Raw genomic sequence first — 57,671 nt, forward strand, 5'->3', positions numbered from 1 at the left:
GCGCTTCGGGCCGCCGGACGTGATCCTCGACGACAACCCGGTCATGGTCCTGCCCCGCCGCTTCAGCGGGGCGGCGTCGAGCCGATGACCGCCGAACGTACAAGACAGACAGGATGACCATGGATCCCGAGTTCGTTCTCGACCCGGCCACCCTTGACCTGCACGCGAGCGACGAGCGGCTGCGCCGGGCCGGGCCGCTCGTCCCCGTACTGGTCGAGGGGGTGCGGGCCTGGGCCGCCGTCAGCCACTCGACGCTGGAGGCGGTGCTGTCGCACCCGGCGATGACGCGCGACATCCGCTACTGGGACCCCGAGGCCCGCGCCGCGGCGCCGGAGGGCACGTCGCTGATGCGGCTGGTCACCGACGCGTCCATGCTCAACGCCGACGGCGAGGAGCACCGGCGGCTGCGCGGCCCGCTGGTCAAGCTGTTCAGCGCGCGCCAGGTGCAGCGGATGGAGCCGTGGATCACCTCCATCGTCGGCGACCTGCTGGAGGACCTGGCGGCCCGGCCGCCGGGCGAGCCGGTCGACCTGCGGGCCGAGTACGCCTACCCGCTGCCGTTGCGCGTCATCGTCGAGATGCTGGGCGTCCCCGACGGCCTCCGGGAGCGCCTGCGCGAGCTGACCGACCAGGTGGTGCAGCTCGACCGGTGCCCGCCGGACGGCCCGCAGGGACGCAGGGCGCTGTTCGACCTGGTCGCCGAGATCATCGAGCTGCGGCGCGGCACGCCCGGCGAGGACCTGACCACCGAGCTGATCGCGCTGCACGGGCAGGGACGGCTGGACGACGCCGAATTGCAGGACACCGTGCAGGTGCTGCTGATCGCCGGCCACGTGACGACCATCAACCTCATCGCGCACGCCGTCCGCGCCCTGCTGGGCCGGCCCGAGCAGCTTGAGCTGCTGCGCTCGGGGGCCGTGCCGTGGAGCGCGGCCGTGGAGGAGGCGCTGCGCTGGGAGTCGCCCAACGCCTACTTCCCGATGCGCTACGCCATGGAGGACCTGGAGATCGAGGGCGTCCGGCTGCGGGCTGGCGAGGCGGTGCTCGCCTGTTTCTCCGCCGCCGGGCGCGACCCCGAGCGGTTCGGCGAGAACGCCGCCGACTTCGACGTGACCAGGCCGTCCGTGCCGCATCTCGCGTTCGGGCACGGGCCGCACTTCTGCCTGGGCGCGCCGCTGGCCCGGTTGCAGGCCGAGGTCGCGCTGCCGGCCCTGTTCGCGACGTTCCCCGGCATGCGGGCCGCCGGGCCGCTGGACGACCTGCCGCGGCTCACCTCGCTGCTGGACAACGGCGTGCGCGCCCTGCCGGTGCTGCTCGGGCCGCGCGCCTGAGCCGCATCCCGTCCGGTTTATCCGAGATTGCGCATCTTCGAGGGGCGCCTTCTCAGAGAGTGCCGCATCCGGACGGGTCCGTTGCGGCGGCTGCGCCGGGTGTTTTTAGCTGAATGTCCAGGCTCGGGAACCGGATCGACCCCAGGGGATATTCATGCAGACGCCCATTGCCCCCATAGGCGCGCACAGCATGCTCGTGTTTCTGCTCCAGATCGCAGTGATGCTCGCGCTCGCCCTGGGACTCGGGTCGCTGGCGGCCCGGTTCCGGCTGCCCGCCGTGGTGGGCGAGCTGTTCGCCGGCGTGCTGCTCGGGCCGTCGATCCTGGCGCACGTCGCGCCGGACCTCCAGCGCTGGCTCTTCCCCGCCGACCCCGGCCAGTTCCACCTCCTGGACGCCGTCGGGCAGATCGGCGTGCTGCTGCTGGTCGGGCTGACCGGCATCCACATGGACCTGAACCTGGTTCGCCGGCGGGCGGCCACCGCGGCCGGGATCAGCGCGGGCGGCCTGATCATCCCGCTCGGGCTCGGCATCGCCACCGGGTTCCTGCTGCCCAGGGCCATCGTCCCCGACGGCACCGACATGACGGTGTTCGCGCTGTTCATGGGCGTGGCGATGTGCGTGAGCGCGATCCCCGTGCTGGCCAAGACGCTGATCGACATGCGGCTGCTGCACCGCAACATCGGCCAGCTCACCCTCACCGCCGGAATGATCGACGACGCGTTCGGCTGGTTCATGCTCTCGATCGTCAGCGCCATGGCCGTCAACGCGGTCACCACGGGCACCGTGCTCACCTCGCTGGCCTACCTCGTGGCCATCGTCGTGCTGGCCCTGACCGTCGGGCGTCCGCTGGTGCGCGGCGCGATGCGGCTGGCGGCCAGGTCGCCGGAGGCGGGCCCGACGGTCGGGACGGCGATCGTGCTCGTCGTCCTGGCCTCGGCCGGGACGCACGCGCTCGGCCTGGAGTCGGTCTTCGGCGCGTTCGTGATGGGCATGCTGATCGGCAGCGCGGGCCGGGTGGACCCGGCCCGGCTGGCGCCGCTGCGCACGGTGACGCTGTACGGCTTCGCCCCCGTCTTCTTCGCCACCGCCGGGCTGCGGATGGACCTGACCGCGCTGACCCGCCTGCCGGTGCTGCTGGCCGGGCTCGCGGTGCTGGCCGTCGCGATCGTCGGCAAGTTCGTCGGCGCGTACGCCGGCGCCCGGCTGAGCCGGCTCAACCGCTGGGAGGCCCTGGCCCTGGGCGCCGGGCTCAACGCGCGCGGCGTGATCGAGGTCGTGGTCGCCATGGTCGGCCTGCGGCTGGGCATCCTGAGCGTGGAGGCGTACACGCTGGTGGTGCTGGTCGCGATCGTCACCTCGCTGATGACCCCGCCCATCCTGCGCGCGGCGATGTCCCGGGTGGAGCAGACCGCCGACGAGGAGATCCGCGAGACGGCCCACCGGGCCTGGACCACCACGGGCAGCAGCACCTCCGCCTGACCGGCCGGGATCTCCCCCACAGCCCCTAGTGTTGACCGCATGTCCGAAATGCCATCGCGGGTCGAACTGCGCCCGCTCACCCTCTCCGACCAGGACGAATTCTGCTCGCTCGTCCGGGCCAGCGCCGCGCTGCATCTGCCATGGATGCAGCTGCCCTCGACCGCGGAGGGGTTCCGTGCCTGGATGCACCGCTTCGACGACGGCCTCAACCTGGGCTTCCTGATCCGCGTCCGGGAGACCGGAGCCGTCGCGGGAACGGTGAACATCAACTCGATCATCCGGGGCCGCTACCAGGGCGCGTCCGTCGGCTACGCGGCCTTCGCGCCGTCCGCGGGGCGGGGGTACATGACGGAAGGGCTCACCCTCACCCTTCGGCACGCCTTCACCGACCTGCGGCTCCACCGCCTGGAGGCCAACATCCAGCCGGGGAACGAGGCGTCCCTGGCGCTGGCCCGGCGGCTGGGCTTCCGCTACGAAGGGCTGTCGGCCGCCTACCTCTACATCGACGGCGCCTGGCGCGACCACGAACGCTGGTCCATCACCGCCCCCGCCCCCTGGACGCCCGACCCGTCCCTGCCGGAGGCATGAGCCTCCTTACGGCGTTGACATTGCTAGTTGTTTCAGTCAGAGTTGAAACAACTAGCAACGCGGACCGGAGGGGCCCATGAGCGCCGAGGAACAGCAGGACCGGCTGCTCCGATGGGTGGAGCGGGTGACCGCCTTCTGCGTCGAGGAGTGGGGGCTGCCCCCCATCACCGGGCGCATCCTCGGCTGGCTCATGATCTGCGACCCCGCCGAGCAGTCCGCCGGCCAGATCGCCGAGGCGATCCGGGCCAGCCGCGCCTCGCTCACCTCGAACATGCGCTTCCTCACCGCCATCGGCCTGGTCGCGAAGGTCCGCAGGCCCGCCGACCGCACCTCCTACTACCGCATCGAGGACGACGCCTGGCAGAAGGTCGTCCAGCGCAAGCTCGACAGCCTGAGCGCCTTCGGCGAGATCGCCGGCGAAGGGATCGGCCTCGTCGGCGGCGAGGGTCACCGCGCCGAGCGCATCAGGGCCGCCCACGACTCCCTGACGTGGCTGCAGGACCTCGCAGCTCGCCATCCGCCACGCCGTTAGGAACTCCCGTGCACCTCCTGCGCCCCGAACTCGGGCTGATCCAGGAAACGCTGCTGCTCACCCTCCACGCCAGAGCCCTGGACGCCGGGTCGCCCGGCGCGATCCTGGGCGACCGGCTCTCGGCCGAGCTGGCCGCCCGCATCGACTACGACTTCGGCAGGCTGAAGGTCAAGCCCGGCCTGGTCGCCACCACCGCGCTGCGCGCGAAGAAGCTCGACGACGCCGTCCGCGCCTTCGTCGCCGCCCGTCCCGGTTGCGTGGTGATCGACCTGGGCTGCGGCCTGGACACCAGGATGTGGCGGTGCGATCCCCCGCCGGGCGTCGACTGGTACGACGTCGACTTCCCCGAGGTGGTGGCCCTGCGAGCCGAGTGCCTGCCGGGCGGTTCGCACCTGGTGGGAGCCGATCTCACCTCGTCCGGCCGGCTCGCGGACGTCCCCGGCGACCGGCCGGCGATGATCGTCGCCGAGGGGCTGCTGCCGTTCATGCCCGGCGACTCCTTCGCGGCGATGGCCCGCGACCTGACCCGTCATTTCCCCTCGGGCGAGCTCGCGATCAACGGCTACACCCGCTTCGCTGCCTGGGCCATGAAGTACCACCCGAGCATCAAGGCGCTCGGCGTCAAGGCGGCCCAGGGCTTCGACGACCCCCGCGAGCCGGAGTCCTGGGGAGCCGGTCTCGAACTGGCCGAGGAGCAGCTCCTCGTCCGCGCGCCGGAGGTCGCCGGGTTCCCGCAGCCGCTTCGCGCGCTCACCCGGCTCACCGCCCTCAGCACGGCCCTGTCGCGGCAGGGCGCGCGCGTCCTGCGCTACCGGTTCTGACCGGCGGCCTCCCCCGGCCGCGTCCTGACGACCCGGGTGGCCGTCACGAGGTCGTGCAGGGCGGCCCGGTCGCGGCGGGCCAGCACCAGCACGATCGTGGCCCCGGCCAGCGCGTACGCCGCGACCAGCAGAGGCATGGCGACGGCCGACTCCTGGTCACGGGCCAGCCGGGACACCGCCATGTGGGCGCACTGCCACGGCAGCAGCTTGACCAGGCCGCGCGCCACGATCCGCGCCGCACCGGGCCGCCCGCCACCGGCCAGGACCACGACGAGCCCCGCCCGCCGCTTGCCCCACGTCGCCTGCCGCCGCCCCGCCTCCCCCAGGGTCAGGTACGTCAGCACAGGCAGCACGGACAGGGCGGTGATCAGCACATCGGTGCCCACCACGCCGAGCCCGTCGAACACCGCCGCCCCCGCCAGGCGCAGCGGGACGAACACCACGGCCAGCAGGACCAGCCAGGCGACGATCACCAGATAGTCCCAGCCCGCCGCCACCAGCCTCGGCCGTAACCCCACCCGGCCACCCCGCGTCCGCTCCCGCTCGTTCAGCACGCGTCGCCTCCACTCACCATGACCTTCACAGAACGGAGCCCGATCCTCGCACGGCCGCCCCGACAGGGGGTACGCCCCCTGCCGGGACGTCCGGATCAGCCGGACATGGTGGTGATGGCACCGGTCCAGCGGTTGGCCGCGTCCCGGTAGACCTGGAACAGGGCGCTGTCGAAGTACGGGGAGACGCCGGTGTCGTACCGTTCGTCACCGTCGGTGTCGGCGACGCCGATCGTGAGGCCGGTCAGGTAGCCCGCGCGGGTCTCCTCGTCGTACCCGCTCACCCACGCCGACCCCAGCGAGCCGTCGCCCGTGAACGGCGAGTCCACCCCGATGGGCCGGTCCATGCGCGGCGGCCTGGTGGTCCGCACGGCGAACGTCGGCCCGGTCGAACGTTCGAGGGTCCCGCCCGTGTACGGGCCGGTGCCGTCGGGATGGACCCCGGCGGGGTAGCCGAAGACGTCGGCGACGGGCGGGAGCGGCTGGTTGACCGCCAGCCCCATGCCGCCGACCCGGTCGCCCAGGCGTCCGACGTGGGTCAGCACGTCCGGGGCGGACAGGACGACGCCGCTGTGGACGGTGGCGAAGGCGTAGTCCCGGTCGAAGTCGCGGATGTCGTCGAAGTCGTAGTGGGAGATGCCCTGCTTGCCGACGTACAGGCCGAACGGGGTCGCGCCGTCGGAGTACGCCGGGACGAAGATCCACTTGCCGAGCGCGCCCATCGGTGCCTCGACGTCGAACACGCAGTGGCCCGCGGTGGCGACGAGATTGCGGTAGTTCGACTGCACCGAAGTGCCGGTGCACCAGTGGGGCTGGTTGTCGCTGCCGATGAAGAACACCTTGCCGGACGTCACGGCTCCGTCCCCTGGCGGGTCCTCCGGCCCGATCGGGGAGATGCTGACCGGCGGCCCGTCGGGAACGACCCCGGTGGACAGGCGTTCACCGGCGGCCACGGTCAGAACGGTGTACGGCGTGGCGTTCCGCAGGTTGGCGGCCCCGTCGGCGAGCCAGAACCGGGCCACCTCCCTGGCCTGCTCCACGACCGGGGCCAGCGGGACCGTCGCGACGGTGGCCGCCCGCGCGGGGCCCGCCACGACAACGGAACCCAGCAGGCTCAACCCGGCGACTGACGCGATCATCGTACGCCTCAAGGACATCTCTCCCGTCCGGTGGAGCCGGCCGCTCCGCACGGCCGGCGATCACCGAGATCGTAAGCACGACCGACGGCGGAAGCCCACGGTTTTTAGATCACATGTTCGAAACGGGTTCGAAAGCGCGCGGATCAGGACTGCTTGCGGCCCACCGCGCACAGGTGGTAGTCGCCGTGGATCGGGGACGGGTCCGTGTCCGGGTCGGGACGCCACTCGCGGGTGTTGACGATGCCCGGCTCCAGGAGGTCGAAGCCGTCCAGGAGGGAGGCGAACACCGACCGCCTGCGGGCCGTGAACGGCGAGGTCGCGTTCCGGTAGACGGCGCTGACGTCGTCGGCCTTGCTCGGCATGGTGTCCGGGGCGACGTGCGTCAGCACGATGTGGCTGCCCGCCGGCAGCAGGTCGCGGTAACGGTGGACGATGCCGACCGGGTCCTCGTCGTCGGTGACGAAGTGCAGCAGCGAGACCACGAGCAGCGCGATCGGCCGGGAGAAGTCCAGCACCTCGGCCGCCCGCTCCATGACGGCCTCCGGCCGCCGCAGGTCGCCCTCCTGGACGGTGACGTCCGGCGAACGGCCGAGCAGGGCACGGGAGTGGGTCAGCACGACCGAGTCGTTGTCCACGTAGACGATCTTCGCGCCCTCGACCACCTCGTGCACGTGGCCGGCGGTCGGCAGCCCCGACCCGATGTCGAGGAACTGGTCGACGCCCTCCTGCCGCAGGTGGCGCACGGCGCGCTGCAGGAAGGCCCGGCTGTTGCGCGCGTCGCCCCTGATCTCGGGGATGATCGACAGCACCTTCTCCGCGGCGTCCCGGTCGGACGCGAAGTTGTCCTTCCCGCCGAGGTAGTAGTCGTACATCCGCGCCACGTTGGGCACCGCGGCGCTGACGCCCGGCGGGACTCGGTCACTCATCATGCCCCAAACCTAGACGATCTAGGGCTGACGTTGGGATGATCTCTGCCATGTTAGGTCTCGACGCCTCGACGGGCATCAGCAGGACCAACCTCTGGGCATGCATGGGGCTCGGGCTCCTCGGCACGGCGGTCATCACGTTCCTGCCGGCCGCCCAGCCGTACCTGCTCACCGACGCGCTGGGGCTGTCCGGCGACGAGCTCGGCCGCACCACCGGCTACCTGCAGATCGCCGCCGAGGCGGCGCTCATCCTGAGCCTGGTCTGGTACGGCGCGCTCGCCGACCGCATCGGCCGGCGGCCCGTCGCCGTGGCGGGGCTGCTGCTGTGCGCGGTCGGCGCGGCGCTCTACCCGTTCGCGGGCAACGTCGTCGTCCTGGTCGCGCTGCGGGTCGTCTTCGCCCTCGGGATCGCCGCCCTGAACGTCACCATGTCCGCGATCACCGCCGACTACGTGCGCGACCACGCGCGCGGCAAGGCCTACGGCTGGCTCGGCCTGTTCAGCGGCATCGGCGCGGTGATCGCGGTGCTGGTGCTGGTACGCCTGCCGAACATGCTGGAGAACGGCGGCATGGAAGCGGCCACGGCGGCACGGGTGGGCTTCCTGGTGGTCGCCGGCCTGGTGCTGCTGGGCGCGCTGGCCCTGCGCGGCACGCTCGCGGCCGGCCCGGCCGCGCCCGTCGAGCAGCGCGTCGGGCTGGCGCGGCTGGTCGGCGAGGGCGTGCGGCTGGCCCGCGATCCCGGCGTGGCGCTGTCGTACGCGGCGTCCTTCGTGGCCAGGGCCGACCTGGCGCTGGTGGCGAGCTTCCTGTCGTTGTGGATCGTCGACTACGCCAAGGCCGTGCGCGGCATGTCCGCCACCGAGGCCCTGGCCAAGAGCGGCGCGATCGTGGGCATCGCGTACATGGTGATCGTGGTGGGCGCGCCGCTGTTCGGCTGGCTCGGCGACCGGATGCGCCGGCAGGACGTGGTGATCCTGGCCCAGACGCTGGCCGCGGCCGCGTACCTGTCGACGCTGCTGGTCAGCGACCCGCTCGGGCCGGGCATGATGCTGGTGGCGGCCGCCATCGGCCTGGGCGAGATCGGCGTCATCACCACGGCGGGCCCGCTGCTGGCCCAGCAGGTGCCGGCCCGCTACCGGGGGTCCAGCTTCGGCGTCCAGACGCTCTGCGGCGCGATCGGCATCTTCGTCATCTCCGGCGTCGGCGGCTGGCTCTACGACCTGTGGCGTCCCGCGGCGCCCTTCGCGCTGTCGGGCGCGTGCGGCCTGCTGGTCGCCCTGTTCGGCCTGGCCGTCCGCCGCCGCGTCACCGCCCACCCGGAGGTCGCTCCGGACCCCACCCCGGACCGTACGGCCTGACCGCTGACCCGGGCGAACCTTCGGAAGGGCGTCCGTCCCGCTGAGCCCGCTGTGGTGGAGCGCGAGCGCGGCGTTCGTCGGCGCATGGGGTCGTCAGCGCATGGAGCAGACGGACAGGACGCCGGAGGCGTCGCCGCCGTAGCGTGTCCAGTCCGCGTCTCCCGCGAACCTCGTCCACTCCTCCCTGGTGAGAGGGTCCCCGCCACCGGCCTGCGAACACATCGCTCCCAGGGGATCCGCCATGACGCGGTCCAGGTCGTGGAGGTCCCAGAGGAAGATCCCGCGGTAGGGGTCGGCCATGAGGGCGACCCGGCTGTCCGCGCTGAGCGCGACGGCGTTGACGTCCTCCGTGTTCCCCTTCAGCGCGGCGAGCCGGACGGGCCGCGCCGGGCGGGAGAGGTCCCACAGGAACCCGTCGCCGAGGCTGGTGCCGAGGAGGGCTCTCCGCCCGTCGGGCGTCAGGGCGATCTGGGTGACGTCCGGAACATCCATGCCACCGGTCTCTCCAGGAGCGGCGGGATTGTGCAGATACCACGCTCTCACCCGTTCGGCGCCGGCGACCAGAGCGATCCGGCCGTCTCCGCTCATCCCCAGCGCCTCCGTGAGACTGCCGGGAAAGGCAGGGTCGGCTGACCTGACGGGATGCTTGGGGTCCGCCAGATTCCAGACGACCGTCGAACCCCGTTCCCCGACGGTGACGGCCGTGCGGCCGTCACCGCTCAACGCCAGATCCTGGACGCCGTCATGGCCGGCCTCGATGACCGAGGACCGGACCGGGCGGGATCGATCGGCCAGATTCCACACGAGCAGGTCGCCGTCATCGTCGGCGACCAGCGCGGTACGACCGTCACCGGACAGCGCGATCTTACGTGCCGCCCCGCCCTTCGCCCTGCCCTCGAGGGTGGTTCCGCGGACGGGACGGGCCGGGTCGGTGAGATCCCAGACGATCGCGGAGCCGTCATCACCGCCGATCAGCGCCGTCCGCCCGTCGGCCGACAACGCCACCGCGGTCACCTCCTCAAGCCCTTTCAGCACGGCGAGCCGATCCGCCTTCTCGGTGATGTCCAGATCCAGCCAGGTGCGAAGGTCGAACACGCTCACGCCGTCCGTGCCCTTTGTGAGAGCGATCCGCCCGTCGGTGCTCAGGGCCATGGCCTGAACACCGGTGGGGGTGGGCTCCGCCAGATGTGCGCGCCGCCACATGAGCAGGGTGTCCGTCAGCCCGGCACGGGTCTGCTCGTCGGCATGGAGTGCGACGGCGGCCGCCCCGAGTTTCCGTGCCTTGACCGGATCCGTGTCGCGCAGTTCAGCGGCATGGAGCGCGAGCAGGCGGGCCACGGCCAGACGTTCCTGGCTCGACGCCTTGTCATGCTCGCGCTTCCAGGCGAATCCGCCGGCCCCCACGCCGAGAACCAGGCAGAGAGCAAGCACCATGGCGAGACGACGGCCGGAGCGGGGTGAACTGCGCCTGGCCTCGGCCGGATCATCCGTCATCTGCTCTCCGTCAACTTCGTCGTTCCGGCTCACAGCGGCGCATATTTGGTGTCTATGATGTGCGCGTACTCAGGCTTGCACACGGTCGCGTATTTGCTGAACTTACAGTTGCTCGTCTTGGTGATGACGGCGATACCGGAGCCCTCGCCGTGCGACCTGCTCCCGCTGCTGGCAGCGGCGATCGCATTGTCCTGCATATCTTTGAGCACTCCGTTGATGATGTCGATCACCGCCTTCACCACCCCGCAGCCCGCGGCGACGAGCGGCTGTTCGACGCCCATGACGGCCGCGCAGATGTCGAGCCCGGAGCTGATGATGACCATCGGCAGCTCTCCGCCCTTCTCCAGGGTCCCCTTGTCGTCGTCGCTCAGGTAGGTGACGCACACGCCGCCGCCCTTGCCGTTCTCGCAGATGGCGTAGGAGACGTCCTGCCAGCTTTCTCCTTGCGTGCAGTTACTGCCTCTGAGCCCCTTGAGATCCTTGCAGTCCTCAAGGAACGAGTTATAGGTCTTGCCGCAGATCCCCTTTTCGGAGAGGACCTTCTGGTTCACGCTGTCCCGGCAGTGGAACAGCACGTTCACTCCGAAAGCGCATTCGTTCGCCGACATCCCGCGGCCACGCTTGTAACAAGACAGGAACTTGTCGTCAACATCGTCACACTTGACGTTGGTGTGCTTCTTGCAGCGGAAGACGACCTCCGACATGGTGCTGCATCCTGGATCGTCGCCTCTCTTGTCGGCACGGCACGAGTAATAGTCGAAACGCACGTTCTCGCAACCGCCGACCCCCTGGCCGTATCCGGGACGCGAACCGTTCTCGGCTCCGAACATGCAGCGGCGAACCTCACGTCCCGCCCCGGAGCAGACGTCGTCACTCTTGCGCGACTCGTAATCGCTGCCCTTCCGGCAGGTGACATATTCGTCGGCGAAGGACCCGCAGATCTTGGCGCTTCCCTTGTAGTTTCCGGCACGGCGCTCGTTGCGGCAGTCGACGTAGTCGTCCTTCATGTCCTGGCAGATGTTCTTAGCGGTCTTGCCCTTGTTCTCCTTGGTGCAGCTCGTGTATTCCTTCGCCGCGTCCTTGCAGATGGGATCCTTGCTCTTCTTGCCGCCCTGGGGGCAGCTCAGCGCCTTCATCGTGGCGCCGCCCGCCGACGTGGCGATGCTCAGGCCTCCGGACTTGTTCCACAACATGTTCTTGACCATGCTGGCGAGCTTGCCCATGACCTTGCTCAGAGCCTTGTGGCCGTCAGGGTCGATGTTGGTGAGGGGGTTGTCGTTGGCGTAGGCGTAACGGTTGAGCTGGACGCTGGGGTCCGCGTTCTGACTCAGCGTGTCACCCGAGACGAAGCTGCCCGTACTGGGTTGGTACCAGCGAGCGGCCATGTTGATCTTGCCGGAGTCCGGGTCGGTGTAGGCGCCTTGGTAGCCGAGGGCGTGGGCGTTGCCGGTTCGGGTGATGACCTCACCGAAGGGGTCGTAGGCGACCGAATCGATAAGGGAGGTGCCGTCCGCCTTGAACGCCCCGACGAGGTCGCCGCGCAGGTCGGAGAAGGCGAGCTGGGCGCCCGCGCCGTCGCTGATGCCCAGCGTGCGGCCCAGCGCGTCCCGGCCGAAGGCCGCTCGCACGACATTGGCGGCATCCGTCACGCACACGAGGTTGTCGGACAGGCCGTCGTAGACGTGGCGAGTGGTCTGCTGCCCTTGAGTGCGGGTTTCGACCCGATCCAGGCCGTCGTAGTGGTACGTGACGCCGTCGTCCTGCACAAGCCGGTCGAAGGCGTCGAACTTGGTCAAGCGCACGATTCCGGCTGAGTCCTCGGCCAGGGTGCCGCGCGCCGTGTAGGTGTAGGAGTGGCCGTCTCCCGACGTCAGGCGGTTTCGCTCGTCGTAGGTGTAGGTCTTGTCGCCGGCCTTGGTCCGGTTGCCGGCCGCGTCCCAGCCGTAGTCGGTCTTCTTGCCGTCCGGGGCGGTCCACGAGGTGAGCCGGTTGGCCCAGTCGTAGGTGTAGGTGTTGGTCCCGGCTCCCGCCGTACCGCTGGTGGTCTTGGCGACGAGGTTGTCGTCCAGGTCGTAGCCGTACTCGATCGAGGCGATGGCGCCACCCGACGAAGTCGTGAGCTCGTCCTTGGTCAGCCGGTTCAGACCGTCGTAGGCGTAGGAGCGGCGGGCCCCCGAGGCGCCGTAGGCCATCGACGTCAGGCGCGAGGCCTTGTCGTAGACGTAATCGATGGAGGAGGCGCTGACGGGGTCCACCGTCTGGGTCAGCCGATCGGCGTCGTCCCAGGTGAAGCTGGTGGTTCCGGTGACGTCGACGCGCTGGGCGAGCCTGTTGTCGGCGTCGTAGGCAAAGGCGTTCAGGTCGCCGCCCGTTCCCGCCGCCTTGAGCAGCAGGCCGCGATCGTTGAGCGTGAAGCTCAGACCGTTCGCCGCCACCATCCTGCCGGCCTGATCGTAGCCGAACGTCTTGTCCTCGGTGGCGACCTCGGCGCCGGTGCCGGACTGCTTGGTCAGCCTGTTGAGCTCGTCGAACACGCGGTCTACGCGCACTCCGCCGGGAACGAGGCTGGTCACGGGGTTGCCGGCCGCGTCGTAGGCGGTGGTCCAGGTGCGGTCGGACACGTCAGGATGGGCCGCGGTGCTGGGCTCGATGACCGATTCCGCCAGGCCAAGGCTGTTGTAGGTGGTGAAGGTGGCGTTGCCTCGGCCGTCGGTGGAGCGCGTCGGACGACCAACGGCGTCGTAGCCGAAGCTCGTGGTGATCTTCTCGGTGGCCGAGATCGGCTCCTGACGCTCGATCAGCCGGTTCGCGCCGTCGAACACCTGGGTGGCGGTATGGCCTTCGGCAGAGGTCTGACTGATCGGATTGCCGGCCAGGTCGTAGTCGGCTCTCCTGGTCCGCAGCACGCTGCCGTCGGCGTCCACCTCTTGGATCTGGGTCTTCCTGCCCGCCAGGTCGTAACTGGCAGTGCTTGAGCGGCCCAGCGGGTCGGTGGTCCTGGTGGTGCGCCCGGCCAGGTCGTACGCGAACGTGGTGGTGTTGCCCAGCGCGTCGGTTTCGCTGACGAGGGCGCCGGTCGCGTCATAGGCACGAGTGCTCGCGTCGCCCGTCGGCCGTGTCGTCCTGGTCACACGGTCGGCGTCGTCGTACTCCATCCTCGTGACGTATACCGCCTGCGACGGCTTGCGCTCGATCGTGGTCAAGGTGATCTGCCGGCCCAGGTCATCGTAGGTCGACTCGGACCGGGCCCCGGTGGGATCGACCGTCCAGAGTGCCTCCCCCAGCAGGTCGAAGCCGTAAGTCCACACGCCGGCCGGGGCCGTACCCGCCTTGGGCGCGGTGACCTGCACCTTGCGGCCGAGCCCGTCGTACACCGCCGTGGTCGTCTGGCCGCGGCGATCCGTCGAGGTGATCAACTGACCCGCGGCGTCGTACGCGGCACTCTCCTTGGGGGTGAGCGGCTGGCCCCCTGGCGGGGTGTAAGCGGGGAACACCTGCTCGACGACGCGTCCGGCCCGGTCGAACGCCGAGGTTGTGGCGCGGCCTTCCGCGTCGACCTGGTGCGTCTTGTCGCCGAAGGTGTTGTAACCCATCTTGGCCGACGGCCTCATGGTGGCCGTGGGGGCGCCGGCGCGTTCGATCGTGATGGACGGCAGCTGAACCTGTGCGACCTGACCCGCCTCATCGTAGGAAAGGGTGGTCGTGAAGGCTGCGGGGTCAGCGCCGGGCGCGTTGCCGCGCGGATCGGTCGTCGAGGTGACCAGGCCGCGGTCGTCCACGGTGAAGCTGGTCACGAGATCTTGACCGCCGTTGTGGACGACCTGCCGGATCGGCCGGTTCGCCTCGTTGTAGGCGTACTCGCTGACCTCCGTGCGGCCGCTGCCTGCGGCGGTCATGCTGATCTTGGTCACGTTGTCGTTGGCGTCGTAGGTCATGGCGGTGACCCGGTTCAGCCGCGCCGGATCGACCGTCTGGGAGACGAGCCGTCCGGCCGCGTCGAAGGTCGCGTCGACCTGTAGCGTTCCCCCGTCGCTGGTCTGGCTCGTCAGGTTGCCGGCGGCGTCGTAGGTTCTGGACTCCAGCACGACGTCACGAGGGGCTGTGGAGCCGTTCAGCCTGACATTCTTGGCGATCTTCTCCGCGGGCATGTTGTCGTCGTAGTAGGTGTAGGCGGTGGTGCGGCCCAACGCGTCGGTCTGCGACGCCATCCGCCCGGCCGGGTCGTAGGCGTTGGAGGTCATGACCAGGTCTGCCGCCTGTTGAGGGGTGACCGGGCTACCGGTCCAGCCCTTGAGGGTGGTCGTGGCCCATTCTCCGCGCGGCGTGTATCCGTAGGCGAAGGTCGTGCCGCGCTCGTCGGTGAAGCTGATCTTCTGGCCCTTGTGGTCGTAGGCGAAGCGCTGGACCCCGCCCTCCGGGCCGGTCGCGGTCTCTACGCGGCCGTAGACGTCGTAGGTGTAGGCAGTGGCGCGAGTGCGGTCGCCGCCGGTGACGTCCGCCAGCGACTCGGTCAAAGGCAGGCCGTCCGCGTCGTACGTTCCGGTCCACAGCGAGGTGTGCGTCACTCCGGTGACGACGTTCTTCACCCCGGTGCCGGTACGGGAGGTGACCCTGCCCAGCGCATCGTAGACGACGTTCGTCTTGACCCCGTCGGGGAACGCCTGCGAAATCTCGCTCACCGTGACCGCGCGGCCCAGCGCGTCGTGCTCGTACTTCTTGGCCAGTCCTCCGGGGCTGGTCTGGACCGCCAGGTCGCCCGCCGCGGTGTAGGTGTAAGTGGTCTCGTTGCCCTTGTGGTCCTTGGCCGACTTCAGCAGGCCCGCCGGGGTGAGCCCGCCTCCTTCGGCGGGCTCGGTCCCGTCGCTGTAGGTCTTCACCGTCGTACGCCCCTGCGGGAAGTCCGAGGTGGCAGGGATCGTCTGCTTGATCTGCTCGCCGAAGGAGTTGAAGACCCACGAGGTCTGGTACGTCTCGTCCGCCGGCGCGGACGACCGCGCGTCCCGACGGGCGTTCTCAAGGTCGTTGCGCGGGTCGAAGGGGTTGTCGATGTTCAGGTAGTAGGCGTGGTACTCGGTGGAACAACTGGTGGCGGTCCGGCACGTCTTCTTCGACAGCAGGTTCCCGCGGCTGTCGAACGCCGTCTCCACGACGTTCCCGTTGGGGTCGAAGATCTTCGCCGGATAGCCGCCGACGTCGTAGGTGAACCGGCTGGTCTGGCCGAGCTGGTCGGCCTTGGAGATCGGCCGGTTGCCGCGCAGGGCGTCGTCCACGAAGGTCAGCGTCTTGTCGTGCGGGTCCGTCACCGTGGTGGTGGCGAAGACGAGGACGTTGGTCTCCCTGCTGTAGACCGGGGCCGACAGCTTCCAGGTTCCGCCGTTGGCGTCGGTGTGCTGCGTCAGCCGCCCGCCGTCGGCCGCGTAGACGTTCTCCGCCTCCGTACGGCCCGCCGCGGTGACCGACTTGACGAGCTGCGGCTGCGGCGAGCGCGCCGCGTAGTGGGTCTTGACGACCTGGGCACCCAGCGGCTTGCCGTAGACGGCGACCTCGTCGATGTCACCGGCGAACGGGAAGACCGCGGTGGTTCCCGTGGTGGCGGGCCAGGCGGAGGAGCCGTAGCCGGAGCCGATGCGGGTCTCGTACTGGTTGTAGTGCTCGATCTCACCGGCGAGGGTGCCGACGGCCTGGCCGTCCAGGAAGAGGGTCTGTGTGTCTTCCGCGCCGGACAGGACCACGTGGTGCCAGTTGCCGTCCTTGACCGAGACGGCGGAGGTGATCGGCGTGGCGGCCTTCGTGTAGAACTGGCCGCGGAGCTTGCCGTCCGTGCCGACGTACAGCACGGGGGTGAAGGCGCTGGGGGTGTCGGTGGAGTTCTGGTAGCCGAGGATCGTCCCGGACCCCGTGGTCCTGAACCACGCCTCGACGGCCACGTTGCCGCCTTGGCCGTTGACGGCGGACTGGGGCAGGGCCACGTACGACGAGGTCGCGGTGCCCTTGAAGCGCATGGCGGTGTCGGGCGAGCCGGTGAGGGCGCCTGGCACGGCCGCGACCACGTCGGGCGTCGTGCCGGTGAGCTTGGCCTCCTCGCCCGGCTCCGGCTGCCAGGGCGTCGCGCTGTCGATCTTCGTGCCGTTGGCGGTTCCGGTCTCGTTCAGCCGCCAGTAGCCCTCGGGGCCGGTGTCGAGCACGGCGCTGCGGTAGCGGGAGGCGTCACCGTAGCTGTAGACGGAGCACGCCGTCGTCGTGCTCGGCGGGCAGACCTTGACGAGCTTGTCGCCGTCGTAGGCGTAGGTCCAGGTGAGCGGCGCGCCGCCGACCGGATCGGTGGAGACGGCGGTGACATGGGCGCCGGTCCAGGTGAAGGTGAGCGACCTGCCGCCGGTGGCGGTGGCCTTGGCGAGCTTGCCGTCGGCTCCGTAGGTCAGCTCCTGGGTGTGGTTCCGGTTGTCGGTGACCTTGGTGAGCCGACCGGCCGCGTCGAACCAGTAGGAGGTGGCCGACTTGTCCATCAGCCGCCAGCCGCCCCCGGTCACGTCGGCGAGGGTCGCGAACACCCCGGGCGGCGACGCGTAGGTGGCCTCCGCGGGAGTGCGCGGGGTTTCGCCCTTCCGGACGGCGAAGCGGTGCTGCTCCCCGCCGGGATAGGTGATCAGCACGGACGAGGTCTTCGGCTCGGGCTCGACCCGCATGTCCCAGCGGGTGGACCAGCCGACGCCGAAGGCGGAATCGGGCCGGAGGTCCAGACTGTTGTACGTGCGCGCCACCGACAGTGGCGGCCCCACCACGGTTACCGATGCGTCGATCGCCGCAGTGGTGTAGTTGCCGGTCGAGTGGTCGAAGGCGAGCCCGTCGCTCCCCTCCCCCAGGGACGCGTTGATGCTCCCCTGCTCAGGAACGGGGACGAAGGCCCGCCAGGAGGACGTCACGGTGGTACCGCCGCCCATCGCCTTGGCCTGCCACCAATACGTCTGTCCCCACTTCAATTTGTCGCCCGGCACCGTCCAGGCGCCCGACTTGCCCCAGTCCGGCGATGTCTCGCACCAGGACCAGGTCGGTTGCTTGCCCGCGCAGACCTGGAACCAGTACGTCACCTCCGTCGCCGGGTCGGCCGGACGCGCATGAGCCGACAGGGTGGGAGTGAGCGTGCCGACACGGGTGTTGTTGGCCGGCGAGAAGGTCTCGAACGGCAGCGCGTTGATCTTCGCGGACTGCCATTCCGACCACGGCCCGCCGACTCCGGACGTGGTGACCGCGCGCACCCGCCAGCGGACCAGCCAGCCCTCCCGCAGCTTGTCCGACGGCACGCTCAACCAGGCCTCCCTGCCGGAGGCGGCCGGAGTGGTACCGGTTGCCGCATAGATGGAGCCCTTGCCCTGCTCAGGCACGGCGGGGTCGTGCTCGATCTCGACGCCCAGGTTCATCGCGCGGTTCTCGGCGTCGGTGACCTTGGCGTACACGGACGGGGTCAGGGACTGCGTGGTCCAGGAGGCGGTGCCGCGGGTGGCGGGGTCCAGGCCGGGCGCCTCGGCAGACGGCTTGGTCAGGTCGACCCGCGCCGTCTGCCACTCGATCCAGGGGCCGGCGACGCCCGTGGTGGTCTCGCCGCGCACCCGCCAGCGCACCCGCCATCCGTCGCGCAGCTTGCCGGCGGGCACCTGGAGCCACGCGGTACGGCCGGACGCCGAGGACGCGCTTCCCCTGCCGCTGTAGATCAGCCCGGAGCCCTGCGCCGGAGCCGAGGGATCATGCTCGATCTCCACGCCCAGGAAGGACGCGCGGCTCTCGGGGTCGGTGACGGTCGCGTACACCGACGGAGTCAGTGAGGGCAGTGTCCACTGACCGGCGCCGGACGTGCCCGGCGTCATGCCCGGGGCGGCGGCCGACGGCTTCTTCAGGTCCACGCTCGCGTACTGCCAGGCCGACCAGGCGCCGGCCGTCCCGGACGTGGGGACGCCGCGCACCCGCCAGCGCACCCGCCATCCGTCGCGCAGCTTGCCGGCGGGCACCTGGAGCCAGGCGTTGGAACCGGACGGGTAGGACGTCGTGTCCTTGCCGGCGTAGATCAGCCCGGTGCCCTGCGCGGGGACGGCCGGATCGTGCTCGATCTCCGTCCCCAAGGAGGAGGCGGCGCCGTTCGAGGTGGTGATCTTCATGTAGAGCCAGGGGGTGAGCGAGGACAGCGTCCAGGTGCCCGTGCCCTGGGTGGCGGGCATCGCGCCGAGGCCCGCCCCGGCCGGCCTGCCCACCTCGATCATGCCGAACTGCCATTCGGACCAGGGGCCGGTGATCGGCGTGGTGCCCGGGATCACCGCCCGCACCCGCATCCGGACGAACCAGCCGTCCTGCAGTTTCCCGGCCGGCACGGTGACCGCCGAATACGCGGACGAGGACGACGTCACCGGCCCGGTGCCGGACCAGATCAGCCCGCTGCCCTGGGCGGAGACCGACGGGTCGTGCTCGACCTCGACCGCCAGCGCGCCGTACCGATCCGACGGATCCGTGATCCGGCCCTCGAAGGTGGGTGTGGCCGACGAGAAGGACCACAGGGTGCTCTCGGACGCGGGGGAGCCCCACCAGCTCTCGACGATCGGCTTGGTGGTGTCGACCCTGCCCAGCCGCCATTCGGACCAGGGGCCGGTGATCGGCGTGGTGCCCGGGATCACCGCCCGCACCCGCATCCGGACGAGCCAGCCGTCACGTAGCTTCCCGGCCGGGACGGTCGCCGTCGAGTACGCCGACGTGGCCGACGTCACCGATCCGGTCGCCGCCCAGATCTGCCCGCTGCCCTGGGCGGGAACCGACGGGTCGTGCTCGACCTCGACCGCGAGCGCGCCGTACCGGCCCGACGGATCCGTGACCCGGCCCTCGAACTGCGGCGTCAGGGAGGAGAAGGTCCAGGTCGACGCCTCGCCCTCCATGAGCGGCCCGGCCCACCACGACTCCACCACCGGCTTGGTGGTGTCGACCCGCCCGGTCCGCCAGGCCGACCATGGTCCTGTGACGGGAGAGCTGCCCGAGGTCACCGCGCGCACCCGCATCCGGACGTGCCAGCCGTCCTGCAGCTTCCCCGCCGGCACGGTGACCGCCGAGTACGGGGACGAGGACGACGTCACCGTGCCCGTGCCGGACCAGATCTGTCCGCTGCCCTGGGCGGGAACCGACGGGTCGTGCTCGACCTCCACCACCAGCGAGCCGTTGCGGCCCTCGGCGTCCGTGATGCGGCCCTCGAACCGCGGCGTCAGGGAGGAGAAGGCCCAGGTCGACGCCTCGCCCTCCATGAGCGGCCCGGCCCACCACGACTCCACCAGCGGCTTGTGGGTGTCCACCTTTCCGGCCTGCCATCCCGACCACGGCCCTGTCACCGGCGTGGCACCGGGGATCACTGCCCGCACCCGCATCCGGACGTGCCAGCCGTCCTTCAGCTTCCCCGCCGGAACGGTGACCGACGAGTACGCGGACGTGGCCGACGTCACCGTGCCCGTGCCGGACCAGATCAACCCGCTGCCCTGCCCGGCGGCGGACGGATCGTGCTCGACCTCCACCACCAGCGAGCCGTAGCGGCTCTCGGCGTCCGTGATCCGGCCCTCGAACTGCGGCGTGAGGTTGGAGAACGTCCAGTCGGACGACTCTCCCTCCATGAGCGGCCCGGCCCACCACGACTCCACCAGCGGCTTGTGGGTGTCCACCTTTGCGGCCTGCCATCCCGACCACGCTCCCGTGACGGGTGTGGCGCCCGGGATGACGGCCCGCACCCGTATCCGGACGCGCCAACCGTCCCGCATCTTCCCGGCCGGCATCGAGACCGCCGAGTACGACGACGTGGCCGACGTCACCGGTCCCGTGCCCGACCAGATCAGCCCGCTGCCCTGGGCGGGGACCGACGGGTCGTGCTCGACCTCCACCACCAGCGAGCCGTACCGGCCCGCAGGATCCGCGATCCGGCCCTCGAAGGTGGGGGTCACACTGGAGAACGTCCAGTCGGACGACTCTCCCTCCATGAGCGGCCCGGCCCACCACGACTCCACGAACGGCTTGTGGGTCTCCACCTTTCCGGCCTGCCAGCCCGACCACGGACCGGCCACGGGCGAGCCTCCCGTGGTGACCGCGCGTACCCGCATCCGGACGAGCCAGCCGTCCTGCACCTTCCCGGCAGGCATGGCGACCGACGAGAACGAGGTCGAGGCCGACGTGGGCGTCCCCGTGGCCGACCAGATCAGCCCGCTGCCCTGGGCGGGAACCGACGGGTCGTGCTCGACCTCCACCACCAGCGAGCCGTACCGGCCCGCAGGATCGTTGATCTGCCCCTCGAAGGTGGGGGTCACGGTCGGGAAGGTCCAGGTCGACGACTCGCTCTCCATGACGGGATATGCCCACCAGGAATCCACGACCGGCTCGGCCGCCGCCCGTGCGGCCGCCGTCCTGCCCGCACCCCGCGTGATGGTCGCGGCCCTGCCGAAGGCCGGGCCCTGCGGCCCCGCCGATCCCCCTGCCGCGTCCTCGCCCTTCCCTGCCGGATTCCCTGGAGGTGGCGGAGGCGTCTTCAGCCCCGCGACGTCCGGCTGCTTCATCATGTGCGGGACGTCTACCGGCAGCGCCCCCGGGACACGCCCGTCATCGCCCGCGCCCCCGCGACCGGCCTTGGCTCTTGCCCTCGTCGCAGCAGTGTCGACCAGGTGCGGCAGATCCTTGGCCGTACCCGTCTGCTGCACGGGCGCGTGGGTCGAGGCCCCGTCCGAAGGCGACGCGGGAAGAGGCAGGCGCACCGGCGACACCTCCGCGAGCGCGGGCATCGTCGAATATCCCAGGAAGGCCGGCAACATGACCACGAGCAGAATGAGAGCGAGGCGGGCGAGCCGCCGTTCTCGCGGCAGGGACGCGATTCCCGGAAGGCCGCGCTCCGTTCGATTTCGAGCAGCATGCATCCCCACGGCGACCACTCCAAGCTGAGGGAAGGGCACGCTCGTGGCAGGCCCTGGAGGCAAATAAGGCGAAAGTAAATAACGACCAACGCCTATTTAGACCGAGCCGATGCGTTTATGGAAGATGATCAATCGGGAAATCGAGGCTGCCCATTCCGGAGGGACGGCTCCGGCGCCATCGGCGCTGATCAAGGACGACGACCGGACGCCGTGTGATGCAGATCACTCTCCAGCGCGGTGCCGACACGGGACGGGACGCCTCCGTACCCGGAGGCGCCCCGCTTCGTGGTGGGATCAGGCGACGAGACGGCGGTCGGCCGCGTGGACGGTTTCCCGGACGACGCGGCAGATGCCGGCGATGTGGTCCGCGTCCACCGTGGGCCCCGTCGGCAGGGACAGGACGCGGGCGGCCAGGCCCTCGGCGCGGGGCAGCGGCAGCGGGAAGTGCCGGGCCGGGTCCGACCGGTACGGTTCCACCTGGTGGCAGATGGGCGAGAAGTACCGGCGCGCGTGCACGTTCTCCACGAGCAGCGCCTCCAGCACCACGTCCCGGGAGACGCCGGCGACGGCCTCGTCCACCTCGATGACCAGGTACTGGAAGTTGGCCCGCTCGCCAGGCGCCTGGCCGCGCACCACGACGCCCGGCAGCCCGGCGAGCAGTTCCTCGTAGACCCGCTGGTTGCGCCGGTTGGCCTCGACGATGGTGTCGATGGCCTCCAGCGAGGTCAGCCCCATGGCCGCGTGGAACTCGCTCATCCGGGCCACCGTGCCGGCCCCGGAGATGTGCCCGGAGGCGTCGATGCCCTGGTTGCGCAGCTCCCTGACCCGCGCGGCCAGCTCGTCGTCGTCGGTGACGATCGCGCCGCCCTCGACGCTGTTGACGAACTTGGTGGCATGGAAGCTGAAGATCTCCGCGTCCCCGGACGTGCCGATGGGTCTGCCCCGGTAGGTGCAGCCGAGCGCGTGCGCCGCGTCGAACATCAGGACGAGCCCGTGCTCGCGGGCCAGGCGGGTCAGCGCGTCGACGTCGCACGGGTAGCCGAAGACGTGCACGCCCAGGATGCCCCGGGTCCTCGGGCCGATCAGGCGTTCGACGTGGTCGGGGTCGGCGTTGCCGGTGATCTCGTCGGAGTCGCAGAAGACCGGGACGATGCCGATCCACTCCAGCGCGTGGGCGGTGGCCACCCACGTGAAGGACGGGACGATCACCTCGTCACCCGGCCGCAGCCCGGCGGCCCTGGCCGCGATCTGGATGCCGGTGGTGGCGTTGCAGGTGGCCACGGCGTGCCGGGCGCCGGTCAGGTCGGCCAGTCGCGCCTCGAACTCGCGCACCAGCGGCCCGTTGTTGGTCAGCCAGAGCCGGTCGAGCACGCCGCCGAGCCGTTCCAGCAGGCGCGCCCGCTCCCCCGCGTTCGGCCGGCCGACGACGAGCGGCTCACGAGAGGCCATCGCCGGCCTCCTCGCGCACGCCGACGAACAGCCCGGGGCTGTTGGGCCGGCCGTCGGCCAGCTTGAACGCGGGCCGGAACTCGGCCCGGCAGCCCGCCTTGGCGAACGCCTCCAGGTACTGGTCGCAGGTGAACAGGCTGGAGTAGAGGACCTCGGCGAACTCCTTGAACCCCGAGGCGTCGGCGACCCTGAACCGCACCTCCAGCCGGCTCTTGCCGCCCTCCCGGCGCGAGTGCGTCATGCGGGAGATGACGAGCCCCTCCTCCACCAGCGTGTGGCCGCCGACGTGCCCGTCGAGGAAGTTCTCCGGGAAGTACCAGGGCTCGACGACCAGGACGCCGCCGGGCGCCAGGTGGGCCGCCATGCGGCCGACGGCCTCCACCAGCTCCTCGAAGGAGCCCAGCTCGCCGACGGCGTTGCCCATGCAGGTGACGGCGTCGAAGGTGCGTCCGAGGTCGAAGTCGCGCATGTCGCCGGCGTGCAGCGGCACGCCGGGCAGCCGCCGGGCGGCCACCTCGCGCATGTCCGGCGACAGCTCGACACCTTCGACGTGGTCGAAGATCTTGACGAACGTCTCCAGGTGGGCGCCGGTGCCGCAGGCCACGTCCAGCAGCGAGGACGCCTGCGGCGACCGGCTCTGGACGATGTCGGCCAGCTCCCGGGCCTCGCCCTCGAAGCTCTTGCCGCGGCTGCGGAAGACGCGGTCGTAGTACTCGGCGTGGTCGGATCCGTATTCCATGCAGATCTCCTTCAGGCCACCGCCGGGACGGGCTCGGCCGTCACGACCCTCGGGTGGGGGATGGGGATGATGAACTTGCCGCCGCGGCTCAGGAAGTCCCGCTCCTTGCCGATGATCTCGTCGGCGTAGTTCCAGGCGAGCAGCAGGTAGTAGTCGGGCTGCTGGTCGCGGGCCTGCTCGGGCGAGCGGCACGGGATGCGGGTGCCGGGCAGCAGCCTGCCGTGCTTGAGGCTGGTGGTGTCGCTGCAGAAGCGCACCTCGGCGGGGCCGAGCCGGCAGAACTGCAGCAGGGTGGTGCCCTTGGACGGCGCGCCGTACCCGGCGACGGTCAGGCCGCGGCCGGCCAGGTCGCGCACGAGGTCGCCGATCTCCTGGATGACCTGGTGGGCGCGGGCGCCGAACTCCAGATAGGCGTCGTCGGTGTCGAGGCCGCTCTGCCGCTCCAGCGACAGCAGCCGGTTCACCGACGGCCGGGCGGGGTGGGCCGACTCCTCCCTGGCGGCGAAGACGACGATCGAGCCGCCGTGCACGGCCGCCCGCTCGACGTCCACGATGCGCAGGCCGTGCCGCCGGAACAGGTGGCCGAGCGTGGTGACCGAGTAGTACGACAGGTGCTCGTGGTAGATCGTGTCGAACTGGTTCTCCTCCAGCAGGTCCAGCAGGTACGGGACCTCGATCGCGACCAGCCCGTCGGGGGCCAGCACGGCGGTGGCGCCGTCCAGGACGTTGTGCACGTCGTCGATGTGGGCGAAGCACTGGCGGCCGAGCACCAACTTGGCCTCGCCCTGCTCGGCGTGGATGCGGCGGCCCTGGTCGGCGCCGAAGAACTCGGGCAGCGTGCGCACGCCGCGGGCGTTGGCGATCTCGGCCAGGTTCTCGGCCGGGTCGACGCCGACGACGCGCTGCCCCTGCTCCTGGAAGAGCGCGAGCTGCAGGCCGACGTTGCTGCCCAGCTCGACGACCAGCTCGCCCGGCGCGAGCCCGGCCCGGCGGGTGCACCAGCCGACGATGCGCCGCATGTGGCCGGTCATCTGGTCGGACTCGGAGGTGACGTAGACATAGTGGCGGAACAGCACGTCGGGCCGGATCACGTGCCGGATGGCCATCAGCCGGCAGTTGCGGCACACGATCACGTCCACGGGGTAGGCGGGCTCCTCGACCGGCAGGTCGGCGGGGTCGAGGAAGCCGTTGGCCAGGGGCACCGACCCGAAGGAGGTGACCTCCAGCCAGTCGTCGCGCCCGCAGACCCGGCACGTGTCAAGACGTCGGACAATGTCCTGCATGACTTCTCCTCATGATCTTCAGTGGGCGGCCACGGCGAGCTCGCGGTGCTTGAGCGGTTCCCACCAGGACCGGTTGTCCCGGTACCACGCGACGGTCGCGGCCAGCCCGGTCTCGAAGTCGACCGACGGCGCGTAGCCCAGCTCCCGCTCGATCTTGGTGATGTCGAGGGAGTAACGCAGGTCGTGCCCCGGCCGGTCGGGGACGTGCTCGACCAGGTCCCAGCCCGCCCCGCACGCCTCCAGCAGGCGGGCGGTCAGCTCCAGGTTGCTCAGCTCGCTGCCGCCGCCGATGTGGTAGACCTCGCCGGCCCGGCCGCGGTCGAGGACCATGCGGATGGCCCGGCAGTGGTCGGAGACGTGCAGCCAGTCGCGCCGGTTGCCGCCGTCGCCGTACAGGGGGACCCGGCGGCCTTCGAGCAGGTTGGTGACGAACAGCGGGATGACCTTCTCGGGGAACTGGTAGTGGCCGTAGTTGTTGGTGCAGCGGGTGATCACGACGTCCAGGCCGAGCGTGCGGTGGAAGGCCAGCGCGAGCAGGTCCGAGCCGGCCTTGGACGCCGCGTACGGCACGTTCGGCGCGAGCGGCGTGTCCTCGGTCCACGAGCCCTCGGCGATGGATCCGTACACCTCGTCGGTGGAGACGTGCACGAAGCGGCCGACGCCGTGCCGCAGGGCCGCCTCCAGCAGGGTCTGGGTGCCCAGCACGTTGGAGCGCACGAAGCCGGTGGCGCTGACGATCGAACGGTCGACGTGCGTCTCGGCGGCGAAGTGCACGATCGCGTCCTGCCCGGCCACCACCTCGTCGGCCACGAGCGGGTCGGCGGTGTCGCCCTGCACGAAGCGCAGCCCCGGGTGGCCGGCCACCGGGTCGAGGTTCTCCAGGTTGCCGGAGTAGGTGAGCTTGTCCAGGACGGTGACCCGCGTGCCCGGCGAGTCGCGCAACGTGGCTCTGACGAACTCCGAGCCGATGAAACCGGCGCCGCCGGTGACCAGGATCCGCAACTGTCCGCCTCCTGTCTGAGGGGTCGACGGCTACCGGGCGGCGGCGGTCAGCCGCTCCAGCTCCGCGACGATGTCGGTCGGGCTCGGCGTGGCCAGCCACTCCTCGTGAATGGAGGCCGCGCCCTTGGTGAACGAGGGGTCCTTCAGCACGCGCAGCAGCTCGTCGCGGATGTCGGCCGCGGACTGCGTCTGGTGGTTGATCCGCACGCCGGCGCCGCGCGTGGTGACGTACCGGGAGGTGCGGGTCGAGGTGAGCTGCTTCTGGCACTGGAGCCGCCAGTCGATGCCGTCCTCGACGGGGGTGCCGACGAGGCGGTTGTGCTCGTCGGTGTCGCAGACGATCTGCGGGACGTTCATGGCCGAGGCGGCCGCGAACGTGCCGATCGAGCCGTGGTGGATGATCGCCGAACAGGTCGGCAGGAGCTGGTCGAGCGGCACGTAGTCGAACACGCGCACGTTGGGCGGAAGGGGGCGGTCCAGGTCGAGGAGCTGGTTGGCGTCCAGGGTGGCGACGACCTCGGCGTCCAGGCCGTCCACGGCCTCCATCAGCTTGGCGGTGCGGCCCCAGTCGCCCTTGAAGAACGTGCGCATCGACACGCCCAGCGAGATCGCCACCCGCGGCCGCTCCGGCGGTCGCCGCAGCCACTCGGGCACGACGCTCGCCCCGGTGTAGGGGATGTACCGGACGGGCAGGCGGCGCACGCCGGTGGGCAGGCTCATCCCGGCCGGGAACGGGTCCACCGTCCAGTCGCCGAGCAGCAGGTTGTCGTCGACCGTGACGCAGTACCGGTCGGCCAGCGGGCCGATCACCCCGGTCATGGGGTTCTCCTCGCCGCTGTCGGCGAACTTCTCCACGGCCCAGGCGGTGTAGTCGGGGGCCAGCAGCGTACGGGCGTGGGCGGCGCCGCAGGCACGGGCCGCCACCGCGCCGCACGGGAACCACGGGTCCCACAGGACGAGGTCGGGCTGCCACTGCCGGGCGAACTCCACGACGGCCTGGACGTCCTGGCGGGGCGCCGGCGGATGGTAGTTGCGCATGGTGAGCAGCGCGAAGTGGTAGAAGACATCCCAGGGCGGACGTTCGGCCTCGGTGATGCCGAGCGCGGCGACCAGGCGCTCCGACTCCTCGATCGTGGGGATCAGCTCGGCGAACCCGGGGTAGCCGCGGTCGTGCACGGACAGCGGCTCGGGCGCGCCGCAGGAGACCGCGGTCAGCCCGGCCGCGTTCACCGACCGGTGGAAGTCGGGCACCGAGACCCCGGTGTCGACGCCCGGCGGGGCCGCCACCACCACCTGGTGCCCGGCCGCCTGCAACGCCCAGGCGTAGGGCACGATCGGCAGGAAGTGCGCCGTCGCGGGGAAGACGGTGAACATCACGCGCATGGCGGTCACTCCAGGGGGGAGTCGGGGGCGGCCAGGCCGGCGCGCAGGATCTCGCCGAAGTCGGCCACCATCGTCGCGATCGTGCTCTCCAGGAACAGGTTGCTGTTGTAGGCGAAGTTGCCGAAGATCTCGCCGGAGGGGGCGATGTCGAAGGTGAGCAGCGCGCCGTCGGGGATGTCGGTGCCGTTGGGCTGGTCCAGCAGACGCTCGCGCACCTCGGCGATCTCCAGGTCGCCGACGCGCTCGCCGTCCATGCCGGTGGCGAACTGCCAGACCTGCAGGGCGCACAGCGCCTTGCTCTCCAGCGCGGCGTCGGCCATCAGCTCCGGCGCCTCGGCGACGATCTGCAGGAACGGGATCTCGTTGGCGTAGGAGTCCATGCAGGTCCTGCGGGAGCGCTCGACGACCTGCCGGAAGGTGGTGCAGCCGTCGAGGCCGGTGCGCAGCGGCAGGAAGTTGAAGAACGGCCCGACGGTCTCCTGGAACTCCGGCTGCCCGCGTCCGGAGCTGATCACCGGGACGACCAGGTCGGTGGCCCCGGTGATCCGGCTGAGCAGCACGTTGTACGCGGCCAGCAGCACCATGAACGGCGAGCTGCGCATCGTCCTGGCGTAGCCGATCACCCGCGTGGAGACGTCCTTGGGCAGGGAGAAGCGGTGGACCGGGCAGACCTTGGCCAGCCCGGCCGACCGGGCGTGGTCGGTGGGGACGGCCAGCATGCGCGCGCCGCGCAGCCGCTCACCCCAGAAGTCGCGGGCGGCCTGGGTCTCGGCGCTGCCGGCCTGCTCCTGCTGCCGTCCGGCGTACTCGTGGTAGGGCCGGGGCTCCGGCAGCGGCGGCACGGTGTGGCCGCGGCGCTCGGCGTAGCGGGTGACGAGGTCGCGGATGAGGAGCTGCATCGACCAGCCGTCGCCCGCGGTGTGGTGCACGATCAGCGCGAGCACCGCGTCCTCGTCGTCGAAGCGGCCGAGGATGGCGCGCAGGTGCGGCAGCTCCTGGAGGCTGTAGGAGCCGGCCTCGACCTCGGTCAGCAGCTCCTCGGCCCGCAGCGCGCGCTCCTCGGGGCCGGCGGCCGGCAGGTCGACCACGAGCAGCCGGGCGGGCGCGGACGGCTGCCGCACCTGGTACGCCTCCCCCTCCCCCCGGGTGATCGTCATGTTCAGGGCGTCGTGCCGGTCGGCCACGTCCTCCATGGCGAGCCGGAGGGTGTCGAGGTCGATGCGGCCGCGCACGCGCCAGCCGACGACGATGTTGTAGCGGGCGCTGAAGGGCCCCTGGGCGTCGCCCTGGTCGAACAGGCGAAGGAAGTGCTGGGTGTAGGACAGGGGGTACCGGATCGCCGGCGGGGAAATGGTCATGCTGCCGCCTCCGTGCGGGCATCGCGTTGGCCGCTGCGCTGGAGCTCCACGGCCCGGTAGAGGGCGCTGATGTTGCCGCTGCCGAAGGAGCGGGCGCCCAGTCGTTCGATGAGTTCGAAGAAGAAGGTGTCGCGGGGGTGGGTCGAGCGGGCGAAGATCTGGTAGAGCTGCCCGTCGTGGTCCTCGTCGACGAGGATGTCGAGCCGGGCCAGGTCCTCCAGCCGGTACTTCACCGGCCGGACCCGTTCGGCGAGCAGGGTGTAGTAGGCGTCGGGGGCGGTCAGGAACTCCACCCCGCGATCCGCGGTGGCCTGCACGGCGGCCACGATGTCGTCGGCGGCCAGTGCCAGGTGCTGCACGCCCGCGCCGCCGTGGTCGCGCAGGAACTCGTCGATGTGGCCGGGCGTCCTGGTCACGTCCGGCTCGATCAGCGTGAACGTCACCTCGCCGCCGTGGCTGCGGACGACCTTGGTGGTCATGGCCTGCGAGCCGACGGCGATGCGCTCGGCGAAGGTGAACTCGAAGCCGAGCACCCGCCGGTACCACTCGACGGTCGCGTCGAGCTCCCCGGCCGGGACGCACACGGCCAGGTGGTCCACCGCCAGCAGCCCGGGGCCGGCGCCGGACGTGCGCGGCGCGGTGCTCCGGAAGCCCGGCAGAACACGTTCGCCGGCCCCGGCCGGCAGAACACGTTCGCCGGCCCCGGCCGGCCGTTGCACGAACGTGTGCACCACGTCGCCGAAGCCGTGAATGGCGGCCGTGACCAGGCCGTCGCGCCCGGCGGGGGCCGAGACGGGACGGGCGCCGCGCCGCACCGCCTCGTGGTAGGCGGCCGCGGCGTCGGGCACGCCCAGCGCGACGTCGCACACGCCGTCGCCGTGCCGGTCGAGGTATCCGGCGCCGGGATGGTCGGCGGTGAGCGGCTGGGTGAGCACGAAGCTGATCCGGTTCGCGCCCACTGCGGCCGAGCGGGCCCGGCCGTCCTCGGCCGCGGCGTACGCCGTCAGGCCCAGGGTGTCGCTGAGCCGGGCGGTCTCGGCCTCCAGGTCGCCGACGTAGAAGCCGATGTGGTCCAGGCGCAGGTCGTCGAAGATCGTCGTGTCGGTCATGGGCTATCCGGCGTCCGTCCGGACGGCGAGGCCGCGCGGGCGCAGGTCCGTCCAATGGGTGGTGACGTACTCGGTGCAGGCGTCGCGGACGGCGGGGCCGAAGGCGACCTCCCAGCCCGCGGGCACGTCGGCGAAGGCGGGCCACAGGCTGTGCCGGCCCTCCTGGTTCACCAGCACGCGGAAGGCCGCGTCCCGGTCGTCGAATGGGTTGCTCATCTCGTCCCTCTCACTGGGTGCGCGCGCCGGCCTCTAGCCATTCGTCCAGGCCGGCCACGGTCGCCGCGTCGAACAGGTCGCCGATGGACAGGTTCACGCCCAGAGCCGCGCGGATGCGGCTGACCAGCCGCATGGCCAGCAGCGACTGGACGTCCAGGTCGAAGATGCTGTCGTCCACGCCGACCCGCTCGACGCCGAACACCTCGGCGAACACCGTGCAGAGAATCTCCTGGCGGGGGTTCTGCGGCGCGCGGTAGGCCGAGCCGGGCTCGGTGTCGGGGTCGGGCAGGGCGGCGCGGTCCACCTTGCCGTTGGCGGTCAGGGGCAGCGCGTCCAGCACGACGAACGCCGTGGGCACCATGTAGTCCGGCAGCGACGTCTTGACGTGGGCGCGCAGCGCGGCCGGGTCGGGGGCGTCGGCGGCGGGCACGACGTAGGCGACCAGGCGCTTGTCACCCTGCCGCGACTGCCCGGCCACGACGGCGACGTGCGCCAGCCCCGGATAGGCGGCCAGTACGGCCTCCACCTCGGCCAGTTCCACCCGGAAGCCCAGGATCTTGACCTGGTCGCCGGCCCGCCCGATGAACTCGATCTGGCCGTCGTCGTTGCGCCGGACCAGGTCGCCGGTGCGGTACATGTGCTCGCCGGGCCCGCCGAACGGGTCGGCGACGAACCGCTCGGCGGTCAGGTCGGGACGCCCGAAGTAGCCCCGCGCCACTCCCCTGCCCGCGATGTACAGCTCGCCCTCCAGGTCGCCGGGGACCGGGCTGAGGCGGTCGTCGAGCACGTAGAGCCGCACGTCCCGCATCGGGCCGCCGACCGGCACGCTGGTGCCCAGCTCGGTCCCGGCGGTCAGGGCCGCGTGGGTGGAGAACAGGGTCACCTCGGTGGCGCCGTACATGGCCCGCACGGTCGTGCCGGGGCAGGCGGCCAGCACCTGGCGGACGGCGGCGGGGACGATCACGTCGCCGCCGGTGAGCACCTCGCGGACCCCGGCGAGGGCGTCGGCCCCCTCCTCGGCCACGACCCGGAACAGCCCGGCGGTCAGGTGCAGGCCGGTGATCTCCTCCTCGCGGATCAGCCGGCGCAGGGTGTCGAGGTCCGGCTCGCCGGGCGGCGCCACCACGATCGTGCCGCCGTGCAGCAGCGGCACCCACAGCTCGTACGTCGAGACGTTGAACGCGTACGGCGCGACCATCAGGACGCGTTCGTGGGCGCCGGTGTCCCAGCAGGGGTCGAGGGCCAGGCCGAGCACGTCCCAGTGGGTGACCGCCACGCCCTTGGGGTGGCCGGTCGAGCCCGAGGTGTAGATGACGTAGGCCAGGTCGTCCGGGCCGGTGGCGGCCTCGGGCTCTGTGGCCGGCTCTGCGGAGGTGGCGGGGTCGTCGTCGGCGATCAGGACCGCCGGGGCCGTCGGCAGGCCCTCGGCGGCCTTGGCCTGGTCGGCGACCAGGACGGGCGTCCCGGAGGAGTCGACGATCCACTGCCGGCGGTCGGCCGGGTAGGCGCTGTGGACGGGCAGGTAGCAGCCGCCCGTCTTGAGGATCGCGAGGAGCGTGACGACCAGCTCGGCCGAGCGCTCCATCAGCACCGCGACCGGCGTCTCGGGGCCGGCGCCGAGCCCGCGCAGGCGGTGGGCGAGGCGGTTGGCCCGCTCGTCGAGCTCCCGGTAGGTCAGCCGCACCGGGCCCGCCGACACCGCGACCGCGTCGGGCGTCCGCCTGGCCTGCTCGGCGACGTGTCCGTGCACAGTTGTAGGCGACATCAGCGAAGTCCTCAGTCGTCGTGGAAGATGGCGTGGATGCCGGAGACGCCCGAGAGCATCGTGGCGAAGTCGATCTTGCGGGGGCGGAGCTTGCTGGGGTCGAGGGTCTTCTGCGCCCTGTCCCAGTACTCCTCCTTGTGCTTGGTGCGGTCGTAGAAGAAGCGCACGAAGTCCAGCAGGGAGTCCAGGAACTCGCGGTAGTCCTTCTCGTAGCGCGCCAGCACGGCCTCCTCCGAGGCCGGGTCGTCGAGGATCTCGTCCACCGCGCCGGCCAGCCCGTGGGCGCCGCGCAGCGCCAGGCCGACGCCCGTGGACAGCAGCGGGTCGATGAAGGCCGCCGCGTCGCCGACCAGGGCCCAGCCGGGGCCGTGGAAGCTGGTGCAGGTGTAGGACCAGTCGCGGATGCTGCGGAAGCCGCTGACCCGGGTGGCGCCCTCGGTCAGGGCCCTGACCTCCTCGGCGGCGGCCAGCTCGGAGGCGTACAGGTCCTCCAGGCTCTTGCCGGACTTCTTGTACTCCTCGATGGGGGTGACGTAGCCGACGCTCACCGTGCCGTCGTGCAGGGGGATGAACCAGAACCAGCCCGCGGGGCGGTTCTCGGTGACGGTGTCGCCGAAGCGCGTGCCGCCGTAACGCTTGCAGCCCTGCCAGTACGACCAGACCGCGATGTTGCGCAGGTCGTCGTGGTACTCGATGAGGTCGAAGCGGCGGGCCAGCAGGTGCTGCTGCCCGGTGGCGTCGATCAGCAGGCGGCAGCGGGCGGTGCGCTGCTCGGCGTCGCCCTTCACCGTGTACGTCACGCCGGTGACGCGCTCGCCCTCGAACACCAGGTCCTTGACCGTGGCCTCCTCGAACACCGTCGCGCCCAGCTCCCTGGCCCTGGCCAGCAGGAGGGAGTCGAAGTCGGCCCGGCGCACCTGGTAGGCGTGCTCGTAGTTGGACGCCTCGGCGAAGCGGAAGTCCCAGGTGCCCTGGTTCTTGCCCCACAGCAGGGTGCCGCCGTACTTCTTGACGAACCCCATCTGGTCGAGCCTGTCCTTCAGTCCCAGCTCCTCCAGCGTGGGCATGGATCCCGTGATCAGCGACTCACCGATGTGGTAGCGCGGGAACTTCTCGCGCTCCAGCACCAGAACCCGGTGCCCGCGCTGGGCCAGCAGTCCCGCCGTACCCGAGCCGCCAGGGCCTCCGCCGATCACGACAACGTCGAACTCGTCATGAGTGTTGATCACCGTGCTCCTCCGTTTCGCCGCACTGCGACTCGCAGTCAGGGTCACATTCACGTCGAGGGGCCCACATCCTTTGAATTGCTGTCTGAGCTGACGAAACACCGCATTTAGCAAGATGTGTGGCGGGGTGGCCGCGTTCATCATGAGGCGAATGAGAACGGTCATCAGCGTCTGGATCGCCGAGCATCCCCTGCCGGACTACCTGGGCCCGATCAGGAGGATGGCCGCCGACTTCGAGGCCGCGCACCCGGACCTCCGGATCGAGATCACCGGGCACGGCTTCCGCGAGCTGCCCGCCGAGGTGGCCGCCGCGGCCGGCCGCGGCGAGCCGCCGGACCTGGCGGAGTACTACGCCACGGCCACCCGGCTGGCGCTCGACACCCGGTCGCGCACCGGCGCGCCGCTGTTCACGCCGATCGAGCGCGCCGTCGCCGGCCGCGCGGAGATCCTCGGCGAGCCGGTCGTGCTCGCCGACCTCGAACCGGCCGTACGCGGCCACTACACCTACCGCGGCGAGCTCGTCGCCGCGCCCGCGACGGCGACCACGGCGGTGCTGCTCACCAACGCCACCCTGCTCCGCGCGGCCGGGATCGACGCGCCCCCGCGCACCTGGGAGGAGCTGGAGCGCGCCTGCGCCGCGGTGCGGGCGCTGCCCGGCGGCCCGCCGCACGGCGTCTCCTGGGCCAACCACGGCTGGCTGTTCCAGCAGGCCGTCGCCGGGCAGGGCGGCCTGCTGGCCGACCGGGACAACGGCCGCTCCGGCCGGGCCGGACGGGTGGACCTCGCCTCCAAGGAACTGCTGGCCTACGCCACCTGGTGGCGGCGCCTGCACGAGGAGGGCCACTACCTGCGCGCGGGCGAGCCCGGTGACTGGGGTCCGGCGCTGGGGGCGTTCCTGGAGGGGCGGGTGGCGTTCACGATCGCGTCCTCCGTGGTGGCCGGCATGATCGCCGAGCGGGGGCGGGAGGCCGGGTTCGAGGTGACGGCGAGCCCGCTGCCGCACAACGAGAGCCTGCCGCGCGCCGGGCACCTGGTCTCCGGCCAGGCGCTCTGGCTGACCGACGGGCTGCCGCCGGAGCGGCGGGACGGCGCGCTGGCGTTCGTCCAGCACCTGCTGAGCGCGGGCAACGCGGCGCAGTGGCATCGGGCGGCCGGCTTCCTGCCGGTCACCCGGGCCGCCGCCGGCCTGCTGGAGGAGGAGGGCTGGTTCGACCGGCACCCGGTGCACCGGGCCGCGACCGCCCAGCTCCGCGCGGCCGACGGCTCCCCCGCGGCGCTCGGCGCGGTGCTCGGGGACTTCGCCGGGATCCAGGACCTGATGACCGGGGCCATGGCCCGCGTGCTGGACGGCGCGGATCCCGACGACTGCTTCGGCGAGGCGTCGGAGCGGGCCCAGGCCCTGCTCGACGCCCACAACGCCGACTGCCTGGACGGGCGCACCCCGCGGCGCCTGTCCGTGGGCTGAACCACCGCCGCCCTCCGGGCGGCGGCACCGCTCCCACGGCATCCGCCCGTGAAGTGAGCACTTCAGAAGAAGACCGTGCCGGCGGGCGATGCCACGCTCGGACATGGCGATGGGAGTTCCCGTATGTTAAGCCGACGGCGCTTGATCGTTCTCGGTGGCCTGGCAGGAGGCGCCGCGCTGACCCCGGTGGCCCGCGGGCTGCTCGGCGAGCCGGAGCAGCAGGCGCGGCAACAGCAGATGATGAAGATGCACGACCACGGGGGCCGGGTCCCCGCAGTCCGCACCGGCGCCACCGCGCCGCCCTTCAGCGTCGCCATGCCGGTGCCCCCGGTGCTGGCCCCCGTGGCCACCCTGCCGGGCATCGACTTCTACCGGCTGTCGATCCAGCAGGCGACCACCGAGATCCTGCCCGGCGTCAGCACGCCCGTGATGACGTACGGCGGCCAGTTCACCGCCCCCACCATCCGCGTCCGGCAGGGCCGCCGGGCGCTGGTCACCTTCGACAACAAGCTCGGCCACGAGGCGAACGTGCACCTGCATGGCGGCCGCGTGCCGGCCGCCAGCGACGGCTACCCGATGGACCTGATCGCCGACGGCAAGTCGAAGACCTACGACTACCCGAACGCCCAGGCCGGCGCCACGCTGTGGTACCACGACCACACCCACCACATGGAGGCCGAGCACGTCTACCGCGGCATGCACGGCTTCTACCTGGTCGAGGGCGCCGACGAGCAGCAGCTCGGCCTGCCGTCCGGGGCCTACGACGTGCCCATCCTGCTGCGCGACGCGCTCTTCGACGACCAGGGCGGGCTCGTCTTCGACCCGGCCGACCCCTACAACCGGCCGACGCTGATCGCCAACGGCAAGGCCCAGCCGTACTTCAAGGTCGCGGCCCGCAAGTACCGGCTGCGGCTGCTCAACGGCTCCACGCACCGGATCTTCGAGCTGTCGCTGAGCAACGGCGCCCAGATGACGCAGATCGCCACGGACTGCGGGCTGCTGCCGGCGCCGGTGCCGACGTCCAAGCTGGTGCTCTCCTCGGGCGAGCGGGCCGAGGTCGTGATCGACTTCGGCGCGTTCCCGCTGGGCACGCAGGTGACGCTGGAGGACGTGAGCGGGTCCGTGCTCCGCTTCGACGTCGTACGGCGGGCCGTCGACCGCAGCCGCGTGCCCAGCCAGTTGCGCGCGATGGTCCCGCTGGCCGCGGCCACGCAGACCCGGCAGCTCACCCTCAGCCTGGACCCGGTCAACATCCAGGCCCTGATCAACAATCAGGCGTTCGACGCCAATCGGGTGGACATGCAGGTCAGGCGGGGATCCAGCGAGATCTGGGAGGTCACCAACTCCGACACCAACGTCGGCGGGTCGGGCTTCGGCGTCCCGCACAACTTCCACACCCACCTCGCCCAGTTCCGGATCCTGGACCGCGACGGCACGCCGCCGCAGCCGGGCGAGGCGGGCTGGAAGGACACGGTGCTCATCCAGCCGGGCGAGACCGTGCGCTTCCAGGCCAGCTTCGCCGACTACCTGGGGCGATACGTCTACCACTGTCACATGTTGGAGCATTCGGCCATCGGGATGATGGGCCAGATGGAGATCGTCAACTAGTTCCTCAAGGAGGACTGCATGAGCACCACGAACAGCACGACCGCCGTCGGCCGGTCCACCGGTCGCGGCGTCAACATCGCCCTCTGGGTCGCCCAGGTCCTTCTGGCGTTCCAGGTCGGCCTGGGCGGCGTGCTCAAGCTCGCCGGCGACCCGACCATGGTCACCATGTTCGAGGACATCGGCGCCGGCCAGTGGTTCCGCTACGTGGTCGGCGTGCTGGAGATCGCCGGCGCGATCGGGCTGCTGATCCCGCGGCTGACCGGCGTGGCCGCGCTCGCGCTGATCGGCCTGATCGTCGGTGCGGCCGGCACCAACCTGATCGTCCTGGGCGGCGTCCCCGTGATCGAGGGTGTCCTGCTGGTCGTCCTGGCCCTGGTGGTCTGGGGCCGCTGGTCCCGGGTCAAGGCGTTCTTCGGCGCCAAGTGAGCTCACCCCCGCCCGGTACGCGATCGGCGTACCGGGCGTCGACCTGTCCCGTGGAGGGAACATGACAGAGACAGCGAACCCGCAGAACCAGCTCCCCACCCCCGACGCCTCGCTCCAGACCCTGCAACCGCTGGTCGGGACGTGGGAGATGACGGGCAAGGACTTCGGCACCGGCGAGGCGACCGGCGGCCGGCTCGTCTTCGAGTGGATGGACGGCGGCTTCTTCCTGATCCAGCGCGTCGAGATGAGCCACGGCGGCGGCACGATGACCGGCGTGGAGTACATCGGCCACGACCCCGAGAGCGGCGCGCTGCGCTCGCACTACTTCGACAGCACCGGCAACAACTTCGTCTACGTGTGGAAGCTGGACGGGCGCGAGCTCAACATCTGGTTCGGCGCGGAGGGCTCGCCGGCCGGGTTCAGCGGCGCGTTCAGCGAGGACGGCCGGACCATCAGCGGCCGCTGGGAGTGGCCGGGCGGCGGCTACGAGGCCACCATGACCCGGGCGGGGTAGCGCGGCATCCCGAGGTCGTGGCGTCCTGGCCGGCCCGGCTACCTCGCCGCGCTGTCGCGTTCCGCCTCGGGTCGCCTGCCGAAGGCCAGGCGGTAGTCGCGCGGCGGCAGGCCGACGTGGCGGGTGAAGTGGTGGCGCAGGGTCAGCGGAGTGCTGAAACCGCAGCGGTGGGCGATGGCGGCGATGGGCAGCTCGCTGACCTCCAGCAGGTGCTGGGCGGCCAGGACGCGCTGGGTCAGCAGCCATTGCAGGGGCGTGTCGCCGGTGGTCTGGACGAACCGGCGGGCGAAGCTGCGCTCGGACATGCGGGCCAGGTTCGCCAGCTCCGGGACGGTCCACGGGTGGGCCAGGTCGTCGAGCATGCGTTCGCGCAGGCCGGTCAGGCTGTCGGACGGCCCACCCCCGGCGGGGACGGGGCGGGTGATGAACTGCGCCTGGCCGCCTGACCGGAACGGCGCGGTGACCATGGTGCGGGCGATCTCGGCCGCGGCGGCGGCGCCGTGGTCGCGGCGGACCAGGTGCAGGCACAGGTCGATGCCCGCGGCCACGCCCGCCGAGGTCCACACGGTGCCGTCCCCGACGAACAGCACGCCGGGGTCGACGCTCACCTCGGGGTGGCGCTGCGCGAGCTGCTCGGCGTCGAGCCAGTGGGCGGTGGCCCTGCGGCCGTCCAGCAGGCCCGCGGCGGCCAGCACGAACGCCCCCGAGCACAGGGACGCGACGGTCGCGCCACGGTCGTGCGCGGCGCGGAGCGCGGTGACCACGTCCGGGTGGACGGGCCCGGCCAGGTTCTGGACGCCGGGCACGACGACCAGGTCGCACTCGTCCAGGCCGTCCAGGCCGTGGTCGGGAACGCAGGTCACGCCCGTGCTCATGGTCAGCGCGTGACCGCGCGGCCCGCACGTGCGCAGGTCGAACGCCGGGACGCCGCGATCGGTCCGGTCGAGGCCCCAGACCTCGGTGGCCACGGCGTAGTCGAAGACGCGGACGTGCTCGGTCACCACGATCCCCACACAGCGCATGGCGGAAATCTATCCCACGTTTGCGTTTCTGCCACTCACGGACCGACCGGCTCGGCCGCCAGGCTCGGAGGCGATCGTCCCGATGAGTCGAGGAGCGCATTGCCATGCCGCTGGCCCTCTTGGCCTTGGCCGTCACAGGTTTCGCCGTCGGAACCTCCGAGTTCGCCATCATGGGCCTGCTGCCGCAGGTCGCCACGGGGGTCGGGGTGTCGATCCCGGCCGCCGGCGTGCTGATCAGCGGGTACGCCGTAGGCGTGATCGTGGGGGCGCCGCTGCTGACCGCGGTCTCGGCACGCCTGTCGCGCCGCACGACGCTGCTGATCGTCGCGGCGCTGCTGACGGCGGGCAGCGTCCTGTCGGCGGTCGCGTCCGGCTACGGCCTGCTGATGGCGGCCAGGGTGGTCGCGGGCATCCCGCAGGGCGCGCTGTTCGGGGTCGGGTCGGTGGTGGCGGCCGAGCTCGTCCCGCCGGAACGCCGCGGATGGGCGATGTCGATCATGTTCGGCGGGTTCACCCTGGCGAACGTGGCCGGGGTTCCGCTGGTGACCTGGCTGGGGCAGGCCGCCGGCTGGCGGGCCACGTTCTGGGCGATCGCCGCGCTCGGCGTGTTGTCCCTCGCGGGCATCGCGGCGCTGGTGCCGGGCCGGCTGCGTCCCGGGGGCGAGGCCGGGCTGCGCTCGGAGTTGTCGACCCTGCGCCGGCCGCAGGTCTGGCTCGCGATGGCGGTGACGACGGCCGGTTTCGGCGGCGTCTTCGCCTCCTTCACCTACGTCGCCCCGATGATGACCCAGGTCGCGGGTTTCAGCGGCGGCAGCATGACGGCGTTGCTGGTCGTCTTCGGCCTGGGCATGGCCGCGGGCAACCTGCTGTCGGGCCACTTCGCCGGACGCCGGCTCATGCCCAGCCTGTACGTGTTCCTCGCCGGGCTCACCGTCGTGCTGGGCCTGTTCCTGGTGACCGCGCACAGCAGGATCCTCGCCGCCTGCACCCTGTTCCTGCTGGGCCTGTTCGGCTTCGCGACCGTCCCCGCCCTGCAGATGCGCATCCTAGACAAGGCCACCGGCGCCCCCACCCTCGCCTCCGCGCTGAACCTGTCGGCGTTCAACGTGGCCAACGCGCTCGGCGCGTTCCTCGGCGGGCTGGTGATCAGCGCCGGGTTCGGCTACACCAGCCCCAACGCCGTCGGCGCCGTGCTGGCCGCCGCCGGGCTCGCCCTCGCGCTCTGTTCAGGAGCGATCGACGCACGCGCCGAGGAGGCGGTCGGCCGATGACTCCCGACGTCGAGCGCTACACGCCCGGTCATGACTCCTTCGCCGTCGACTTCATGGCCGCCAGGCGCGCCGCGACGCACGCGGACTTCTTCCTGCCGCATCTCGCGCCGGGGACGTCGCTGCTGGACCTGGGATGCGGGCCCGGCACCATCACCAACGACCTCGCCGCCGCCGTCGCACCGGGCCACGTGCTGGGCCTCGACCAGCAGGCGGCCCAGTTCACGGGCGCGCGTGCGTCGGCCCGGCGACGGGGCCTGACGAACGTCCGCTTCCAGGAGGGGTCCTGCTACGACATCCCGCTGGCGGACCGCTCGGTGGACCGCGTCTTCTCGCACGCCCTGATGGAACACCTGGCCCATCCGGCGCGCGCGCTGGCGGAGATCCGCCGGGTCCTGCGGCCCGGCGGCACGGTCGGCCTGTGCAGCCCCGACTGGGGCGGCTTCCTGCTCAGCCCTCCCCTGGACGACGCCGTCGCCGCCTACATCAACCTGCAGCGGGCCAACGGCGGCGACCCGCACGTCGGCCGCAAACTCGGCCCGTACCTGCGCGAGGCGGGATTCACCGACGTCTGGCTGGACGTGCACCACGAGCGCCACGCCGACCCGTCCCGCATCGCCGGCTACCTCGCGCGCCAGCTCGACCTGGCGGAGCAGCCCGCCCACGCCGACCGGCTGCGCGCGTGGGCCGCCGACCCGGGCGCGATGTTCGCCCAGGCATGGGTCAGCGCCACCGCCACCCGCCCGAACTGACCCCGGGCGCTCACTCCAGGTCGCCGTCCGGGCCGGGGGCGGGGCGGGTGAGGCGGACCATGGCCCGGTACAGGGCGGTGGGCGCGGGGGCCGGCTCCAGCGGCGGCAGGTCGGTGCCGGGCGTGGCGTAGGCGCGCAACATCTGCCCGACGAGACGGCGCCAGGTGTCCGGAGCCGCGTCCCCGGTGGCGGCGATGACACCGGCGTTGGCCATCAGCAGGATGATCATGTCCCGGTCGCTGAAGTCCGCACGCAGCCGGCCGGTGGCCTTGGCCCGCTCGATGAGGTCGAGGAAGCCGTGATAGGCCGCGGCCCGGCGCTTCTCCAGCGCCTTGGCGGCGGGGAAGGTCATGGCCAGCACCTCGGCGAAGCCGCGGTCGGCGGCCTGCATGGCGCACACGGCCTCGACGTAGCCCACGAAGCCGTGCCAGGCGTCGGGGTCGGCCAGCGCCTCGGCGACGGCGGCGGCGTAGGCGTCCATGCGGTCGGCGAAGACGGCGTTGAGCAGTTCTTCGCGGGTGGCGAAGCGGCGCGACAAGGTGGCCTTGCCGACGCCGGCGGCGCGGGCGATGCAGGCCATGGAGACGCCGAGGCCGTGGCTGGCGAACAGGCCGCGGGCGGCGGCCAGGATGCGTTCGCGGTTGCGTTCGGCGTCGGCGCGCAGGCCCGGTCCGGGCTGCTCGCCTGAAGGGTCGGTGGCGTCGGCGGGAAGGTCCATGCCGCCCATCCTACCCAAGTGGAACGACCTACCCACTTTTGTTGCTACGCTGGCCGGAAGAAACGGGTAGCCCGTTCCACTTATTGAGAGGTGCCGCTCATGCGTGCCGTCATGCTGAACTCCGTCCCCGCCACCCCGGCCCTGGCCGACCTGCCCGTCCCGCGGCCCGAGGCCGGCGAGGTGCTGGTGAAGGTGGCCGCCTCCTCGGTCAACGGCTTCGACCTGGCGGTCGCCGCCGGCTACTTGCAGCAGATGATGGACCACCGCTTCCCGCTGGTGGTGGGCAAGGACTTCGCCGGCACCGTGGAGGCGCTCGGCGAAGGCGTCGAAGGCTTCATCGTCGGGCAGCCGGTCTTCGGCGTGGTGATGAAGCCGTTCCTGGGCCCCGGCTCGATGGCCGAGTACGTGACCGTGTCCGCCGGTTACGGCATCGCCCCCCTGGCCGAGGGGCTGAGCCTGGCGGAGGCGGGCGCGCTGGGCCTGGCCGGCACCGCGGCGGTCGACAGCCTCGACGCCGTGGCCCCGGCCGAGGGCGAGACCGTGCTGGTCTCCGGCGCCACCGGCGGCGTGGGCGCGCTGGCCGTGCAGCTGGCCGCCGCGCGCGGCGTCCGGGTGATCGCCACCGCCCGTCCCGGCGTCGAGGCCGACTTCGTCACCGGCCTCACCGGCGCCAAGGTCGAGCTCGTCGACCACGGCGGCGACGTGCCCGCCCAGGTCCGCGCGCTCGCCCCGGCGGGCGTGGACGCCGTGCTGCACCTGGCGGGCGACGGCGCCGAGCTGGCGGGGCTGCTGCGCACGGGCGGCCGGCTCGCCTCCACCCTCGGCCTGACCCAGGACGCCGTCCAGGGCGCCGGGGTGACCGTGCACACCGTCATGGCCGACCCGAACCCGCGCACCCTGACCGAGCTGGCGGCCCGGGCCGCGGCCGGTGCGCTGCGCGTCCCGGTCACCGCCACCTACCCGCTGGAGCGGGCCCCCGAGGCGTTCGCCGCGTTCGGCGCGGGAACGCTGGGCAAGATCGCCGTCGCCTGCTCCTGACCCGGCGGGGCGTCCCGGTCGCCGAGGCCGTCCGGCTCCGGATGCGATCCGGCACGGGATCCGGCACGGGATCCGGCACGGCTCTCAGACCGGGACCTTCGGGCTCTCGGCGGCCTGGCTCGGCTCGGCCTGGGCGCGCCGGGCCACCAGGCGCTCGCGCAGCCGCATCGCGGGCAGTTCCACCAGGTAGTAGCTGACCGTCGCGACGGCCACCGTGCCGACGAGCACGACCGCCAGCAGCTCCCAGAAGCCGGACTTGCCCATCACCATCGGCATCGGCACCGGCGGCGCGCCGAAGACGCTGCCGTTCTGGAGCCAGAGGTACTGCAGGATGAAGTGCCACAGGTAGACGCCGTAGGAGATGCGGCCGAAGAAGCGCATCGGGCGGTTGGTGAGCACGGCGTCGATGACCTTCGAGTGCACGCCGGGCACCACCACCGGGGCGATGACCAGCAGCGCGAAGATCAGGAACAGCACCATCTCGGCCATCGCCTCGGGAACCGTGGCGTAGTCGGCCATGCCGGGCTTGCCGAACGGCCGGATGCAGTTGATCACGTAGACGACGGCCGCGCCCAGCCAGAACAGCAGCGGCCGGCGGGCCACCAGGCGGTAGAAGGCGGGCGTGGTGCCCTTGGCCTCCGCGTACGCCGACAGGATGGCCAGGCCCATGCCGATGGCCAGGAAGCCGGTGAAGCCGATCACCCAGAAGTACTCGTACGGGAAGGGGCCCATCGACTCCAGGTGCGTGTACGCGGTCCAGGCCAGGCCGACGAGCACGAAGACGCCCAGCGGGACCAGCAGGCGGCGGGCCTTGGCGCCGGGGTCGGTCGCCTTCCTGGCGTACCGGTCGAAGATCCAGGCCAGGATCGGCAGCGCCAGGTAGAAGGTGACCTCGGCGGGCACGGTCCAGGTGGGCTCCAGCCCGGCGTAGCCCGCCTCGGGGCCCGTCACGTAGTAGTGCATGAGCAGCAGGGGGCTGAGCACGTACCAGAGGCCGTCCACGCTCTTGAGGTTGAGCAGCAGCAGCGCCGCCACGGCCACCAGCCAGTACGCGGGCAGGATCCGCAGCATGCGCTTGATCAGGTAGCTCTTGATCTCCGGGCGCGGCGTGCCGAGGATCGTCGCCCTGGCGAACGGCCGGTACAGCAGCAGGCCGGACATCACGAAGAAGGGCGGCAGCAGCACGTTGAGACCCTGGATCAGCACGGGCCAGATGCCGACGGACGGTTTGTCGTAGAAGCCGATGACGCCGGCGGCGAAGGCGACGTGCACGACGATCACGCCCAGTGCCAGATATCCGCGCAGCCCGTCGAGCCGAGGGGCCCGTTTGCCGGGCCCGCCCCTCTTGATGATCTCCGGTGAGGTCATGGCATGTTCCTCGCAGTTCGCTCGCTGATGGGGCTCGGCGCCCCCTCAGCGCCATCGTCACGCGAGGTCGCGGGCGGCCGCATCTCGTGTCGTGCTGAATTCGCGCGTGCCCCCGGACGGCCTTTTCCACATCTTCCGGAATGCGTTTCCGGTGAATTGCAGGAAGCGGTCCCGGCGGGGCAGGTAGCTGCCCGGGAATCGCCTGGTCCGCTTTCCCGCGGGCGCCCATCGTTGAGGCCATGAGAGAAGACACAGTCCTGACGTACTCGTCCTACCTGGCGCTGGAGGAGATCCTCACGGCGCAGCGGCCGGTTTCCGAGAGCCACGACGAGACCCTGTTCATCATCGTCCACCAGGTGTACGAGCTGTGGTTCAAACAATTGCTGCACGAATTCGCCGAGCTGCAGCTCGAACTCGCCGGCGGATTCACCGCGCACGCCATGCGGACTTTGCACCGGTCGTTGAAGCTGATGAGACTCGCGGTGTCCCAGATGGACGTCATGGAGACGATGACGCCGTTCCAGTTCGCCGCCTTCCGCGGCAAGCTGGGCACCAGCAGCGGCTTCCAGTCGGCGCAGTTCCGCGAGATCGAGGCGGTGCTGGGCCGGCGCGACGAGCGCATGCTGCTCGGCCAGGCCGAGGGCACCCCGGCCCGCGCCCGCATCGAGGACGCGATGGGCAGGCCCACGCTGTACGACTCGCTGCTCACGTACCTGTACCTGCGCGGCTACGAGGTGCCGCAGGACCGGCTGCACCGTGACGTGCGGCTGCCGCTGGAGCCGTCGGAGCCGGTGCAGGACCTGCTGCTGCGGGTCTACCGGGACGACACCGGCGCGGCCCAGCTCTGCGAGCGGCTGGTGGACCTGGACGAATGCCTCCAGGAGTGGCGGTACCGGCACCTGAAGATGGTCGAGCGCACCATCGGCGCCCGTCCGGGCACCGGCGGCTCCAGCGGCGGCGCGTACCTGCGCGCGTCCCTGACGCCGGCGTTCCCCGACCTGTGGGCGGTCAGGAGCCGGGCATGAACGACATCTCCGGGCGCCTGGCGCCGCACTACTCGGCCTTCCGGGCGCCGGACCGGCTGCTGCTCACCGGCCACTCCCACCAGGCGTGGCCGGACGTGGCCCTGGCCGGGCAGATCGAGGCGTTCGACGACGCCGCCAGGGATGTGGACGACAAATGGGCCGCCGCCTTCAAGAAGGCCGACCGGGTCAGGGAGGGCTTCCGCCTCTTCCTCGGCGACCCGTACGCCGAGCTGGCCCTCGGGTCCAGCACGCACGAGCTGGTGCTGCGCTTCCTGTCGGCCCTGGACCTGCGTGGCCGGCCCCGGCTGGTCACCTCCGGCGGCGAGTTCCACACGCTGCGGCGGCAACTCGCCCGGCTGGGCGAGGAGGGGGTGGAGGTGGTCGTCGTCCCGCCGGAGCCGGCGGGCACGCTGGCCGCGCGGCTGGCGGAGGCGGCCGACGACCGCACGGCCGCGGTCCTGGTCTCGGCGGTGCTGTTCGAGACGTCCAGGATCGTGCCGGGGCTGGACGGGCTCGCCGCCGCCTGCCGCGGCCTGGGCTGTGAGCTGCTGGTGGACGCCTACCACGCGCTGGGCGTGGTGCCGTTCTCGACCGCGGGGCTCGACCCGGCCTGGGTGGTGGCGGGCGGGTACAAGTACCTCCAGCTCGGCGAGGGCAACTGCGTGCTGCGGCTGCCGGGGCACGCCGACCTGCTGCGGCCGGTGGTGACGGGCTGGTACTCCGAGTTCGCCGAGCTGGCGGAGGACCCGCGGGCGGGCGGGCGGGTCGGCTACCCGACGGGGGCGGCCCGGTTCGCCGGGGCGACCTACGACCCGGTGAGCCACTACCGGGCGGCCCGGGTGTTCGACTTCTTCGCCGGGCAGGGGCTGACGCCGGAGGTGCTGCGGGCGGTGTCGCTGCGGCAGCGCGGGCTGCTGGCGGCGCGTTTCGACGAGCTCGGCGCGCCCGCGCGGGTGATCAGCCGGGACGTGGACGCCGCTCCGGAGGAGTTCGGCGGGTTCCTGGCGCTGCGCTCGCCGTACGCGGGGCGGCTGCGGGCGGGGCTGGCGGCCCGGGGGGTGCAGGCCGACAGCCGGGGCGAGTACCTGCGGCTGGGGCCGGCGCCGTACCTGTCGGACGCGCAGCTCCACGCGGCCATGGACGGCCTCGCCGCCGAGGTCCGCACCCTGACCGGGGCGCGGCGGGCGGCGTGAACGGAGGCGGGGGCGTGGGCGGGCAGAGGTCAGGGGCGGAAGAGCGCCGGGTCCATGGGGACGAGCGACGGCGAGAGGCGGACCGGGAAGCCGATCTGGTCGAGCACGTCGCGCCGCAGGTCCACACCGGGTGCGAGCTCCACGAGCTCCAGCCCGCCGGGGACGACGTCGAAGACCGCGCGCTCGGTGACCAGGCGGGCCCACTGCCCGCGCCGCACGCCCTCCCCCAGCCGGTACGTCACGTGACCGGCCCGCGCCACCAGCTTGCGCACCCGCCCTTCGGCCAGGACCCGCAGCTCGCCGTCGGTGCAGCTCACCCGGAGGCCGTCGGTGGTCAGCGTGCCGGCGAAGACCAGCCGCCTGGCGTTGTGCGCGATGTCCACGAACCCGCCGGCGCCCGGGTTGGCGGCGCCGAACCGGCTGACGTTCACGTTGCCCTCGGCGTCGATCTGGGCGAAGGCGAGGGCGGCGAACGGGCAGCCGCCGCCGTCGATGAAGTCGAACTGCGAGGGCCCGTCGAGCAGCGCCCGCGGCGAGTAGTTCGCCGAGAACTGCCAGCCGCTCATCACGATGCCACCGAAGGAGCCGTGCTCGGTGGTGAACAGGTGCTCGGCCAGGCGGCCGTCGTCCAGCAGGCCGTCCTCGGCCATGGCCAGGACGGCGTCGGAGGACGCGCCGAAACCGAAGATCGCGGTCTCCCCCGGCCGGACCTCTCTGGCGACCCGGCGGGCGATCACCTTGTCCGGGCCGGACGGCAACCGCGGCACCCGCGCGACGACGTCGGGGACATGCCGGAGATAACCGGGATCGTGCCGTACGCCGGTGGTCATGGGCGCGTCGGGGACGACGACGACCCGGTCGACGAGCGCCCCGGGCACGCGCATCTCCCGCGCGGGCAAGGACCCGGCGGGCACGATCCGCGACACCTGCGCGATCACGGTGCCGCCGCACGCCTTCACCGCCAGGGCGATGGCCAGCGCGCTGGAGAACAGCGGCTGGTCCTCGAAGGACAGGTTGCCGTCGGGGTCGGCGGCGCTCGCCCGCACCAGCCCGGCGTGCAGCGGCCAGGACGGGTAGAACAGGTACTCCTCGCCACCGAGCTCGACCAGCTCCACCAGGTCGTCCTGGGCCAGGCGGGTGAACTTGCCGCCGCCGTGCCGGGGGTCGGCGTACGTGCCGAGGCCGACGCGCGTCAGGTAGCCGGGGCCGCGCCGGGCCACCTCGCGCAGCCAGTGCATGGCGGCGCCCATCGGCCAGCTGTACGCCTCGACGAGGTCGTTCTGGATCAGCTCGGTGAGGGCGGGGCGGGCGCCGGTCACGGGGTGACGGGGGTTGACGAAGGAGGCCGACACGATGCGGCGCATCAGGCCCTTCCTGGCCACGTGGTCCATGCCGCCGATGCCGACGGCGTCCCCGGTGGCGCAGGGGAAGTAGAAGGTCAGGTCGCGCGGGGCGCCGGTGGTGGCGAAACGCTCGCCGAGCCCGGCCAGCAGGGCGTCGGGGGTGAGCCAGCCGATGACGCCGGTGCTGGCGACGGCCTGACCGTCCTGGATGAGCGCGACGGCCTCGGCCACCCCGCACACCTTGCCCGCCCGGCCGACCCGACCCGCCCGGCCGACCCGGCCCTCCTGGCCTGCCCGGGTCCCCTGGCCTTCCCGGCCTTCCCGGCCCGCCGCGGTCGCGTCGCGGGCCTCGTCCGGGCCGGTCATGGGCGGGCTCCGAAGCGGGACAGGCTCTCGCGGGCCGCGGCCGAGGCGCAGTCGGCGCCGAACATCCAGGCCGTCCGCGCGTCGAGCGTCTCGGCGGGCCCGCTCACCGTGTCGGCCAGCGCCCGTTTGGCGGAGGCGACCGCGTGCGGCGGCAGGGCGGCGAGCCCCGCCGCCACCTCCAGCGCGCAGGCCAGCGCCTCCCCCGGCGCGGTCAGCTCGTCCGCGCCGCCGAGCCCGTGCAGCTCGCGGCCGGTCAGCGGGCGGTCGCCCCAGACCAGCCGGCGCGCGACGACGGGCCCGACCCGGGCGACCAGGGACTGGATGCCCCACGGCGGCACCCAGCCGAGCCGCACCTCCGGCAGGTGCCAGCGGGCGTCCTCGGCGGTGACCACCACGTCGCAGCCGGTGGCCAGCAGGAAGCCGCCGCCGAGCGCGAAGCCCTCGACGGCGGCCACCACGGGGATGCCGAGATGCTGGACGCCCCTGGCCACGCGCCCGGTGTCGGCCTCGTGCCGCACCATGCCCTCACGCGTCATCCCGGACAGCTCCTTCAGGTCCGAGCCCGCGCAGAACCCCGGAGGCGCGCCCGTCAGCACGGCGGCGCGCACCCCGGGGTCGTCGTCCAGCGCGGCCAGCGCGGAGCCGAGCGCCGCGACCAGCCCGGACCCGAGCGCGTTGCGCACGCGGGGCCGGTCGAGCCGCAGGACGGCCACCGCGCCGCGGCGCTCGCACGCCAGTCCCCCGTCCGACGGGCGGTCCATCAGAACGAGGTGGGCCAGGGGGCCAGCCAGGCGACGTCCACGACGCCGGGACGCAGGTGCGGCCAGGAGGCCACCTCGCGCCAGCCGTGCGCCGTCATGTGCTCGGCGATGCTGTCGAGGGTCGAGCCGCCGCTGTAGCGGGCGGTCACGCTGCCCTCGACGACGGCCAGCCGCAGCCGGCTCAGGTCGGTCCCGGCCAGCACCTCCAGCTCGGCGCCCTGGGCGTCCACCACCAGCACGTTGCAGCCGTGCTGCACCTCGCTGACGGGGATCACCGGGACGACGTCCTGCCGGACGACGGCCATGGGCAGCAGCGGGGGCAGCATGCTGGACTGCTTGTCGTAGGGGGTGACGTTGAGCGTGGCCTGACCGCGTTCCCGGCCGGCGCACGCCGCCACGACCTCGCGGGCCGGGTGGCCGTGCTCGGGCTCGGGCAGCCCGGCGGACAGGTGGTGCAGCCGGAGCTGCTCGCGCAGCGCGGGCAGGTGGTCGCCGTTGGGCTCCATCATGACCAGGCGACGGAACCCGCACCTGGTGAGGGCCTCCACCTCCTGGCCCCGGTGCGCGCCCACCTGGATCACCCCTTCTGCCGGCAACCCCAGCTTGTCCAGCAGGTCGGGCAGGTGATCCTCCCATCGGGCGCTCACCCGCTCCGGTGCGACAGTCTGGTTGCGCATCTGGTCGTCTCCTCCCGGTGAAACGCTCAGGGCAGCGTCATCATGGTCATCGTCGGTCGCGGCCGGACGCCGCCGCATCTCGTGGATTGCGCGGTCCGCCGCCCGGGGAGCGGTCCGGGGAGCAATCCGCGAGATGCGGGCCGGCCGCGCGGCGGACCACGATGGACACGGCGACCGAAGGGAGGGCCCATGCGGCGAACACGCGACCGTGACCTGAACGCCTACCTCGACCGGCTGGAGGTCGGCGACCCCGGCGAGCCGTCGCTCCCGGCGCTGCGCGCGCTGCATCGCGCGCACGTGGAGCGGGTGCCGTACGAGACGCTGGAGGTCCAGCTCGGACGGCCGACCACCGTGGACCCGCGCGAGTCGGTCGAGCGGGTGCTGCGCGGGCGCGGCGGCTACTGCGTGCAGCTCAACGGGGCGTTCGCCACGCTGCTGACCGCGCTCGGCTACGACGTCACCTGGCATCGGGCCGGGGTGCAGGCCGCCGTACGGGCGCCCGCCTCGCCGGCGTCGTTCGCGCCGCACCTGGCCCTCACCGTCGCGCTCGACGGGCAGGACTGGCTGGTGGACATCGGCCTCGGGGACGGGCTGCACGAGCCGCTGCCGCTGCGGGCGGGGACGTACCGCCAGGGGCCGTTCGAGTTCCGGCTGTCCGCCTCGGACGTGGAGCCGGGCGGGTGGCGGTTCGACCACGACGCCCGCGGATCGATCGCCGGGCTCGACGTCGAACGCGCGCCCGCCGCACCCGGGGACTTCGTGGAGTGGCATCCGTACCTGTGCACGTCGCCCGAGTCCCGCCTGGTGCGGGCCGCCGTCGTGCTGCGGCGCGACGCGACCGGGGCCGACTGCCTGGTGGGCTGCATGCTGCGCCGGATCGGCGCGGACGGCAGGACCGAGCGGGAGCTGTCCACGCGGCGGGAGTGGTACGGCGCGCTGGAGGAGGTGTTCGGGCTGCGCCTCGACGACGTCGGCGGCACCGAACGCGAGGCCCTGTGGATCAAGGTCCGCGACGCCCACCTCGCCTGGCAGTCCCGCCGCCGCACCCCCGTCGCCTGACCCGCCGCCCGACCCCGCCGGTCAGCGGGCGGACCTGGCCTCGGCGGCGGCGGTGACCGGGGTGAAGAAGTTGACGAGATTGCCGTCGGGGTCGCGGAACAGCAGCGACCGGTTGCCCCAGGGCATCGTGGTGGGCTCGTTGACGAAGTCGCTGACGAAGCCGGTGAGGTTTCCGTACACGCGGTCCACGTCGTCCACCAGGAACTCGACGATCACGCTGTGGTTGTCGGCCGGGCGGGAGGATCCCGGGGCGAACAGCGGGACGGTGCGGGTGCTCGCGATCGCCAGCGTGGCGGTGCCGGTCCTGATCTCGGCGAAGTCCTCGGTGGACCAGGCCGCCGGCGTCCCGGTGGCCTTCTCGTAGAACCCGGCGAGGCGGGCGACGTCACCGGTGATGATGCGGATCGAGACGAAATCCATGGCGTTCCTCCTGCTTTTCTCTTGGCACCCCGCACGTTACGGCTGATACTGGACAGATTCGGTCCACTATTCGCCATAAGCTCGAACTCATGTCGCCACCCACCGGTCGTGTGCTCACGCTCCTGGAGTTGCTTCAGTCGGGCGGCGTCCGGACGATGGCCGAACTGGCCGACCGGCTCGGCGTCGACGGCCGTACCGTGCGGCGGTACGTCGGTCAGCTCATCGATCTCGGGCTGCCGGTCGAGTCGGTGCGCGGCCGCTACGGCGGCTATCGCCTCGCCCGCGGCCACCGCCTGCCGCCGCTCATGCTCGACGACGACGAGGCGCTCGCCGTGCTGCTCGGCCTGATCGCCAACCGGCGTACGTCCGGCGACGCGGGTGACACGGCGAGCGAGACGGCGGCCGCGAAGATCCGCCGGGTGCTGCCCGAACGGCTCGCCCGCAGGCTCGACGCGCTCCTGGAATCCCTAGCCTTCACCGGCCCGCCCGGCGGGCCCGCCGCCCCGGACGCCGCCACCCTGCTCACGATCGCCGACGCCGTACGCCACCGCCGGCCCGTCTCGATCCGCTACGCCGACCGCGCCGGCCGGCGTAGTGACCGCACGCTGCACCCGTACGGGATCGTCAGCCACGCGGGCCGCTGGTACGTCACCGGCGAGGACCCCGGCCTCGGCGAGAACCGGACCTTCCGCCTCGACCGCGTCGCGGACGCCCGGGCCCTGCCCGGCTCGTTCGAGGCGCCGGCCGGACCGGACCCGGCGCAGCGCGTCCTGTCGGGGTTCGTCACGGCGTCCTACCGGCACGAGGTGACCCTGCGGGTCCACGCGACGCCCGAGCAGATCCGCGCCCGCCTGCCCGCCGCCGTCGCCACCGTGGAGGAGATCGCCGACGAGCCCGCCGGCGAGGCGGGCCCGGCGGGCGAGCGCTGGTTGCGCGTCGAGCTACGGGCCGAGCGGCTCGACTGGCTGCCCGCCGTGCTCGCCGCGCTCGACCGGCCGTTCGTCATCGAGCGCCCCGGCGAGCTGCGCGACCTCGTCCTCGCCGTCGCCGACCGTCTCGCGTCCCGCGCCCGAGCCTGATCCCTCGGCGTCACACGCCGACGAAGCTCACCGTCTCCGTCAGGTCCGCACGACCGGTGCGCAGCGGTGGCACGTCCTCCTTCTCGAAGCCCACCGCGACGCCACAGAGCAGGACAAGTCCGTCATGGGCTCCGGCGATCTGGCTGACGGTCTCGCGGTACATCGTCCACATCACCTGGGGGCAGCTGTGCACCCCTTCGGCCCTCAGCAGCAGCATGACCGTCTGCAGGTACATGCCCGCGTCCGCCCACTGCCCGGGGCCCATCGTCCGGTCCAGGTAGCAGAACAGGACGACCGGCGCCCCGAACGCCGCCGAGTTCAGGGCGGCGATCCTCCTGGGCCGGTCGGGGGCGTCGCGCTTGATCCCCAGCGCCCTGTACCGCTGGTCGGCCGCGGCGGCGAAGCGGTCCAGGTACGGCGAGGCCAGCTCGGCCGGGTACATCGGGTACTCCCGCTCGTCCCCCGGGTCCCCCGCCAGCGCCCTGGCCGTCGCCCGCCGTTTCAGCTCGGCCAGCGGCTGGCCGGCCACGACGTACAGCCGCCACGGCTGGAGGTTCCCGCTCGACGGAGCCCGGGTCGCGGCGGCCAGCACGCGTTCGAGCACCTCCTTGGGGACCGGCTCGTCGCTGAACGCCCGCACCGCCCGGCGGCTGTCCACGGCTTCGTACACGTCCATGCCTGCTCGTCCTCTCACTCAACTGCCCTTGCGGGCCGCGGCGTAGAGCCGTGCGGCCGTCACCGCCGTGCCCGCGACCGCGGCCGTCACCAACCAGATCATGAACGTCGGATAGAGATAGACCACCTGGATCCACATGATGTCGCCGCCCCGGAGAAGCACCCTCATGATCGGGACGACCGTGACGCACAGCGCGAGCGGGACCAGATACGGCAGCAGCCGCCACCGCCGCCACCCGCCGTGCACGACGGCCCAGCGCCGGGAGCGGGCCACGCCCCGGACGGCCAGCCCGGCGGTCGCGAGGGCCAGCAGGACGAACAGGATGTCGGTGACGAGGTAGGGCGGCGACGAGGGGATCTCGGGGGTGCCTCCCTCGATCAGGGCGATCAGGCCGTCCATGAGGGCGTCGGCGTCGCCGAAGGCCGTTCCGGTGTTCGCCATGACCGCGACGCCGTACCCCGACTCCGGCATCAGCAACTGGGCGGCCGTGGAGGTGAAGAGGTCGCCGTCGTGCCGGACGACGGGAGTGCCGCGGGCGGTCTTGCCGATCATCCAGCCGAGGGCGTACTCCCCGTCCTGCTCGGACGGCGTGCGCATCTCCTTGACGCTCCGGGGAGACAGGATGCCGTTGTTCTGCGCGATCAGCCACCGGGCCATGTCGTCGGCGGTGCTGAGGATCCCGCCCGAGCCGTTGCCGAACCCGGACGGCTCGGGCACGGCGACGGCCCGGCCGAGGACGACCAGATGGCCGCGGGCGCTGCCGGGCAGGTCGCGATCGGTGTCGACGGTCCTGCTGCCGCGCATGCCGAGGGGCGTGAAGACGTGCGCGTCCAGGTACGCCGCGAACGGCTGCCCGCTCACCACCTCGACCAGCCGCGCGGCGACCTGGTAGTTGGTGTTGTGGTAGCTGAAGGCGGTCCCCGGCTCCGCGGCGAGCTTCGCCGTCCTGAGCCGTGCCACGGCGCCTTGGAGCGTGTCGGGCTGGGGCAGGCTCTTCTCGCGGAAGGCCGAGTCGGCCATGCCGGACGTCTGGTTGAGCAGCTGCCGCACGGTGATCCGCGCGGCCCTGGGATCCGCCATGGTGAACTCGGGCAGGTAACCGCGCACCGGCTTGTCCAGCTCGACCTGCCCTTTCTCCACCAGTTGCAGGACGGCGAGCGAGGTGAAGGACTTGCTGACCGACGCCACGGCCATGGGCGTGCCGGCCGTCACCGGCTCGCCGGAGGCGGTCTCGCCGTACCCGGCGGCGTGGACGATCTGCCGGCCCTTGGTGATCGCGACCGCGGCCCCGGGGAGGCCGGTCGCCTCGCGGTACTTCGTGACGAAGGCGTCCACCGACGAAGGGTCGAGGTCGTGCGGCGGAGCCGGGCCGGACGCGAGCGGCAGGGCGAGACAGAGCACGGCGAGGAGGTTTCTGAGCACCCGCCCAACGCTATGAACCACCCTCATTCTGCGACCATTGCGATATCCCTCCGCTTTTCCTACGGAAAACCGCTATCCCTCACGGAAGCCGCGCAGGGCCGTCATCCCACCGCGCGGCGGGACGACGGCCCGGGTGCGGCGGTCAGGAGCCGGCGGCGATCTGCTGGAACTTGGTCAGGACCGCGCGCGGGTCGCTGCCCGGCGCCAGCGCGGCCCCCAGCTCGGCGGCCAGCGTGCCGCGCAGCTCCGCCCAGACCGGCTCCGAGGTCGGGTCGAAGCGGGCCTTGGCCACCATGTCCACGACGGGGGTCACCTTCGGGTCCTGGCGCATGAGCGCCGAGGCGGACGCGGTCGTCGGCAGCAGGCCCTCGACCTTGAGGTACTTGGTGTAGTTGTCGGCCTGGTAGAAGTAGTCGAGGAACTCGCGGACCAGCTGCTGGTTGCCGTCCTTCTTGAAGGCCATCAGGTAGTCCTGGATGCCGTGCGTGGCCGGTTCGGCGCCGTTGTTGGTGGGGAACGGCGCGGTGCCGTAGTCGATGCCCGCCTTGTCCACCGGGTCGAGGAAGGCCCGCGTGCCGAAGGACGCGTACACCATGGCCGCCTTGCCCTGCGCGAACAGCGGCCAGGTGCCGTCGGCGCGGTTGGTCTGGCCAGGGTTCGGCTGGGTGTAGCCGTCCTTGGTCAGCGACTTGAGGAAGTCCAGCGTCTCGACGGCGCGATCGCCGTTGACGGCCCACTTGCCGTCGGCGCGCCAGTCGCCGCCGTCGGCCCGCAGCCAGGTGCCGAACTCGTAGCCACCGGCCTCGGCGCCGAGGGCCAGCGCGTACGGCACGTACCCGCCGGGCAGCGCCTTGATCGCCTTGGCCGCCGCGCGGAGCTCGTCCCAGGTGGCCGGCGGCTTGTCGAGCCCGGCCTCCTTGAGGATCTTCTTGTTGTAGTACATGCCGTTGACGGTGGCGACGAACGGCAGGCCGTACTGGCCGCCGTCGTAGGAGGCGTTCTCGGCGAAGGACGGCAGGAAGTCCGACAGCACCTCCTTCGAGACCACCTCCTCGGCCCGGTACAGCAGCCCGGCCTCGGCGTAGTCGGCGAAGACGTTGCCGTTGAGCACGTCGGGGAACTGCTTGGTCTGGACCATGGTGTTGACCTGGCTCTGCAGGTTCCCCCAGTCGATCACCTGCAGCTCGACGTTCTTGCCGGGGTGCTTGGCCTCGAAGGAGGCGATCAGCTCGTCCCAGTAGGGCCGGGTGCCCTCGGTGTACTGGGCCACGACCAGTTTGATGGAGTTCTGGCCGTCGCCGCCCGATCCGTCCGAGCCGCCCGAGCCGCCGCCGCACGCGGTCAGCGCGAGCACGAGACCGGTGAACGCGGCCAGGCCGCCGAGCCGTCGTCGTCTTGTGGGGGTCATCTCACACCGATCCTTGTCGTTGTCACTTGGTGCTGCCCGCGGTGAGGCCGCTCACCAGGTGCTTCTCGATGAGCGCGAACAGGATCACCGCGGGCACGATCGCCATCAGCGCCGCGGCGAACAGGTACTGGTAGTTGGTCTCGTACAGGCCGACGAACTGCTGGACGCCGACCGTGAGCGGCACGCGGCCGCCCGCCGGGTCGTTGAAGAGCGTCAGCGCGATGACGAACTCGTTCCACACCTGGATGAAGGTGAAGATCATCACGGTGACGAGGCCGGGCGCGGCCAGCGGGAGGATCATCCGCAGCATGATCCGGAACTTGCCGAGGCCGTCCATCATGGCGGCCTCGTCGATCTCCACCGGGATCGCGCCGAAGTGGGCGTGCAGGATCCACACGGCGAAGGCGAGGTTGAAGGCCGAGTTGATGGCGATGATGACGAAGTAGCTGTTCACGCCGTCCACGAACACCGCCTGCCGGTACAGGCCGATGAGCAGCGCGACGGCGGGGAACATCTGCGTCACGAGGATCACGCTGAGGAACGCCGAGCGTCCCTTGAACCTGGAGCGCGCCAGCACGTACGCGGCGGGCGCGGCGACGACCAGCACCAGCGCCGTCGAGGCCAGCGCGACGGTCAGGCTGACCCGGAAGTAGTCGGCCAGCGGGATGCGCCGCCACACGTCGGCGTAGTTGGACCACGCCCAACTCTTGGGCAGGTAGTCGGCCGGGACGGCGAACAGTTCGGCGTCCGTCTTGAGCGATCCCAGCAACATCGCGACGTACGGGGCCAGGAAGAACAGCGCCACCGCGAACCCGATGACCGGGAGCACGACGGGACGGACCCGCGCCCATCCGCGGCCGGCCCGCACCAGCACCGGCCTGCTCCGCCTGCCGGGAACCGGCCCGGCGGGACGCTCACCGGCAGGCTGCTCCTCGGCGGGAGGTTCTCCGTCCGGCACGGGCGTCCTGTCGCTCGCCGCCGGGTTGCGGTGAGGACGCAGGACCAGCACGAAGGCCAGGATGAGCAGCAGCAGGAAGGCCACGTTGAGCACGCCGAGCGCGGCCGCCTCGCCCGAGTCGAGCTGCGCCGTGAACGCGATCTTGTACAGCCACGTCACCGTCGTGTCGGCGTGGTTGCCCGCCGTCTTGCCCATGATCACCCAGATGACGGTGAACGCGTTGAAGACGTGCAGCATGTTGAGCACGAGCGCGATCATGAGCGACGGCCGCAGGATCGGCAGCGTCACCCGCCGCCAGGTCGCCCACGCGCTCGCACCGTCCATGCGGGCGGCCTCCAGCACGTCGTGCGGCACGGTCTGCAGGCCGGACAGCAGCACGTAGGTGGTGAACGGCATCGAGGTGACGATCCCGACCGCCATGATCGAATACAGCGCGGTGGCCGGGTCCTTGTACCAGTCGACGGGCGCGGAGATGATCGACAGGTCCATCAGCAGGCGGTTGAGCAGGCCGTTGCCGCCCTCGTAGATGAAGCGCCACACGGTCGCGGTCATCACCAGCGAGGTCGCCCACGGCACCACCAGCGCGAGCCGGACGAACTTGCGGCCGAAGAACGGCTTGGACAGGAACTGCGCCAGCGCCAGCGAGAGCAGCATGGTCAGGCCGACGACGATCAGCAGCCACAGCAGCGTGTTGCCGACCACCGGGACGAGCGCGTCCTCCTTCAGGAGCCTGGCGTAGTTGTCCAGCCCGGCCATGCCCTTGACCAGCCCGATCCTGCTGATGTCGAGGAAGGACATCCAGACCATGTACAGGGCGGGGAAGCCGACGACGGCGGCGATGAGCAGCGTGCTCGGCGTCAGCCAGCGCCAGGGCACCGTCCGCTGCCACAGGTCGGCGAGCCGGGCCGCCGCGGGCGTCCTCACGGCGCGTCCCTGAGGTTGGCGGTCCAGGAGTCGAGCGTCGCCAGCCACTCGTCGCGCTCGGCCGGCATGCCGGGCACCCCCGGGCGTCTCTGCCAGGGCAGCGGGCCGGACTCGCGCCGGTAGTCCACGCCGATCGCGTCGAGGCGGGCCAGGTGGGCGGCCAGGCGGCGGCGGAAGTCGGCCAGGTCCCGCTCGGGGCCCGACCAGACGGTCTCCGCGAACGCCGCCAGCCGGGGGAAGGCCATGTAGTCGACGTGCCGGGTGGAGTCGATCAGCTCCGTCCAGATCCCGCACTGGGCTCCGAGGACCCGTTCCGCGGCCGGGTCGCCGCGCAGCTCCGGCGGGACGGGCTCGAAGGCGTAGACGTCCTCGACGGTGAGCACGGTCCTGAACGGCAGCGGCTCGTCGTCGCGTTCGCTCTGCCGGTAGTCCAGGTAGACGGCGGTGTTGGAGCAGTTGATGACGTCGTGCCCGGCGCGGGCGGCGGCCACCGCGCCCAGGTCGGCCCGCCAGGAGGCCACCACCGCGCCGGGGGCGAGGCCGCCCTCCAGGATCTCGTCCCAGCCGACCAGGCGGCGCCCGCGTCCGGCCAGGTAGTCGTCGAACTGGCGGATGAACCAGCTCTGCAGCTCCTCCTCGTCGCGCAGGCCCAGCTCGGCGATGCGGCGGCGGGCCGCCGGGCTGTCGCGCCACTGCTCCTTGGGGCACTCGTCCCCGCCCACGCACACGTACGGGCTGGGGAAGAGGTCGAGCACCTCGTCGAGGACGTTCTTGAAGAAGTCGATCGTGGCGTCCTCGACGTTGAGCACGTTGTGCCCGACGCCCCAGGTGGTGCGCACGCCGAGCGGGGTGTCGAGGTTGCCCAGCTCGGGGTAGGCGGCGATGGCCGCCTGGGTGTGGCCGGGCAGGTCGATCTCGGGCACGACCGTGATGTGCCGGCGCGCGGCGTAGGCGACGATCTCGCGGAGGTCGTCCTGGGTGTAGAAGCCGCCGTGCGGCCGGCCGTCCATCTCGCCCAGCCAGCCGACCTGGCTCTCCTCGCGCCAGGAGCCGATCTCGGTGAGGCGCGGGTAGCGCTTGATCTCGATGCGCCAGCCCTGGTCGTCGGTCAGGTGCAGGTGCAGGACGTTCAGCTTGTGCAGGGCCATCAGGTCGATGAAGCGCAGCACGTCCGCCTTGGTCATGAAGTGCCGGGCCACGTCGAGGATCGCGCCCCGCCAGGCGAAGCGCGGGCGGTCCTCCACGTGCACGGCGGGCAGTTCCAGCGGCACGCCCGCGCCCGCGCGGCGGAAGGCGTCGGGCGGCAGGAGCTGGCGCAGCGTCTGCGCCCCGTAGAAGGCGCCGGCCGCCGATCCGGCGTCGAGCGTGACCTCGCCCGGCGTGACGGTCAGCCGGTAGGCGTCGGGGGGCAGGTCGGCGAGGCCGAGCCTGATCGTCGCCGGTCCCGGGCCGCCGGGCAGCAGCTCGCCGCCGGTGACCGGGCTGAGCTCGCCGCGCAACCAGGCGGCGACCTCG

45 protein-coding genes (2 of these 45 cut by a window edge) are annotated in these 57,671 nt (G+C 71.8%); 18 read left to right on the plus strand and 27 right to left on the minus strand.

The genetic code is table 11. The features are described from left to right. The 6 genes from AB0J97_RS13030 to AB0J97_RS13055 all read left to right on the plus strand — a co-directional run. Positions 1-88: the final stretch of a hypothetical protein gene (locus AB0J97_RS13030; protein WP_357696908.1), read on the plus strand. Its footprint begins 1,049 nt before the window's first position; 88 of the gene's 1,137 nt are visible here — the last part of the coding sequence; the start codon falls outside the window, past its left edge; it ends in the stop codon at positions 86-88. A gap of 31 nt (positions 89-119) precedes the next feature. Beyond that, the gene (locus AB0J97_RS13035) at positions 120-1,331 is read left to right on the plus strand and encodes a cytochrome P450 (protein WP_364087791.1); all 1,212 of its coding nucleotides are present in this window, start codon (positions 120-122) and stop codon (positions 1,329-1,331) included. A 190-nt stretch (positions 1,332-1,521) separates the two neighbouring features. Next, positions 1,522-2,811 (plus strand): cation:proton antiporter, encoded by a 1,290-nt coding sequence (locus AB0J97_RS13040; RefSeq protein WP_364087793.1) that lies wholly within the window; start codon positions 1,522-1,524, stop codon positions 2,809-2,811. A 39-nt stretch (positions 2,812-2,850) separates the two neighbouring features. Next, positions 2,851-3,399, plus strand: a complete 549-nt coding sequence (locus AB0J97_RS13045; protein ID WP_357696902.1) for a GNAT family protein — start codon at positions 2,851-2,853, stop codon at positions 3,397-3,399. A 76-nt stretch (positions 3,400-3,475) separates the two neighbouring features. Then, positions 3,476-3,931: a transcriptional regulator gene (locus AB0J97_RS13050; RefSeq protein WP_364087795.1), complete on the plus strand. Its 456-nt coding sequence runs from the start codon at positions 3,476-3,478 to the stop codon at positions 3,929-3,931. 8 nt (positions 3,932-3,939) lie between these two features. Beyond that, positions 3,940-4,752: a class I SAM-dependent methyltransferase gene (locus tag AB0J97_RS13055; protein WP_364087797.1), complete on the plus strand. Its 813-nt coding sequence runs from the start codon at positions 3,940-3,942 to the stop codon at positions 4,750-4,752. Here AB0J97_RS13055 and AB0J97_RS13060 read toward each other — a convergent pair. The 3 genes from AB0J97_RS13060 to AB0J97_RS13070 all read right to left on the minus strand — a co-directional run bounded on the left by AB0J97_RS13060 (position 4,740) and on the right by AB0J97_RS13070 (position 7,371). Further along, on the minus strand, positions 4,740-5,306 hold the full coding sequence (locus tag AB0J97_RS13060) for an RDD family protein (protein ID WP_364087799.1): 567 nt from the start codon (positions 5,304-5,306) through the stop codon (positions 4,740-4,742). The two genes, AB0J97_RS13055 and AB0J97_RS13060, sit on opposite strands and share 13 nt — an antisense overlap. Positions 5,307-5,401: 95 nt before the next feature. Continuing rightward, entirely contained in the window at positions 5,402-6,442 is a 1,041-nt protein-coding gene (locus AB0J97_RS13065) for a hypothetical protein (protein ID WP_364087801.1), read from the minus strand. 143 nt (positions 6,443-6,585) lie between these two features. Further along, positions 6,586-7,371, minus strand: a complete 786-nt coding sequence (locus tag AB0J97_RS13070; protein WP_357696892.1) for an SAM-dependent methyltransferase — start codon at positions 7,369-7,371, stop codon at positions 6,586-6,588. 47 nt (positions 7,372-7,418) lie between these two features. Here AB0J97_RS13070 and AB0J97_RS13075 point away from each other — a divergent pair, with 47 nt between their 5' ends. Then, entirely contained in the window at positions 7,419-8,726 is a 1,308-nt protein-coding gene (locus tag AB0J97_RS13075; protein ID WP_364087804.1) for an MFS transporter, read from the plus strand. Positions 8,727-8,819: 93 nt separating this feature from the next. Here the strand turns inward: AB0J97_RS13075 and AB0J97_RS13080 are convergent, their stop codons facing one another. From AB0J97_RS13080 to AB0J97_RS13135, 12 genes are all read right to left on the minus strand, one after another. After that, positions 8,820-10,220, minus strand: coding sequence for a hypothetical protein (locus AB0J97_RS13080; RefSeq protein WP_364087806.1), 1,401 nt, complete (start codon positions 10,218-10,220; stop codon positions 8,820-8,822). Between the two features lie 29 nt (positions 10,221-10,249). Then, entirely contained in the window at positions 10,250-20,788 is a 10,539-nt protein-coding gene (locus AB0J97_RS13085; protein WP_364087808.1) for an RHS repeat-associated core domain-containing protein, read from the minus strand. 642 nt (positions 20,789-21,430) lie between these two features. Beyond that, entirely contained in the window at positions 21,431-22,585 is a 1,155-nt protein-coding gene (locus AB0J97_RS13090) for an aminotransferase class I/II-fold pyridoxal phosphate-dependent enzyme (protein ID WP_364087810.1), read from the minus strand. After that, on the minus strand, positions 22,572-23,324 hold the full coding sequence (locus tag AB0J97_RS13095; RefSeq protein ID WP_364087812.1) for a class I SAM-dependent methyltransferase: 753 nt from the start codon (positions 23,322-23,324) through the stop codon (positions 22,572-22,574). The genes AB0J97_RS13090 and AB0J97_RS13095 overlap by 14 nt, the downstream gene beginning before the upstream one ends. Before the next feature lie 11 nt (positions 23,325-23,335). Beyond that, positions 23,336-24,607: a class I SAM-dependent methyltransferase gene (locus AB0J97_RS13100; protein WP_364087814.1), complete on the minus strand. Its 1,272-nt coding sequence runs from the start codon at positions 24,605-24,607 to the stop codon at positions 23,336-23,338. A gap of 18 nt (positions 24,608-24,625) precedes the next feature. Further along, a complete protein-coding gene (gene rfbB, locus AB0J97_RS13105; protein WP_357696880.1) occupies positions 24,626-25,609 on the minus strand; it encodes a dTDP-glucose 4,6-dehydratase in 984 nt (327 codons plus the stop codon). Positions 25,610-25,639: 30 nt separating this feature from the next. After that, positions 25,640-26,992 carry a nucleotide disphospho-sugar-binding domain-containing protein gene (locus AB0J97_RS13110; protein ID WP_364087817.1) on the minus strand — a complete coding sequence of 451 codons (1,353 nt, stop codon included), beginning with the start codon at positions 26,990-26,992 and terminating at the stop codon, positions 25,640-25,642. Positions 26,993-26,997: 5 nt separating this feature from the next. Next, on the minus strand, positions 26,998-28,350 hold the full coding sequence (locus AB0J97_RS13115) for a condensation domain-containing protein (RefSeq protein ID WP_364087819.1): 1,353 nt from the start codon (positions 28,348-28,350) through the stop codon (positions 26,998-27,000). Next, a complete protein-coding gene (gene hppD / locus AB0J97_RS13120) occupies positions 28,347-29,459 on the minus strand; it encodes a 4-hydroxyphenylpyruvate dioxygenase (protein ID WP_364087821.1) in 1,113 nt (370 codons plus the stop codon). Before hppD ends, AB0J97_RS13115 begins: the two co-directional genes overlap by 4 nt. A 3-nt stretch (positions 29,460-29,462) precedes the next feature. Continuing rightward, complete coding sequence (locus AB0J97_RS13125) at positions 29,463-29,675, minus strand: MbtH family protein (protein WP_364087823.1); 213 nt, start codon at positions 29,673-29,675, stop codon at positions 29,463-29,465. A gap of 10 nt (positions 29,676-29,685) precedes the next feature. Then, complete coding sequence (locus tag AB0J97_RS13130; RefSeq protein ID WP_364087825.1) at positions 29,686-31,440, minus strand: non-ribosomal peptide synthetase; 1,755 nt, start codon at positions 31,438-31,440, stop codon at positions 29,686-29,688. An 11-nt stretch (positions 31,441-31,451) separates the two neighbouring features. After that, on the minus strand, positions 31,452-32,669 hold the full coding sequence (locus AB0J97_RS13135; RefSeq protein ID WP_364087827.1) for an NAD(P)/FAD-dependent oxidoreductase: 1,218 nt from the start codon (positions 32,667-32,669) through the stop codon (positions 31,452-31,454). A gap of 148 nt (positions 32,670-32,817) precedes the next feature. On the opposite strand from AB0J97_RS13135, the gene AB0J97_RS13140 reads away from it, so the two are divergent. The 4 genes from AB0J97_RS13140 (at position 32,818) to AB0J97_RS13155 (ending at position 36,679) form a co-directional block, all read left to right on the plus strand. Then, positions 32,818-34,131 carry an extracellular solute-binding protein gene (locus AB0J97_RS13140; RefSeq protein WP_364087831.1) on the plus strand — a complete coding sequence of 438 codons (1,314 nt, stop codon included), beginning with the start codon at positions 32,818-32,820 and terminating at the stop codon, positions 34,129-34,131. A 141-nt stretch (positions 34,132-34,272) separates the two neighbouring features. Then, entirely contained in the window at positions 34,273-35,739 is a 1,467-nt protein-coding gene (locus AB0J97_RS13145; protein WP_364087834.1) for a multicopper oxidase domain-containing protein, read from the plus strand. Between the two features lie 18 nt (positions 35,740-35,757). Further along, positions 35,758-36,165: a DoxX family protein gene (locus AB0J97_RS13150; RefSeq protein ID WP_357696862.1), complete on the plus strand. Its 408-nt coding sequence runs from the start codon at positions 35,758-35,760 to the stop codon at positions 36,163-36,165. 61 nt (positions 36,166-36,226) lie between these two features. Then, positions 36,227-36,679, plus strand: coding sequence for a DUF1579 family protein (locus AB0J97_RS13155; RefSeq protein ID WP_357696860.1), 453 nt, complete (start codon positions 36,227-36,229; stop codon positions 36,677-36,679). Between the two features lie 38 nt (positions 36,680-36,717). Here AB0J97_RS13155 and AB0J97_RS13160 read toward each other — a convergent pair whose 3' ends face one another. Continuing rightward, a complete protein-coding gene (locus tag AB0J97_RS13160) occupies positions 36,718-37,701 on the minus strand; it encodes a helix-turn-helix domain-containing protein (RefSeq protein ID WP_364087837.1) in 984 nt (327 codons plus the stop codon). A gap of 104 nt (positions 37,702-37,805) precedes the next feature. Here AB0J97_RS13160 and AB0J97_RS13165 point away from each other — a divergent pair, with 104 nt between their 5' ends. Continuing rightward, complete coding sequence (locus AB0J97_RS13165) at positions 37,806-38,972, plus strand: MFS transporter (protein WP_357696856.1); 1,167 nt, start codon at positions 37,806-37,808, stop codon at positions 38,970-38,972. After that, a complete protein-coding gene (locus AB0J97_RS13170) occupies positions 38,969-39,721 on the plus strand; it encodes a methyltransferase domain-containing protein (protein WP_364087840.1) in 753 nt (250 codons plus the stop codon). Before AB0J97_RS13165 ends, AB0J97_RS13170 begins: the two co-directional genes overlap by 4 nt. A gap of 10 nt (positions 39,722-39,731) precedes the next feature. Here the strand turns inward: AB0J97_RS13170 and AB0J97_RS13175 are convergent, their stop codons facing one another. Further along, on the minus strand, positions 39,732-40,439 hold the full coding sequence (locus tag AB0J97_RS13175) for a helix-turn-helix domain-containing protein (protein WP_364087842.1): 708 nt from the start codon (positions 40,437-40,439) through the stop codon (positions 39,732-39,734). Positions 40,440-40,538: 99 nt separating this feature from the next. On the opposite strand from AB0J97_RS13175, the gene AB0J97_RS13180 reads away from it, so the two are divergent. Continuing rightward, positions 40,539-41,477, plus strand: coding sequence for an NADP-dependent oxidoreductase (locus AB0J97_RS13180; RefSeq protein ID WP_364087844.1), 939 nt, complete (start codon positions 40,539-40,541; stop codon positions 41,475-41,477). Between the two features lie 84 nt (positions 41,478-41,561). Here the strand turns inward: AB0J97_RS13180 and AB0J97_RS13185 are convergent, their stop codons facing one another. After that, on the minus strand, positions 41,562-42,845 hold the full coding sequence (locus AB0J97_RS13185; protein WP_357696848.1) for an acyltransferase: 1,284 nt from the start codon (positions 42,843-42,845) through the stop codon (positions 41,562-41,564). 239 nt (positions 42,846-43,084) lie between these two features. On the opposite strand from AB0J97_RS13185, the gene AB0J97_RS13190 reads away from it, so the two are divergent. Both AB0J97_RS13190 and AB0J97_RS13195 read left to right on the plus strand, forming a co-directional pair. After that, on the plus strand, positions 43,085-43,870 hold the full coding sequence (locus AB0J97_RS13190) for a tryptophan 2,3-dioxygenase family protein (protein WP_357696846.1): 786 nt from the start codon (positions 43,085-43,087) through the stop codon (positions 43,868-43,870). After that, positions 43,867-45,063, plus strand: coding sequence for a kynureninase (locus AB0J97_RS13195; RefSeq protein ID WP_364087847.1), 1,197 nt, complete (start codon positions 43,867-43,869; stop codon positions 45,061-45,063). The genes AB0J97_RS13190 and AB0J97_RS13195 overlap by 4 nt, the downstream gene beginning before the upstream one ends. 29 nt (positions 45,064-45,092) lie before the next feature. On the opposite strand, the gene AB0J97_RS13200 is transcribed toward AB0J97_RS13195, so the two are convergent. The 3 genes from AB0J97_RS13200 to AB0J97_RS13210 are packed head-to-tail and all read right to left on the minus strand — an operon-like array spanning position 45,093 to position 48,210. Then, positions 45,093-46,772, minus strand: a complete 1,680-nt coding sequence (locus tag AB0J97_RS13200) for a CoA-transferase (RefSeq protein WP_364087849.1) — start codon at positions 46,770-46,772, stop codon at positions 45,093-45,095. Continuing rightward, positions 46,769-47,533, minus strand: coding sequence for an enoyl-CoA hydratase/isomerase family protein (locus tag AB0J97_RS13205; RefSeq protein WP_357696840.1), 765 nt, complete (start codon positions 47,531-47,533; stop codon positions 46,769-46,771). The genes AB0J97_RS13200 and AB0J97_RS13205 overlap by 4 nt, the downstream gene beginning before the upstream one ends. Next, complete coding sequence (locus AB0J97_RS13210) at positions 47,533-48,210, minus strand: FkbM family methyltransferase (protein WP_357696838.1); 678 nt, start codon at positions 48,208-48,210, stop codon at positions 47,533-47,535. The genes AB0J97_RS13205 and AB0J97_RS13210 overlap by 1 nt, the downstream gene beginning before the upstream one ends. Positions 48,211-48,399: 189 nt before the next feature. On the opposite strand from AB0J97_RS13210, the gene AB0J97_RS13215 reads away from it, so the two are divergent. Then, a complete protein-coding gene (locus AB0J97_RS13215) occupies positions 48,400-49,269 on the plus strand; it encodes an arylamine N-acetyltransferase (protein WP_364087853.1) in 870 nt (289 codons plus the stop codon). Positions 49,270-49,290: 21 nt separating this feature from the next. Here AB0J97_RS13215 and AB0J97_RS13220 read toward each other — a convergent pair whose 3' ends face one another. Then, the gene (locus AB0J97_RS13220) at positions 49,291-49,689 is read right to left on the minus strand and encodes a VOC family protein (protein ID WP_364087855.1); all 399 of its coding nucleotides are present in this window, start codon (positions 49,687-49,689) and stop codon (positions 49,291-49,293) included. An 89-nt stretch (positions 49,690-49,778) separates the two neighbouring features. Here AB0J97_RS13220 and AB0J97_RS13225 point away from each other — a divergent pair, with 89 nt between their 5' ends. Then, positions 49,779-50,768, plus strand: a complete 990-nt coding sequence (locus AB0J97_RS13225) for a YafY family protein (RefSeq protein ID WP_364087857.1) — start codon at positions 49,779-49,781, stop codon at positions 50,766-50,768. Between the two features lie 10 nt (positions 50,769-50,778). Here AB0J97_RS13225 and AB0J97_RS13230 read toward each other — a convergent pair whose 3' ends face one another. The 5 genes from AB0J97_RS13230 to AB0J97_RS13250 form a co-directional block, all read right to left on the minus strand. Continuing rightward, positions 50,779-51,444, minus strand: coding sequence for a nitroreductase (locus AB0J97_RS13230; protein ID WP_364087859.1), 666 nt, complete (start codon positions 51,442-51,444; stop codon positions 50,779-50,781). Positions 51,445-51,462: 18 nt separating this feature from the next. Then, on the minus strand, positions 51,463-52,866 hold the full coding sequence (locus AB0J97_RS13235; protein WP_364087861.1) for a serine hydrolase domain-containing protein: 1,404 nt from the start codon (positions 52,864-52,866) through the stop codon (positions 51,463-51,465). 142 nt (positions 52,867-53,008) lie between these two features. Then, positions 53,009-54,274 carry an extracellular solute-binding protein gene (locus AB0J97_RS13240; protein ID WP_357696826.1) on the minus strand — a complete coding sequence of 422 codons (1,266 nt, stop codon included), beginning with the start codon at positions 54,272-54,274 and terminating at the stop codon, positions 53,009-53,011. 22 nt (positions 54,275-54,296) lie between these two features. Then, a complete protein-coding gene (locus AB0J97_RS13245) occupies positions 54,297-56,156 on the minus strand; it encodes an ABC transporter permease subunit (RefSeq protein WP_364087864.1) in 1,860 nt (619 codons plus the stop codon). Then, positions 56,153-57,671, minus strand: partial view of a beta-N-acetylhexosaminidase gene (locus AB0J97_RS13250; RefSeq protein ID WP_364087866.1) — the 3' portion only. Its footprint extends 92 nt past the window's final position; 1,519 of the gene's 1,611 nt are visible here — the last part of the coding sequence; its start codon lies off the right edge, out of view — the gene reads right to left on this strand; its stop codon occupies positions 56,153-56,155. The genes AB0J97_RS13245 and AB0J97_RS13250 overlap by 4 nt, the downstream gene beginning before the upstream one ends.

This window comes from Nonomuraea sp. NPDC049607, from assembly GCF_040675375.1.
GTDB lineage: Bacteria > Actinomycetota > Actinomycetes > Streptosporangiales > Streptosporangiaceae > Nonomuraea.

Coding starts and splice junctions, on each gene's coding strand:
- AB0J97_RS13035 (WP_364087791.1), top strand. CDS start 120: ATGGATCCCGAGTTCGTTCTCGACCCGGCCACCCTTGACCTGCACGCG.
- AB0J97_RS13040 (WP_364087793.1), top strand. CDS start 1,522: ATGCTCGTGTTTCTGCTCCAGATCGCAGTGATGCTCGCGCTCGCCCTG.
- AB0J97_RS13045 (WP_357696902.1), top strand. CDS start 2,851: ATGTCCGAAATGCCATCGCGGGTCGAACTGCGCCCGCTCACCCTCTCC.
- AB0J97_RS13050 (WP_364087795.1), top strand. CDS start 3,476: ATGAGCGCCGAGGAACAGCAGGACCGGCTGCTCCGATGGGTGGAGCGG.
- AB0J97_RS13065 (WP_364087801.1), bottom strand. CDS start 6,442: ATGATCGCGTCAGTCGCCGGGTTGAGCCTGCTGGGTTCCGTTGTCGTG.
- AB0J97_RS13070 (WP_357696892.1), bottom strand. CDS start 7,371: ATGATGAGTGACCGAGTCCCGCCGGGCGTCAGCGCCGCGGTGCCCAAC.
- AB0J97_RS13075 (WP_364087804.1), top strand. CDS start 7,419: ATGTTAGGTCTCGACGCCTCGACGGGCATCAGCAGGACCAACCTCTGG.
- AB0J97_RS13080 (WP_364087806.1), bottom strand. CDS start 10,220: ATGACGGATGATCCGGCCGAGGCCAGGCGCAGTTCACCCCGCTCCGGC.
- AB0J97_RS13085 (WP_364087808.1), bottom strand. CDS start 20,788: ATGATGAAGCAGCCGGACGTCGCGGGGCTGAAGACGCCTCCGCCACCT.
- AB0J97_RS13090 (WP_364087810.1), bottom strand. CDS start 22,585: ATGGCCTCTCGTGAGCCGCTCGTCGTCGGCCGGCCGAACGCGGGGGAG.
- AB0J97_RS13095 (WP_364087812.1), bottom strand. CDS start 23,324: ATGGAATACGGATCCGACCACGCCGAGTACTACGACCGCGTCTTCCGC.
- AB0J97_RS13100 (WP_364087814.1), bottom strand. CDS start 24,607: ATGCAGGACATTGTCCGACGTCTTGACACGTGCCGGGTCTGCGGGCGC.
- AB0J97_RS13110 (WP_364087817.1), bottom strand. CDS start 26,992: ATGCGCGTGATGTTCACCGTCTTCCCCGCGACGGCGCACTTCCTGCCG.
- AB0J97_RS13115 (WP_364087819.1), bottom strand. CDS start 28,350: ATGACCATTTCCCCGCCGGCGATCCGGTACCCCCTGTCCTACACCCAG.
- hppD (WP_364087821.1), bottom strand. CDS start 29,459: ATGACCGACACGACGATCTTCGACGACCTGCGCCTGGACCACATCGGC.
- AB0J97_RS13125 (WP_364087823.1), bottom strand. CDS start 29,675: ATGAGCAACCCATTCGACGACCGGGACGCGGCCTTCCGCGTGCTGGTG.
- AB0J97_RS13130 (WP_364087825.1), bottom strand. CDS start 31,440: ATGTCGCCTACAACTGTGCACGGACACGTCGCCGAGCAGGCCAGGCGG.
- AB0J97_RS13140 (WP_364087831.1), top strand. CDS start 32,818: ATGAGAACGGTCATCAGCGTCTGGATCGCCGAGCATCCCCTGCCGGAC.
- AB0J97_RS13150 (WP_357696862.1), top strand. CDS start 35,758: ATGAGCACCACGAACAGCACGACCGCCGTCGGCCGGTCCACCGGTCGC.
- AB0J97_RS13155 (WP_357696860.1), top strand. CDS start 36,227: ATGACAGAGACAGCGAACCCGCAGAACCAGCTCCCCACCCCCGACGCC.
- AB0J97_RS13160 (WP_364087837.1), bottom strand. CDS start 37,701: ATGCGCTGTGTGGGGATCGTGGTGACCGAGCACGTCCGCGTCTTCGAC.
- AB0J97_RS13165 (WP_357696856.1), top strand. CDS start 37,806: ATGCCGCTGGCCCTCTTGGCCTTGGCCGTCACAGGTTTCGCCGTCGGA.
- AB0J97_RS13170 (WP_364087840.1), top strand. CDS start 38,969: ATGACTCCCGACGTCGAGCGCTACACGCCCGGTCATGACTCCTTCGCC.
- AB0J97_RS13175 (WP_364087842.1), bottom strand. CDS start 40,439: ATGGACCTTCCCGCCGACGCCACCGACCCTTCAGGCGAGCAGCCCGGA.
- AB0J97_RS13180 (WP_364087844.1), top strand. CDS start 40,539: ATGCGTGCCGTCATGCTGAACTCCGTCCCCGCCACCCCGGCCCTGGCC.
- AB0J97_RS13185 (WP_357696848.1), bottom strand. CDS start 42,845: ATGACCTCACCGGAGATCATCAAGAGGGGCGGGCCCGGCAAACGGGCC.
- AB0J97_RS13190 (WP_357696846.1), top strand. CDS start 43,085: ATGAGAGAAGACACAGTCCTGACGTACTCGTCCTACCTGGCGCTGGAG.
- AB0J97_RS13195 (WP_364087847.1), top strand. CDS start 43,867: ATGAACGACATCTCCGGGCGCCTGGCGCCGCACTACTCGGCCTTCCGG.
- AB0J97_RS13200 (WP_364087849.1), bottom strand. CDS start 46,772: ATGACCGGCCCGGACGAGGCCCGCGACGCGACCGCGGCGGGCCGGGAA.
- AB0J97_RS13205 (WP_357696840.1), bottom strand. CDS start 47,533: ATGGACCGCCCGTCGGACGGGGGACTGGCGTGCGAGCGCCGCGGCGCG.
- AB0J97_RS13210 (WP_357696838.1), bottom strand. CDS start 48,210: ATGCGCAACCAGACTGTCGCACCGGAGCGGGTGAGCGCCCGATGGGAG.
- AB0J97_RS13215 (WP_364087853.1), top strand. CDS start 48,400: ATGCGGCGAACACGCGACCGTGACCTGAACGCCTACCTCGACCGGCTG.
- AB0J97_RS13220 (WP_364087855.1), bottom strand. CDS start 49,689: ATGGATTTCGTCTCGATCCGCATCATCACCGGTGACGTCGCCCGCCTC.
- AB0J97_RS13225 (WP_364087857.1), top strand. CDS start 49,779: ATGTCGCCACCCACCGGTCGTGTGCTCACGCTCCTGGAGTTGCTTCAG.
- AB0J97_RS13230 (WP_364087859.1), bottom strand. CDS start 51,444: ATGGACGTGTACGAAGCCGTGGACAGCCGCCGGGCGGTGCGGGCGTTC.
- AB0J97_RS13240 (WP_357696826.1), bottom strand. CDS start 54,274: ATGACCCCCACAAGACGACGACGGCTCGGCGGCCTGGCCGCGTTCACC.